Here is a 57,671-nt window from a genome sequence, read left to right on the forward strand (position 1 = left end):
CGCCGACACCCAGGCCATGATCGACACCGCCAAGACCCACAGGCACGCGGTGGTCATCGGCGGCGGCCTGCTGGGCCTGGAGGCCGCCAACGGCCTGATGCTGCGTGGCATGCACGTGACCGTGGTGCATATCGGCGAGTGGCTGCTGGAGCGGCAACTGGACAAGACCAGCGGCCAGTTGCTGCAAACCGAACTGGAAAGCCGCGGCCTGGTTTTTCGCTTGCAAGAGCAAACCCAGGCCCTGCATGACGCCGGCAACGGTCGGGTGGGTTCGGTGCAATTCAAGAATGGCGACGTGATCCCGGCGGACCTGGTGGTGATGGCGGCCGGCATCCGCCCCAACACTGAACTGGCGGAAAAGTCCGGCATCCCGTGCAACCGTGGGATTCTGGTCAACGACACCCTGCAAACCTACGACCCGCGCATCTATGCCATCGGCGAATGCGCCAGCCACCGCGGGATCGCCTACGGCCTGGTGGCACCGCTGTTCGAGCAGGCCAAGGTCTGCGCCAATCACCTCGCCCAGCTGGGTTTCGCACGCTATCAGGGCTCGGTGACCTCGACCAAACTGAAAGTCACCGGCATCGACCTGTTCTCCGCCGGGGATTTCATGGGCGGCGAAGGCACCGAGACCATCACCCTTTCCGACCCGATTGGCGGCGTCTACAAGAAGCTGGTGATCAAGGACGACATCCTCGTCGGCGCGTGCCTGTACGGCGACACCGCTGACGGCGGTTGGTATTTCCGGCAGATCCGTGAGAACCACGCCATCGGCGAGATCCGCGATCACCTGATGTTCGGCGAAAACGCCATCGGCGATGTAGGCCATCAAGGCCAGGACAAAGCCATGAGCATGGCCGACACCGCTGAAGTCTGCGGCTGCAACGGCGTGTGCAAGGGCACCATCGTCAAGGCAATTCAGGAACACGGGCTGTTCAGCGTCGACGATGTGAAAAAGCATACCAAGGCCGCCAGTTCCTGCGGGTCCTGCGCAGGCTTGGTGGAACAGATCCTGATCAACACCGTAGGCGGCGCGGCGGACGTCAAACCGAAAAGCGAAAAAGCCATCTGCGGCTGCAGCGACCTCAACCACGGGCAGATCCGCCAGGCCATCCGCGACCAGCATTTGCTGACCATCGCCGGCACCATGAGCTACCTGAACTGGCGCACCCCGAACGGCTGCGCCACTTGCCGCCCGGCACTCAACTATTACCTGATTTCCACCTGGCCCGGCGAAGCGAAAGACGACCCGCAATCGCGCTTGATCAACGAGCGGGCCCACGCCAACATTCAGAAAGACGGCACCTACTCGGTAGTCCCAAGGATGTGGGGCGGCGTGACCAATCCGTCGGAGCTGCGGCGCATCGCCGATGTGGCCGACAAGTACAACGTGCCGATGGTCAAGGTCACCGGCGGGCAGCGCATCGACTTGCTGGGCATCAAGAAGCAGGACTTGCCCGGTGTGTGGAAAGACCTCGACATGCCGTCCGGGCATGCCTACGGCAAATCCATCCGCACCGTGAAGACCTGCGTCGGCAGTGAGTTCTGCCGCTTTGGTACGCAGAATTCCACGCAACTGGGGATCGAGTTGGAGCATGACCTGTTCAACATGTGGTCGCCTCACAAGGTCAAGCTGGCGGTGTCCGGTTGCCCGCGCAACTGCTCGGAAGCGGGGATCAAGGACGTGGGAATTATCGGCGTCGATTCCGGTTGGGAGATGTATATCGGCGGTAACGGCGGGATCAAGACCGAGGTCGCGGAGTTCTTCGTCAAGCTGAAAACCGCCGAAGAAGTACGCGAATACAACGGCGCTTTCCTACAGCTCTATCGGGAAGAAGCCTTCTACCTGGAGCGCACCGTGCACTACCTGCAACGGGTGGGCATGGAGCACATCAAGAAGGCCGTGCTGGAAGACCCGGCACGGCGCCAGGCGCTCAATGAACGCCTGCAATTCTCCCTGTCGTTCGAACAGGACCCGTGGAAAGAACGCCTGGAACAGCCGCTGCTGAAAAAGGAATTCGACACCATCCCCGTCAAACTGCTGGAGGTGCCGGCATGAACTGGCTGGATATCTGCGCCCTCGAAGAAATCAACGCCCTGGGCTCGCGCATCATCACCGGGCCAAAAGGCGACATCGCGATTTTTCGTACCAGTGACGACGAAGTGTTCGCCCTCGACGACCGCTGTCCGCACAAGGGCGGGCCACTGTCACAAGGGCTGATCTACGGCAAACGCGTGGCCTGCCCGCTGCATAACTGGCAGATCGACCTGGAGTCCGGTGAGGCCCAGGCACCGGACATCGGCTGCGCCCATCACCACCCGGCCCGTGTGGAAAACGGCCGGGTGATGCTGGCACTGCGGGACGCCGGTTGATGAACCGCCAGACCACCGCGTCCACCTGCTGCTACTGCGGGGTCGGTTGCGGCGTGCTGATCGAGCATGATGGCTCGCAGATCCTCGGCGTCAGCGGCGATCCAAGCCACCCGGCCAACTTCGGCAAACTGTGCAGCAAGGGTTCGAGCCTGCACCTGACCGGCGACCTGGCGGCACGTGCGCTGTACCCGGAACTGCGGCTGGGCAAGGGCCTGGCCCGCAGCCGCACCGATTGGGACACCGCCCTGGAACACGCGGCGAATGTGTTCGCCGAGACCATCGCCGAACACGGGCCCGACAGCGTCGCGTTCTACATCTCCGGGCAGTTGCTGACCGAGGACTACTACAGCTTCAACAAACTGGCGCGGGCGCTGGTGGGCACCAACAACATCGATAGCAACTCGCGGCTGTGCATGTCGTCGGCAGTGGTCGGCTACAAGCGCAGCCTGGGGGCCGATGCGCCGCCGTGCAGCTACGAGGACCTGGAGTCGAGCGACTGCGTGATGATCGTCGGCAGCAACATGGCCTACGCGCATCCGGTTTTGTTCCGACGCCTGGAGGAGGCCAAAGCCCGGCGGCCACAGATGAAGGTGGTGGTGATCGATCCCCGGCGTACCGACACCTGCGACCTGGCAGACCTGCATCTGGCGATTTTGCCGGGCACGGATGTCGCGTTGTTCCATGGGATCTTGCATTTGTTGCTGTGGGAAGACTGGATCGACCGCGACTTTATCCAGGCCCATACCGACGGCCTGGTGGAACTCAAACGCCTGGTTCACGACTACACGCCGCAAATGGTTACGCAACTGTGCGGGATCAGTGTCGAGCAACTGCGCCTGTGCGCGGAATGGGTCGGCACCTCGGCGAGTTTTCTGTCGCTGTGGTGCATGGGACTTAACCAATCCACCGCGGGCAGCGCGAAGAACAGCGCCTTGATCAACCTGCACCTGGCCACCGGCACCATTGGCCGCACCGGCTGCGGACCGTTCTCCCTGACCGGTCAGCCGAATGCCATGGGTGGGCGGGAAACCGGCAGTTTGTCGAATCTGCTGCCAGGTCATCGCGAAGCGGCCAACCCTGAACACCGGGCAGAGGTAGCCGCGTATTGGGGGGTTGAACAACTGCCAGCCAACATCGGGCTGACCGCTATCGAACTGTTTGAACAGGTCCAGGCCGGCAAGATCAAGGCCCTGTGGATCGCCTGCACCAACCCCGCCCAATCCCTGCCCGACCAGAACACCGTGCGCCAGGCTTTGGAAGCATGTCCGTTCGTGGTGCTACAGGAAGCTTTTCGTACAACCGAGACGGCGCGTTTCGCCGACCTGTTGTTGCCGGCGGCGAGTTGGGGCGAGAAAGAAGGCACAGTTACCAACTCTGAACGGCGCATTTCCCATGTCCGCCAAGCCATCGTCCCACCTGGCGAAGCCCGGCCGGACTGGGCAATCACCGTGGATTTTGCCCAGCGCCTGGAGCAGCGTCTTTGTCCCGGAAAACCGGGGCTTTTTGCCTTTGAGCAACCCGCGCAGATCTTTGATGAATACAAACTGCTGACCCGCGGGCGCGACCTCGACCTTTCGGGCATCAGTCACGCCCTGCTGGACCGGATCGGCCCGCAACAATGGCCATTCCCGACCAGCGCGGTGAGCGGCACCACACGCTTGTATACAGATGGGATTTTTCCTACCGAGACGGGCCGCGCGCACTTTGTGGCCGACCCTTATCGCGCCGCCAAGGAGCAACGTGACGCGCGTTTCCCGCTCACCCTGATCACCGGGCGCCTGCGGGACCAATGGCACGGCATGAGCCGCACCGGCACCGCAGCGCAGTTGTTCGGCCATGTCAGCGAGGCCTTGCTCAGCCTGCACCCGGATGAGCTGCGTCGACATCGCTTGAAGGAAGGCGACCTGGTCAGCCTGAAAAGCCGGCGCGGCAGCGTGATTGTGGCCGTCGGCAGTGATGACAGTGTGCGTCCCGGCCAGGCGTTTCTGCCAATGCACTGGGGCGACCGGTTTCTCAAAGGCGGTGTCAATGCGCTCACCCAGCCGGCGTTCGACCCGCTATCCAAACAGCCGGAACTCAAACACAGCGGCGTGCGCCTGGAGGCGGTGCAACTGCCCTGGCATTTATTTGCACTGATTGAAGGCGATGTGCAGCAACACTTTGAAGCCTTGAGACCGCTGTGTGAGGGTTTTGCCTACGTCAGCCTGAGCCTGACCGGGCGTGAGCGGCCCGCCCTGCTGATTCGCGCCGCGCATCACGAGGCGCCGGCGCTTGAGCTTCTGAAGCAGATTGACCAGTTGCTGGGCCTCCATGACGGCCCAGTCATGGCCTACGACGACCCGCGGCGCTCGATTGGCAAGCGAGTAAAAATCGAAAAAGGTCGCATCACTGCGATCCGCCTGGCCGGCGAAACCCTGGCTCGCCATTGGTTGCAAAGCCTGTGGCTGGAAGGTCGTACCGATGACCAGTTACGACGCTGGCTGCTGGCGCCATTGAGTGCGCCACCGGGGGGCGGTTCGACCAGCAACAAGACGCTATGCAATTGCAAGAACGTCAGCGAAAGCGCGGTGTGCGCCGGCATTGCCCGGGGCCTGGACCTGAATGGGCTGAAGCAGGAACTGGGTTGCGGCACGCAATGCGGCTCCTGTGTACCGGAAATCAAACGACTATTGGCGAGCGGCACACAGCCAATCGCGATCACGGTGTGAGGGATGCATATGAGCGCAAAAGTCTGGCTGGTGGGTGCAGGCCCCGGTGATCGGGAGCTGCTGACACTCAAGGCAGTGAGAGCCCTGCGGGAAGCCGACGTGGTGCTGATCGATGATCTGGTCAACCCGGCGCTGCTGGAGCATTGCCCCGCTGCCCGGCTGATCACCGTGGGTAAACGCGGCGGCTGTCGGTCCACGCCCCAGGCCTTTATCCACCGCCTGATGTTGCGTTATGCCCGGCAAGGCAAATGCGTGGTGCGGCTCAAGGGTGGCGATCCGTGCATTTTTGGTCGCGGCGGCGAAGAGGCGGCCTGGCTCAGGCAGCATGGGGTGGAAGTGGAGTTGGTCAATGGCATTACGGCGGGGCTGGCCGGGGCAACGAACTGTGATATTCCGCTCACCTTGCGCGGTGTCAGCCGTGGCGTCACGTTGGTTACGGCCCACACCCAGGACGACAGCAGTCTCAATTGGCGGGCACTGGCCGAGGGCGGCACGACGTTGGTGATCTATATGGGAGTGGCGAAGCTGGGGGAGATTCGGCAGCAGTTGCTGGAAGGCGGCATGAGCGATGACATGCCGGTGGCGATGATTGAAAACGCCTCGTTGCCCCAGCAACGCGAGTGTCGCAGCAGCCTTTCGCGGATGCAGGAGGATGCTCAGGACTTCGCCCTGAAGAGCCCGGCGATTCTGGTGATTGGCCAGGTTATCCAGGCGACGCAAGCGGTTGAAGCCTTGGCCAGCGTTAGCGCCTGAGACAAATGACAGGCGAAAAAAAGCCCGGCCTAAGCCGGGCTTTTTTCTACAACTCAGTAATTACTGAGCTGCTTGTGCTTCTACCGAGGCTTCTACGCGACGGTTGATAGCACGGCCAGCTTCAGTTGCGTTGTCAGCAACTGGGCGGGATTTGCCATAACCAACCGAGCTTACGCGGTTAGGAGCAATACCGTCTTTGACCAGGACTTGCTTAACAGCGTCAGCACGACGCTGGGACAGCTTCTGGTTGTAAGCGTCAGGACCGACGGAGTCAGTGTGACCTTCAACAACGGTGGTGGTTTGTGGGTACTGTTTCATGAAGTCAGCGAGGTTTTTCACGTCGCCGTAGCTGTTAGGCTTAACAACCGACTTGTCGAAGTCGAACTTCACGTCCAGCTCAACACGAACAACCTGAGCAACCGGAGCTTCTGGCTCTGGAACTGGCTCTGGAGCTGGTGCCGGGGTAGGAGCTGGAGCAGTTTTACCAGCGTTGCCGCCGAAGTTTACGCCCAGACCAACCAGTGCGGAGTAGTCCCACTTGCCGTTGTCCAGTGCGTAGTCAGCTTCAACACCAGCACGTGCGAACAGGTTGTCGGTGAAGTAGTACTTCACACCAGCGCCAGCGATAGCCAGGGTCGATTGATCGCGACCTTTGTGACCATCAGCTTCTACGTTGGTACGGCTCTGGTGGCCGAAACCGCCCTCTACGTATGGACGCAGGGAGTCGACACCAGCTTGACCGAAGTGGTACTGGGCAGTAACGCTGCCGGTATCACCCTTGATCTTCTGGCTACCGGTACCGTCGTTCGAACGGGTGTGGTTGGTGGTGTCGTAGTTCAGGTTGATCGACACGTCGTCGGTCAGGAAGTAACCGATGCTTGCGCCAGGATTGTAGCCGTCTTCGATATGCTTGACGCTATCGTTGAACTGCTTTTTGTAGAACAGCTGGCCTTCAACTGCGCCTTGACCTTGTGCCAGAGCGCCGAAGGAAGTAGCAGCAATAAGAGTACCAATGGCCAAGCCCAAGGTGTTTTTCAGTTTCATCCGTTAAATCCCCATCTGGTGATTGTAAAGCAGTCCCACATACCGGGGGACAACTCGGCGACAAGTCTAACAGAACTTGCCTACACGTAAGAGATATTTGCCACGCACTAAGTTTCAGTACTGCCCGCAAATTTCTCACGTAATTTATCAAGAGCGCGTTTGTAACGCATTTTTGTAGCACTCAAACCCATATGCATGATGTCAGCAATTTCCTGAAATTCCAGCTCTGCGACAAATCGTAGCACCAGAATTTCCCGGTCAATCGGATTCACATGCACCAGCCAGCGATCGAGTCCGCCCTTTTCTTCCGGGGTTGGCGCCTTCTCTTCAGACGCTTCCTCAAGGGGGTCCAGACTCAAAGCATCCATCAAGCGACGCTTTCGCCGTTCCTTCCGATACTGCGTGATGCACTCGTTGTACGTGATGCTATAGAGCCATGTCTTGAACTTCGATTTGCCCTCAAAGTTCTTCAGGCCGTAGAGCACCTTGAGCATCACTTCCTGACAGACATCATCCGCATCTCTATCGTTCCCTAAATACCTTGAACAAACGTTGAACAGAGTGCGTTGATACCTGCGCATCAATTCTTCATACGCGCGTGTTACGTGAAACAGCTCCGTGTGCGAGCGCGCGACCAACTCCTCATCAGAGAGCTCACGGGGGTCATAGCGCGTGGACAGCGTTTGGGCTTTATTCAAAACAAGTCGTGCCGACAGTCAGGTCAATGTCCGCCTCAGCCTGGATACCCAGGATTGCGGCGGCGTACATTAGCAGGGTTTGCCGGGTTAGCGGCTAGTCACATGCTGTTCCAGCAGGATCCGATTCGAAAGCGACACCAGCTCGCCATCATCCGTCAGCACTGTTGTCTTGACCGTGCCGATCTCTTCGATCTGCCCTTCGACCTCGCCCACACGCACTTGTTGCCCAACCTGATATAGCTCACGCACATAGATTCCCGCAAGAATCTGCCCGGCAATTTCCCGGCTTCCCAGACCCATGGCCAGCGCAACGGCCAGACCAACGGTAATCAAAACAATCACAATCACATGGTTCAGCAGGTCAGTCTTGACCTCCAACTGGCTGATCGCGACCGAAATACTGATGATAATCACCAGGCCCTGAGCGATTCGCCCCAGGCCGCTGGCGTAATCCAGCCCTACCCCTTCAGCCGCGCCGCGCACCAGGCCATTGGCCAGTTGCGCCAGCAAAACCCCTACGAGCAGCACCAGCGCGCCACCGAATACCTTCGGCAAATACAGCGCCAGCATGTCGAGCGTAGCTGAAACTCGCTCAAGTCCAAGGGATTCAGCCGCAGAAACCAGAAAAATCAGCAAAACAAACCAATAAACGATCTTGCCGATCAATGTCGAGATCGGCACTTGCAGCCCGGCACGTCCCAGAATCTTGGTCAGGCCGGTACCGCCCATCAGTCGATCGAGACCCAGTTTAGCCAGCAATTTGGAGAGCAGGGTGTCGAGCAGCTTGGCCACGACAAAACCCAGCAGTACCACCACCAGGGCACCAAACAGGTTGGGAATGAAATTCGCCACCTTGGTCCACAGCGCAGTCATTGCAGTTACCAGACTCTGGGTCCAGAGATCGAGTTCCATATTCATTCAGCCTTATCAGCAGTGCGAGCAAGAGGTTTACGACGGGAAACCGGTGAAACATGGGCCGAACCGTTGTTCAGGGCCATCATCAATGCCGGCAACCAGCGGCCGAGCAGACCGAACAGGTCCCCCGCCCCGACCTGGCGGTTGGCGGTTTTCAAAACGCGACCCAGGCAAGCATCGTCGTCCCGGTTGGACGGCGAAGCGTTAAGCATGTCACGCAAAGACTGTTCGAACGGATCGTGCATAAAGACCTCTCGCAAGTGATTTAAAAGACGAGGGTAAAATTCTTCGGGTCACATGACCTCTTTCCACGTTCAGGTCACATTCAGGTCAGACCCAGCGTAAACGTCGAAACAACCACCATTGCCCGACCGCCACCGAGACCATCATCAGGCATGCAATCAGGAACCCGTAAGGGCTGGAAGAGAACGGAATCCCCCCCACGTTGATCCCCAGCAAACCGGTCAGAAAACTCATCGGCAGGAAGATCCCGGTGATGATCCCGAAGCGGTACATGGTGCGGTTCATGCGCAGGCTCAAACGCCGGTCTTCGGTCTCAAGCACAAGCCCCACGCGCTCCCGGGCCAATTCCAGCTCTTCCAGGTAACGGGTCAGGCTGTTGTTCAATTCGTTCCAGTAGTCAGCATCGTCATCGCAGAACCAGGGCAACTTGATCCGGGTCAACTGCGCGAAAATATCCCGTTGTGGCGACAGGAAACGTTTCAGCCCGGCGGCGCGCCGACGGATCTGCAAAACGCTGCCATGCTCCGGGGTATACCGTTCGTCGGCATCCAGTTTTTCTTCTTCGATATCGACGATTTCGGACAGATCGCTGACCAGATCCTGGACCTTGTTGGTCAGGTACTGCGCCATATAAAGGACCAGTTCCGAGGCAGTCTTGGGCCCCTTGCCATCCGCCAACTGCACCAGCAACTCATCGGTGGCGCGTAACGGGCGCAAGCGCAGGGAGATCACCCGTGCCGCCGAGGCAAAGATGCGCACCGAGACCATGTCTTCCGGTTCGGCGCCTGGGTTCAGGTTGACCCCGCGTAAAAACAGCAGCAGTTCGGCGTCCGGCAACGGCAACAGGCGTGGGCGGGTGTTTTCCTCCAGCAGCAGGTCACACGCGAACTCGCTCAAGCCGCTGGATTTGCGCAACCAGGTCTGGGTCTGGGGATGGCTACGGTCCCAATGCAGCCAAAGGCTTTCCTGAGGCTGCAGTTGCAGCTCATCAAGCTCTGTCCGGGCAATCGAACGCGCGCCACCTTTACCGTCCAGCACCAGGGCATGCACCAGCCCCCACTGCGCGTTTTCTTCCTCGAACATCCTCACCCCTGTCGGCTACTGCTGTTTATTCAGGCATTTTCAGCGGGCTGGGAGAGACGATCACACCGTTATTGTCGGCGTACACGTACTCACCCGGGCGGAAGGTCACGCCAGCGAAGGTCACCGCCACGTTCAAATCGCCAATGCCGCGTTTGTCAGTCTTCATCGGGTGGCTGGCCAGGGCCTGTACACCCAAATCGGTCTGGGCAATCACGTCGACATCGCGGATGCAGCCGTAGATCACCAGCCCTTCCCAGCCGTTTTTCGCGGCTTTCTCGGCAATCATGTCGCCCAGCAATGCGCGGCGCAGGGAACCACCACCGTCGACCACCAGCACCTTGCCGGCGCCATTGAGTTCGGCTTGTTCCTTGACCAGGGAATTGTCTTCAAAGCACTTGATGGTGACGATCTCGCCACCAAAGGAGTCTCGGCCGCCGAAATTGCTGAACATCGGCTCAACCACCTGCACCAGCTCCGGGTAGGCGTCACACAGGTCGGGGGTAAGGTAATGGTTCATCGAGAAACTCCTGTAGGTGAAAGAAGGTGTCAAACATCCCACTGTTTACTTACATCTGGAAACGCTTTGCCATGAAGGTTCTTTAATCCGGGCCGAATAGTCGGGCCCATAGGACAGCGACGCAAGACCCACTACGCGACTGAATATGACCAGAACCATCCGATGCGTCATATCTTAGCCGCTACGAGAAGCAAGCGAAACGCCCCTGATAGAGCCTCCCGCTCAAACCTGTGCCAGTTCCTGCGTCTGCGCGCCCGCCAAAGGTGTGAGCGGATCTTTCAACCAACGCTTCACCAACGGCCACACTTCAGCCTGGGCGGCCTTGCTGACGAGCATTTCGACGTGCCCGAAATCCCCGCTGAACCCTTGCTGGCGCCCCAGGCACACGTACTGGCGATGCTCGGAGCCGACTTGCTCGAAGAGCTTGCGACAGGCCCAGTCCGGGTCCTGGTGATCGCCGGCAGCGCTCACCGCCAGCAGCGGAACGTCGACCTCCGCCAGGCCCTTCCACCAATCCTGCTTGCCCTCGCCAAAGCGGCCGAACAGGCCATTCCAGCGCATCGCTTCAATCAGCACGCCTGCCGGCTCGTCCTCCGGGCCGCGTTTCAATCGCGAGCCAGACAATTGGCCAAAGCGCTTCAGGAGCAGGCGACCGGTCCATTCCACTGGCGGCAGTTTCAACGGCCAATGGGTGCGACTGACCTGGCAGCCAAACAGCGCCACCGAGGCTACCGCCGGCGCGCCAAGGTGCTGCCCGCCCAGGGCCGCGGCCAGGGTCGTGCCACCCAGGGAATGTCCGAGCCAGTGGGGGATCTGCCCACTTTGCTCACGCACAAAGGCGGCAATGGCCGGCAAGTCGTAGCGAGCATAGTCGGCAACGCGGTTTTTGGCGTAGTCGTGGTTACGTCGGGACAGCCCGTGGCCGCGCATTTCCGGGATCCACACGTCGAACCCCTCGCGGGCCAGGTAAGCGCCCAGGCCGATGCCCTTGGGCGAATACCAGAAGCGTCGGTTGGAGAAACTGCCATGCACCAAAACCACCGGCACGCCCCGGTTTTCCGGGACATCAGCCAGGCCAAGGCGGGTCACGGCCAGCTCGACGGTGCCGTCAGGGCTGTTGGCGGGCTTGAGGCGATACACATCTTCACTCAGGTCGCCACGACGCTCAGCGCTGATCAAGGCGACGGGAAACAGGTTGCTGCTGCTTTGCATAATGCTCTTGCACAAAAAAGGGCGGCGTCCGGATGGAGTTCCGCCCTGTACAGAATGAGAAATGCCGGCCAACCGCAAGGTTGACCGGCACTTGGGGGTGTTACGTATTACGCCTGGGCTTGGCCTTCAGCCAGGAAGAACCAGGTTTCCAGTACGGAATCGGGGTTCAGCGAAACGCTTTCGATGCCCTGTTCCATCAGCCATTTGGCCAGGTCCGGGTGATCGGAAGGGCCTTGGCCGCAGATCCCGATGTACTTGCCAGCCTTGTTGCACGCCTGGATGGCGTTGGCCAGCAGCTTCTTGACCGCAGGGTTACGCTCGTCGAACAGGTGGGCGATGATCCCCGAGTCACGGTCCAGGCCCAGGGTCAGTTGGGTCAGGTCGTTGGAGCCGATGGAGAAGCCGTCGAAAAATTCCAGGAACTCTTCGGCCAGGATGGCGTTGGACGGCAGCTCGCACATCATGATGACGCGCAGGCCGTTCTCGCCACGGGACAGGCCGTTTTCAGCCAGCAGGTCCACCACCTGGCTCGCCTCGCCCAGGGTGCGCACGAACGGCACCATGATTTCGACGTTGGTCAGGCCCATTTCGTTGCGCACGCGCTTGAGGGCACGGCATTCCAGCTCGAAGCAATCGCGGAAGGCTTCGCTGATGTAACGCGAGGCACCACGGAAACCCAGCATCGGGTTTTCTTCTTCCGGCTCGTAGAGCTTGCCGCCGATCAGGTTGGCGTATTCGTTGGACTTGAAGTCCGACAGGCGCACGATGACCTTTTTCGGGTAGAACGCCGCCGCCAGGGTGCTGATGCCTTCCACCAGTTTCTCGACGTAGAAGCCCACCGGGTCGCTGTAGCCGGCGATGCGCTTGTCGACGCTTTCCTTGATGTCCGGCGGCAGGCCGTCGTAGTTCAGCAGGGCCTTGGGGTGCACGCCGATCATGCGGTTGATGATGAACTCCAGGCGGGCCAGGCCCACACCGGCGTTCGGCAACTGCGCGAAGTCGAAGGCGCGGTCCGGGTTGCCGACGTTCATCATGATCTTGAACGGCAGGTCCGGCATGGCGTCGATGGAGTTTTGCTTGATGTCGAAGCCCAGCTCGCCTTCGAAGATGAAGCCGGTGTCGCCTTCGGCGCAGGACACGGTCACGCCCTGGCCGTCTTTCAACAGTTGGGTGGCGTTGCCGCAACCCACAACCGCCGGGATCCCCAGCTCGCGGGCGATGATCGCTGCGTGGCAGGTACGCCCGCCACGGTTGGTGACGATGGCGCTGGCGCGTTTCATCACCGGTTCCCAGTCCGGGTCGGTCATGTCGGAGACCAGCACGTCGCCTGGCTGGACCTTGTCCATCTCGGACACGTCCTTGATGATCCGCACCTTGCCGGCGCCGATGCGCTGGCCGATGGCACGGCCTTCCACCAGCACGGTGCCGGTTTCTTTCAACAGGTAGCGTTCCATGACGTTGGCCGAGGTGCGGCTCTTCACGGTCTCAGGGCGGGCCTGAACGATGTACAGCTTGCCGTCGTCACCGTCCTTGGCCCATTCGATGTCCATCGGGCACTTGTAGTGCTTCTCGATGATCATCGCCTGCTTGGCCAGCTCGCTGACTTCGGCGTCGGTCAGGCAGAAACGCGCGCGTTCGGCCTTGTCGACATCAACGGTTTTTACCGAGCGACCGGCCTTGGCCTCGTCGCCGTAGATCATCTTGATCGCCTTGCTGCCCAGGTTGCGGCGCAGGATGGCCGGACGGCCGGCTTCAAGGGTGTGTTTGTGGACGTAGAATTCGTCCGGGTTCACCGCGCCTTGTACGACGGTTTCGCCGAGGCCGTAGGCGCCGGTGATGAAGACTACGTCGCGAAAGCCCGATTCGGTGTCCAGGGTGAACATCACGCCGGCCGTGCCGGTTTCCGAACGCACCATGCGCTGCACACCGGCAGACAGGGCCACCAGCTTGTGGTCGAAACCCTGGTGTACACGGTAGGAAATGGCGCGGTCGTTGAACAGCGAGGCAAACACTTCCTTGGCCGCGCGGATCACGTTTTCCACGCCGCGGATGTTCAGGAAGGTTTCTTGCTGACCGGCAAAGGAGGCGTCCGGCAGGTCTTCGGCGGTGGCCGAGGAGCGCACGGCGACGGCCATGTCAGGGTTACCGGCCGACAGCGTGGCAAACGCGGTGCGGATCTCGGCGTTGAGCTTCTCGGGGAACTCGGCTTCCATGATCCATTGACGGATCTGGGCACCGGTCTTGGCCAGGGCGTTGACGTCATCGACGTCCAGCGCATCGAGCGCGGCATGGATCTGATCGTTGAGGCCGCTCAACTCGAGGAAATCACGGTAAGCCTGGGCGGTGGTGGCAAAACCACCTGGCACCGATACACCGGCGCCCGCAAGATTACTGATCATCTCGCCCAGGGATGCGTTCTTGCCCCCTACGTGCTCTACATCATGGACGCCGAGCTTATCGAGGGAAACTACGTACTCTACCAAGGTGATCTCTCCACTTTCTGTGTTGGAAAAGCTCAGGACGCCGGCGGCTCAGTAGGAGCGGTTACCGGCGTTTGTGGCCTGGACCTGGAAAATAAGTGAGAATGCGGCCCACTGCGGGACGGCAAAATCGCGCCTATCATATCCAAGATTCGTCATCAGCTTAAGGCCCAAGGCTCAAATGAAACGATCTGCTTTCTTTATCTCCGACGGCACCGGCATCACAGCCGAAACCCTGGGTCAAAGCCTGTTGGCGCAGTTCGAAAACATTACCTTCAGCAAATTCACGCGACCGTATATAGACAGCGTGGATAAAGCGCGAGCCATGGTACAACAAATCAATCTGGCGGCCGAAAAAGACGGATTTCGTCCGATCATTTTCGACACCATCGTCAATCAGGACATTCGTGAGATCCTCGCGACCTCCAATGGTTTCATGATCGACATCTTCTCTACCTTCCTGGCGCCGCTGGAACAAGAGTTAAGTGAACATTCGTCATACTCCGTCGGAAAATCTCACTCCATTGGCCACAACTCCAACTATATGGAGCGGATCGAGGCGGTGAACTTCGCCCTCGACAACGACGACGGCGCCCGCACCCACTATTACGACAAGGCTGATTTGATCCTGGTGGGCGTGTCCCGCTGCGGCAAGACGCCGACCTGCCTCTATATGGCCATGCAATTCGGGATTCGCGCGGCCAACTACCCTCTGACCGAAGACGACATGGAACACTTGACGCTGCCTGCCGCCCTGCGCGCGCACCAGCACAAGCTGTTCGGGCTGACCATTGACCCGGACCGGCTGACGGCGATTCGCAATGAACGCAAGCCCAATAGCCGATACTCCAGCTATGCGCAGTGCGAATTTGAAGTGCGGGAAGTAGAAAATCTGTTCCGCCGGGAGAATATTGCGCACATCAATTCCACGCATTTTTCGGTGGAAGAGATTTCCGCGAAGATTCTGGTGGAGAAAGGGGTGGAGCGGCGGTTCAAGTAATCTTCATGGCCTGAACCAGCGCTATCGCAGGCAAGCCAGCTCCCACATTGGAATGCATTCCCCTGTGGGAGCCGGGCTTGCCCGCGATGAACGATAACGCGGTCAACCTGCCTATAGGTGAAACCGCCCCCCACCCTGCCCCAACGCCGTCGCCAGCGCATCAAACCCATCCAGCAGCAACTGATCATCCCCCGACGTATTGCAGATGCTCGCCCGGATAAACTGCGGCACCGCCGTCTGCCCCACCGCAAACGCCTCGGCGGTGGCAATCAGGTAATTATTCTGCTTCAGCTCCGCCTCGATTTCCGACGCGCGCCAAGGCTCCGGGACTTCGATCCAGAAGTGCGGGCTATTGAGGTGGGTGCGGTACTCCAGCCCGATCAGCAATCCTTCAACCAACGCCTTGCGCCGGCTGATCTCCTGGATCTGCTGATGCAACAGGTGCTCAGCCGTACCGTTTTCGATCCATTGGGTCGCCAGTTCCAGGGTCACCGGGGTGGCCATCCAGCAGGTTGAGCGCAGGGCCGCGGAAATCCGGCTGACCAGCGCCGGCGGCGCATGCACGTACCCGACGCGCAACCCGGCCGACACCGCCTTGCTCAGGCTGCTGATCAGAATCGTACGTTCCGGGGCGAAATGGCTCAGGGGCGGCGGACGATCTTCCACCAGCACACCGTGGGCCTCGTCCTCAAGAATCAGCAGATTGTGCTCACGGCACACCTTGACCAACGCCTCCCGACGCGCGACCGACAGCACCGCAGTCGTAGGATTCTGGATGGTCGGCGTGCAGTACAACGCCGACACCCGGTGATTGCGACAGACTTCATCCAGCGCCCCCGGCAGCAGGCCTTCTTCATCCATTTCCAGGCCGATGAGGCGGATTCCCAGCATCCGCGCGGCGGTGATCAGCCCCGGATAGGTCAGTTGCTCGGTGACCACCGTATCGCCGGCCCGCAACAGCGCCATCAGTGCGCAAAGCAGCCCGTGCTGGCCGCCGTTCACGCAAATCACCTGCTCGGGAATCGGGTGAAAGTCCCGCTGCACCAGCCACTGTGCACCCGCCGCACGGTAGCGCGGCAGCCCGGCATCCGGGGTGTAGGCACTGATGTCCTGCAAGAACTTGGCGTTGGTGGCCAGGGTCTGGAAGCTCTGGGCCAGGAAGGTGGTCTCCTGCCCCGGGATATGCATGTTGCGGCTCATATCAAAGTATTGCCGCGGCTCATCGCTGAAGTTGCGAAAGCCTTCATCCCGCTGGCGCTCCATCCCACGCTTGCGCACGAAGGTGCCGTCACCCACGCGCGCCACCACCAACCCCAGCCGTTCCAGCTCACCGTAGGCGCGGCTGATGGTGCCAATGGTTACCCCCAGATTGTCGGAAAGCACCCGGTGAGGTGGCAGTTTTCTTCCCGGTTCAATCAAGCCTTCAAGAATGCCCCGCTCCATGACATCGGACAGGCGTTTGTACTTCACGCCCTGCCCGCTGGAGAGTCCTTCTCGCATAATTGACACCATGTCAATATTTGTTTTGACAGCCATCATTCGCCCTAATAGTGTGCTTTTACGGGTTCAATCACCGAATCAAGGCACTCAATATAGAGGTCAATTCGGTCTCATGGAAGCAATGTCACGATGCCAATGTCCGCCGTTCTCGAAAACGCTGAAAAAACAAAAACTCACAAGCAGTGGTTGGCTGGGCTGATTACCAGTGTGATGTTCCTGATTGTGTGCCTGAGCTGGGGCACCACCTGGCTTGGGATCAAGATCGCCGTGGAAAGCGTGCCGCCGCTGACCTCCGCCGGGCTGCGCTTTCTGATCGCGTTCCCGCTGTTCCTGTGTTTTGCCTGGGTGCGCCGCGAGCCGATCCTGTTTCCTCGGGAGAGCCGCTGGTTCTTCGTGTTCGTGACGCTGTCCTACTTCAGCGTTCCGTATTACCTGCTCAACTACGGCGAGATGCATGTCTCGTCCGGCCTCACCGCGCTGCTGTTCAGCTGCATGCCGGTGTTTATCCTGATTTTCTCCGCGTTGTTCCTGCGCGAGCGCATCTACTTTTCCCAGGTGGTCGGTATCGCCATCGGTTTCGGCAGCCTGTACATGATCATCAAGAGCCAGGGCCTGCACCTGGACCATGCCGAGTTCTTCGGGGTGCTGGCGATCCTGGCCGCCGCGATCATGCATGCCTTGTGCTACGTGATTACCAAGAAACAAGGCAGCGCCATCAGCGTGATCACCTACAACACCCTGCCCATCGGCATCGCCGGGCTGATGCTGTTTGTCGCCGGGCTGTGGTTTGAAACCCCGACCTTCGAAGACATCACCCTACGTTCCTGGAGTGCGCTGTTCTACCTCGGCCTGGTGGCCTCGGTGGGTGGTTTTATCGTGTATTTCATGCTGCTCAAGCGCCTGAGCCCGATCATTTTGTCCTTCGTGTTCATCATCTTCCCGGTGTTCGCGGTCATCATCGGCAGTTGGTACGAAGGCGTGCAGATTTCCAAGGACCTGATGATGTATTCGGCGATCCTGCTGGCAGGTTTTGCGATTACCAAGCTGCCCATCGAAAAGCTCCTGGCGAAGAAAAACTGAGATGAAGGTCCTGAGCCCAAGCGCCCTGGAGCAGATTTACGCCCACGCCGACCGCAGCTATCCCGAGGAATGCTGCGGCTTTGTTTTCGCCGATGGCAGCGTGTACCTGGGCAGCAATATCCAGAACGAGTTGCACCGCAAGAACCCCGAGATGTATTCACGCAGCGCTGCCAACGGCTACACCTTTTCGGTGGCCGACACGCTGATGATGAACAAGGCGTTTCGCAGTGATAACCCGGTGGTGGTGATCTACCACTCCCACCCTGACGTCGGCGCGTATTTCAGCGACGAAGACCAGGACAAGGCCCTCTTCATGGGCGAGCCGATCTACCCCGTGAGCTACCTGGTGGTGGATGTTCGCCAGGGCCAGACCCAAGGTTCCAAGCTGTTTGCCTGGGATGGCAAGCGCTTCGCCCAAAACCCCTTCAACGACCTGCAAACGGAGTTGTGCATGAACGCTGTCTCTTTCCCCGACATCCTGGTCCGCGTGGCCAAGCTGCCAGCATCGACCCTCGAGGGTGCCGGATCGACATTGCGCGAAGTCATTGAAAACCTGTGCACCGAGCACCCGCAATTGCGGGCGCACCTGCTCTACGAGAACAACCAGCTCAAGGAGCACTTCCTGTTTACCGCCGAGGAAGAGCTGATCGACGCCAACGACACATTGCCTGAGAAGGCAAAAATCGAGGTCCTGCTGGCCACCTCCGGCGGCATGGATGTGGATCAACTGAGCAACGAGGAAGTGCAGCGCTACGTGCGCCACATCACCTTGCCCGGCGTCGGCCGCGAAGGCCAATTGAACCTGAAGAAAGCCCGCGTGCTGATCATCGGCACCGGCGGCCTCGGTTCGCCCATCAGCCTGTACCTGGCGGCGGCCGGCATCGGCACCCTGGGGCTGGTGGATTTCGACGTGGTGGAAAGCAGCAACCTGCAACGCCAGGTCGTCCACGGCAACAGCACCCTGGGCCTGCCCAAGGTCGAGTCCGCCAAGCAGCGCTTGCAGGACCTGAACAGCCACATCCAGATCAACACCTACGACACCGCCTTCAACACCGACAACGCCCTGGAACTGGTGGGCGCCTATGACCTGGTGATCGACGGCACCGACAATTTCGAAACCCGCTACCTCGTCAACGACGCCTGCGTACAACTGGGCAAGCCGTTGGTGTACGGCGCCATCTACCGCTTCGACGGGCAGATCAGCGTGCTCAACTATAAAGGCGGGCCGTGCTACCGCTGCCTGTTTCCCCAGGCCCCGCCGGCGGAACTGGCGCCCAATTGCAGCGCCGGTGGCGTCATCGGCGTATTGCCGGGCGTGGTCGGGATGATCCAGGCCACCGAGGCCATCAAGTTGTTGATCGGTATTGGCGAACCGCTGTCGGGCCGGCTGATGCGCTTTGATGCATTGGCGATGAAATTCAGCGAGATCCGCTTCAAGCGCCGCGCCGACTGCCCTTGCTGCTCGGAACTGCGCCACAGCCAAACCATCGCACCCGCCGTCTGCGCCGATGCCATGCCAAACCAGCCGTCGCTCGCCGAAGAGCGCTACATCAAGCCACGGGTGCTCAAGCAACTGCTCGAACAACACAGCAAGGCCGACGTGCTGCTGGACGTGCGCGATGCCAGCGAGCTGGAAGTGTGCAAGTTGCCTGGGGTGGTGCACATCCCCCTGGCCGAACTCGACGGGCAACTCGCCACCCTCAGCCGCGACAACACCCACTACCTGATCTGCTACGCCGGGACCCGCGCGGAGCAAGCCGCCAGCACCTTGCTGGCCGCCGGCTTCGCCAACACCAAAGTACTGCAAGGTGGCATGAAACACTGGGTTCGCGACGTCGAACCCGACATGCCTTTGTACTGATCAGCGGCCATGGGTTCTTACTTGATGTTGCATAACTCGATACTCGACGCCATTGGCCAAACGCCCATCGTGCGCCTGGAACAGTTTTCCGAAGACCTCGGCATCGAGGTCTACGCCAAGCTGGAGTCCCTCAACCCCGGCGGCAGCCACAAGGCGCGCATCGCCCTGGGCATGATCCTCGACGCCGAGCGCCGGGGCATTCTGATCCGTGGTTCAGGCCAGACCATCATCGAGCCCAGCGGCGGCAACACCGGCATCGGCCTGGTGATGGCCGGCAATGTGCTGGGCTACAAAGTGGTGCTGGTGATTCCCGACAACTACAGCCCCGAGAAGCAGAAACTGCTGCGCCTGTACGGCGCCAGGGTAGTGCTGTCGGACAGCCGCCTGGGCAACAATTCCCACGGCGAAAAGTGCATGGAGCTGCAGCTGGAAAACCCCAGCTACGTGATGCTCAACCAGCAGCGCAACGGCGCCAACCCGCAAACCCACCGCGACACCACCGCCCGGGAAATCATCCGCGCCTTCGGCGACAAGCGTGTGGACTACTTCGTCAGCGGCATCGGCACCGGCGGCCACATCACCGGCATCGGCGAAACCCTCAAGAGCGCCTGGCCGACGATCCGCGTGATGGGCGTGGAGCCGGAAGAATGCGACCTGCTCAGCGACCGCCACGCGCCGCACCATATCCAGGGCCTGTCCATCGGCTTGATCCCGAGCATCCTCAACGTCGCGATCATTGACGGGATGCTCAAGGTATCGCGCCAGGAATGCCTCGACATGATCAAACGCATCATGCGCACCGACGCCATCAGCCTCGGGCTGTCGTCGGCCGCCAACATGGTGGCCATCGCCAAGCTGGCACCGGAACTGCGCACCGACACCGTCGTGCTGACCATGGTCTACGACAGTGCCGACAGCTATTTGCCCTGTTTTGAATAACAACTATTGCGGGGGTGCCTCCATGGGGGGCTTTATCGACATGCAACAACTGCACGATGAGTTGCTCACCCACCTCATCACCACGCTGGCGCCCGCGCAGTTGAAGCAACTGGAGGAGCACCTTGGCACGCTGGTCCAGACAGCGGCCCAGGCGGTGGCCGAAGACCTGATCGCCTATGCCTGGCGCGACCCGGCCTCCCGTGGGCGCGGGGAGCTGATCCTGGAATCCTATGCCTCGTTCAAGGCGGTGCTGTACTACCGGCTGGCGCACCAGGTATGGAATTTCCCGGACAAGGGCGACGGCGCGTTTTGTGCCATCGCCCTGAAGCTGAGCAACCAGGGCAAGATCCTGTCCGGCGCCGAAATTCACCCCGCCGCCCGCATCGGCCGGCGCTTTGTGCTGGACCACGGCTACGGCACGGTCATCGGCGAAACCTGCGAGATCGGCAACGACTGCTACATCCTCTGCGGCGTGACCCTCGGCGCCCGGGGCATCGCCAACAACCCGGACGGCAAACGCCATCCACGCCTGGGCAACAACGTGGAAGTCGGTTCCGGCGCGCGGGTGCTGGGCTATGTGCTGATCGGCGACAACGTGTTCATCAGCCCTTCCTGCGTGATCACCCAGGACGTGCCGGCCGGTACCAAGGTCAAGGTGGTCAACCAGATCCAGTTGCAGAAAAACGACGAGTCGGACCACAGCAACTACCTCGGCGCGTTTGCCCTCGACGAACGCCTGCACGTGGTGGGCGAGGTCAACGCCAGCCACAAGGTGACGGTGCTGGACGCCGACTTCCATCCCCTGCCCGGCCTGCTGCTGGAACCCACGGTCAAGGAACGCCATCACCTGCAGTTCCGCCTGCGGCACATAGAAACCAACAGTTACCCGCCGCGCCTGCCGCTGAACCTGAAAGTGACCGGGCCCGAATTTGAAATCACCCTGCTCTCTCCCCCTGGCTTAAGCGCGATGGTTCGTCGCCTGCTGCAAGCCAGCCCACTGATCGTCGGAGGTTGAACATGTCCGTGCACACCATGGAAACCCTCGCGCTGTTCGACAGCGCGCCTTACCAGAACGCTTTCAGTGCGCGGGTGATTGCCGTCAGTGAACAGGGGATCGCCCTGGAGCACACGCTGTTCTATCCCACCGGCGGCGGGCAACCAGGCGACACCGGCCACTTCATCCTGCCCGACGGCAGCCGCGTCGACATCACCGGCACCGTGCGCGACCCGGTGCTGCGCTCGATCATCTGGCATCAAGTGGAACACTGCCCCGAACAACTGGCCGCCGGGATGCAGGTGGACGCAAGCCTGGACTGGGAGCGCCGCTACCAGCACATGAAAATGCACACCTGCCTGCACCTGCTGTGCTCAATCATTGATGCCCCTGTGACCGGGTGCAGCATCAGCTTCGACAAGGGCCGGCTGGATTTCGACCTGCCGGAAATGACCCTCGACAAAGAGACCATCACCCGCGACCTCAACGCCTTGATCGAACAGGCACACGCGGTGAAAACCCTGTCGATGCCCGCCTCGGAGTATTCCACCCTGCTGCAGATCACCCGCACCCAGGCGGTGGCGCCGCCGGTGATCCAGGGTTCGGTACGGGTGATCGAAATTACCGGGATCGACATCCAGCCTTGCGGCGGCACCCATGTGACCAATACCGAGGAAATCGGCCGGGTGTTCTGCGAAAAAATCGAGAAGAAAAGCAAACACAACCGCCGGGTGATCCTGAGGTTTGAATAGCCGCCGGGCAGCGGCTGGGGCGCCAACGACCTAGCCGCAGTTCGTACAGCAAACTGACAGCAAATTTATGTGCTTGTAACATTCAGAAACGTACAATCCCGCCAACAACGCCTCGTTGCCCTGACTCGCGAAAACAGCGCCCTTCCTTCCCGGTGGGTCATTCGTGCAGCAGCTAAGCTCACTCCCAATACGCCCTGAACCTGAACGCTGCAGGAATGACTGCCTATGAAAAGAGTGCTCCGTCACTACATACCTGCGTCCACGTTGCGCTTGCTGCCCAACCGCTGGGACTTGGTCGCCCTGCCCCTGGTGATCGGCTTTTTACTGTTTTTCTCCATCACGGCCCGGGAAACCTGGGCGCCCATCGCTACCTTGCAAAGTGAAGTCATCTCGCTGGACCCGGCCAACCTGCCGGAATACGCGATGCGCACCACGATGCGCATGCTGGCGGCGATGGTTGCAGCGCTGGTGTTCACCCTGTTGTACGGCACCCTGGCCGCCAAAAGCCGGCGCGCCGAGAAACTGCTGGTGCCCGTGCTCGACATCCTGCAATCGGTACCGGTGCTGGGTTATATCTCGTTTACCGTGACGTTCTTCCTGCTGCTGTTCCCCGGGCGCGTACTCGGCGCGGAGCTGGCGGCCATCTTTGCGATTTTCACCAGCCAGGCCTGGAACATGACGTTCAGCTTCTACCAGTCGCTGCGCATGCTGCCCCATGACCTGGTGGAAGTATCGACCAACCTGCGGCTTTCCGGCTGGCAGCGGTTCTGGAAGCTCGATGTGCCCTTCGCCATGCCGGGGCTGGTGTGGAACATGATGATGAGCATGTCCGGCGGCTGGTTTTTCGTGGTCGCCTCCGAGGCCATTACCGTCGGCGACAAGACCATCACCTTGCCGGGCGTGGGTTCGTACCTGGCCCTGGCGATTGCCCAGAAAGACCTGCACGCCGTGGGATACGTGATCCTGGCGATGATTGTGGTCATCCTGATGTACGACCAGTTCCTGTTCCGCCCGCTGGTGGCCTGGGCCGACAAGTTCCGCATGGAAACCACCGCCTCCCAAGGCGCGGCGCCGCAATCCTGGTTGCTGAACCTGATCCAGCGCACGCGCATCGTCCAGCGCATCCTGCGGCCTGTTACCCGCACCATCAGCCGCCTGGGCAACAAACGCTTCAGCCTGGCCGGCGGTGCACTCAAGGCGCTGCCGGCAGAAACCCCGCAAGCATCAAAAGTGATCGACTGGGTGTGGGGCACACTCATCGCGTTGCTGGCCGCTTATGCGCTGTATCACATCGTGCAGTACGTCGGCACCGAGGTGACCTTGGCCGAAGTCGGCCATGTATTTTTGATGGGCCTGATCACCCTGTTGCGGGTGGCGGGCCTGATCCTGATCGCCTCGCTGATCTGGGTACCTCTAGGCGTGATGATCGGCTTGCGCCCGGCCCTGGCGGAAAAAATCCAGCCACTGGCGCAGTTTCTCGCGGCGTTCCCGGCGAACCTGCTGTTCCCGGTGTTCGTCATCGTGATCCTGCACTACAACCTCAACCCGGATATCTGGCTGAGCCCGCTGATTGTGCTGGGCACCCAGTGGTACATCCTGTTCAACGTGATCGCCGGCGCCAGCGCGTTTCCCAATGACTTCAAGGAAGCCGCCGCCAACTTCCGCATTCGTGGCTGGTTGTGGTGGCGCAAAGTGATGCTGCCGGGGATTTTCCCGTACTACGTCACCGGCGCCATTACCGCCTCGGGCGGTGCCTGGAACGCCAGTATCGTGTCCGAGTACGTGTCCTGGGGCCAGGACAACGTGGTCGCCCACGGGCTGGGCGCCTACATCGCACAGACCACCGCTGCCGGCGACTTCCCGAAAATTGCCCTGGGCGTGGTGGTGATGTCGATCTTCGTGGTGGCGTTCAACCGCGCGGTCTGGCGGCCGATGTACGCCATCGCTGAAAACAAACTTCGTCTGAATTGATGGGATTCGCTGAGATGACTACCTATACCGAGCATGCCGCCGACACCCCGGAAATCTATTCGTTGAAAAACGTGAACCGGGTGTTCGGCAAAGGTAAAGACGAGCTGCAAGTCCTCAGCGGCGTGGATTTGAGCCTGCACGAAGGCGAGATTGTCGGCATGCTCGGCCGCTCTGGCTCAGGCAAGTCGACCTTGCTGCGGATCATTGCCGGGCTGATCCAGCCCTCGTCGGGTGAAGTCCTGTACAACGGCAAACCACTGACCGGCCCGGCCGAGGGCGTGGCCATGGTGTTCCAGACCTTTGCGCTGTTCCCGTGGCTGACCGTGCTGGAAAACGTAGAGGCCGGCCTGCAGGCCTTGCAGGTCGAGCGCAAGGAAACCCGCAGGCGCGCACTGGCGGCCATCGACCTGATCGGCCTGGACGGTTTTGAAAACGCCTACCCACGGGAACTGTCCGGCGGCATGCGCCAGCGTGTGGGTTTTGCCCGCGGTTTGGTGGTCAACCCGACCTTGCTGCTGATGGACGAGCCGTTCTCGGCGCTGGACGTGCTCACCGCTGAAACCCTGCGCACCGACCTGCTGGACCTGTGGAGCGGCAAGCAGCTGCCGATCAAATCGATCCTGATCGTGACCCACAACATCGAAGAAGCCGTGCTGATGTGCGACCGCATCCTGGTGCTGTCGTCCAACCCTGGCCGGGTGGTGGCCGAGATCAAGGTGCCGTTTGCACACCCGCGCAACCGGCTGGACCCGACCTTCAGGCAGATGGTCGATGACATCTACGCCCTGATGACCGACCGCCGCAGCGCTGACGCGAGCAGAGGTTTGCCTGAGCTGAAAATGGGCAGCCTGCTGCCCGAAGTCTCCACCAACCTGATGGCCGGCCTGATCGAAACCCTGGCCGCCGAGCCCTACAACGGCCACGCCGGCCTGCCGACCGTGGCCGAGCGGCGCTTGCTGGAAGTCGACGATCTGTTCCCGGTAGCGGAGATGCTTGAGCATCTGGGCTTCGCCGAACTCAAGGGCGCCGACATCACCCTCACCGACGCCGGCAAACTGTTCGCCGACTACGGCACCCAAGAGCGTAAAACCCTGTTCGCCGAACATCTGATCCGCCACGTGCCGTTGGCCGCACGCATTCACCAGGTGTTGCTGGAGCGCAGCGGCCATCGGGCGCCGCGGGTGCGCTTCGAGCAGGAACTGGAAGATTCGCTGACGGAGGCGTTCGTCGAGAAGACCCTGGAAAGCGTGGTGGCGTGGGGGCGGTATGCGGAGATTTTCTCCTATGACGACCATACCGAGACGTTCAGCCTGGATGATGTGGAAGGCAGCATGTAGCGACATGATGCCGACCACTTTCCATTGAACAAAACAGAACAAATGTGGGAGCTGGCTTGCCTGCGATGGCATCACCTCGGTGTATCTGGAAGACCGAGGTGCCTGCATCGCAGGCAAGCCAGCTCCCACATTGATTGTGGTTTACATAGTGAGTGCCGTGGTGTTTTTCAGATCACGAACAGCTCAATAAAGCGGTTTACCGGGGTGGCCTCAAGCTTTTCCTGATCCTTGCACAGCGCAAAAATCTCGGCACTGCGCTGTGCGGTAAACCGGGTCGCCAGGTTGGCCTTGAACTTGTCCTCCAGCAACGGAATGCCATCCACCCGGCGGCGGCGGTGGCCAATCGGGTATTCCACGGCCACCTGTTCGGTGCTGGAACCATCCTTGAAGAACACCTGCACCGCGTTGGCAATGGAGCGTTTGTCGGCCTCCAGGTATTCGCGGCTGTAGCGCGGCTCTTCGACGATGACCATCTTCTCCCGCAGCTCATCAATGATCGGATGGGCCGCATGGAACTCATCTTCGTATTGCTCGGCCACCAGGTTGCCAAACGCCAGCGGCACAGCCGTCATGTACTGAAGGCAATGATCACGGTCCGCCGCATTGGCCAACTGCCCGACTTTGGAAATGATCCGGATTGCCGACTCGTGGGTGGTTATCACAATCCGGTCGATCTCATGCAGACGGTGCTTCACCTGCGGGTGCAGGGTCACTGCTGCTTCGCAGGCGGTTTGCGCATGGAACTCGGCCGGAAAACTGATCTTGAACAGCACGTTTTCCATCACATACGTGCCGTAGGGCTGGGACAGGCTGAAGGCGCGCTTGTCTTCAGGCTTGAGTGCCAGGTCCTTGTTGGTGTGGCTGAACAGCACGTCATAAAAGCCCCACTGCGGCGCGCTCAATACGCCGGGAATACCCATCTCGCCACGCATGGCGATATCGGCCAGGCGCACTCCGCGACTCGACGCATCCCCCGCCGCCCACGACTTGCGCGAACCGGCGTTCGGCGCATGGCGATAAGTACGCAGCGCCTGGCCATCGACAAACGCCTGGGACAGGGCCGACAGCAGTTGCTCACGGTTGGCGCCCATCAGTTTGGCGGTGACGGCGGTGGAGGCGACTTTCACCAGCAGCACATGGTCGAGGCCGACGCGGTTGAAGGAGTTTTCCAGGGCAATCACGCCCTGGATTTCGTGAGCCATGATCATCGCGTCCAGCACCGCCCGCACGGTCAGCGGCGCATCGCCATTGGCCACGCGCTTTTGCGAGAGATGGTCGGCGACTGCGAGGATACCGCCGAGGTTATCCGAGGGATGGCCCCATTCCGCGGCGAGCCAGGTGTCGTTGTAGTCGAGCCAGCGCACGATGCAGCCGATGTCCCACGCGGCCTTGACCGGGTCCAGGCGGAACGAGGTGCCCGGCACCCGTGCGCCGAACGGCACCACCGTGCCCTCGACGATCGGCCCCAGGTGCTTGGTGCACTCCGGAAAACGCAGGGCCAGCAGGCCGCAACCGAGGGTATCCATCAGGCAGTTGCGGGCGGTGTCCAGGGCGTCGCGGGATTCGATCCTGAAGTCCAGGACATAGTCGGCGATGTCCTGCAGGACCTGGTCGTAGTCTGGGCGGTTGTTCTGGTCGACGTTGGCGCTCATGGCAGTACTCCAAAAGTTAGGGGTTGTTCCATCCTCAGGGTCAGGGTTGAAGTTTTATAAAAGGCAGGTCTTGGCGCCTGCCTGTGATCGTTAGAAAGAGTCGCCGGGCACGCGCACAAAACCTTCCATCAACACTCGCGCACTGCGGCTCATGATGGCTTTTTTCACGACCCACTCACCGTCGACCTGGCTGGCCTCGGCGCCCACGCGCAACGTGCCGGACGGATGTCCGAAGCGCACTGCATTGCGCTCCACACCGCCCGCTGCGAGGTTAACCAGCGTGCCGGAAATCGCCGCCGCCGTGCCAATCGCCACCGCCGCCGTGCCCATCATCGCGTGGTGCAGCTTGCCCATGGACAGCGCCCGCACCAGCAGGTCCACATCGCCTGCCTTGATCGCCTTGCCGCTGGACGCCACGTAATCCGCAGGCTTTGCCACAAACGCCACCTTCGGCGTGTGCTGGCGCTGGGCCGCTTCGTCCAGGTGTTTGATCAAGCCCATGCGCAGTGCGCCATGGGCGCGGATGGTTTCAAACATCGCCAGGGCTTTCGGGTCGCCATTGATCGCGCCCTGCAACTCGGTACCGGTGTAACCCAGGTCTTCAGCGTTGATGAAGATGGTGGGAATCCCGGCATTGATCAGCGTCGCCTTGAACGTGCCGACACCCGGCACTTCCAGGTCATCCACCAGGTTGCCGGTAGGGAACATCGAGCCACCGCCGCCCTCTTCTTCTGCCGCCGGGTCCATGAATTCCAACTGCACTTCGGCGGCCGGGAAGGTCACTCCGTCCAGTTCGAAGTCGCCGGTTTCCTGCACCGCGCCGTCGGTGATCGGCACGTGGGCGATGATGGTCTTGCCTATATTTGCCTGCCAGACCCGCACCACGGCCACGCCGTTTTGCGGAACCCGCGCCGCGTCTACCAGCCCGGCGCTGATGGCGAACGACCCCACCGCCGCCGACAGGTTGCCGCAGTTGCCGCTCCAGTCCACGAACGGCTTGTCGATGGATACCTGGCCAAACAGGTAGTCCACGTCGTGGTCGGCGCGGGTGCTCTTGGCGAGGATCACGGTTTTGCTGGTGCTGGAGGTGGCGCCGCCCATGCCGTCGATTTGCTTGTCGTACGGGTCGGGGCTGCCGATCACCCGCAACAACAAGGCATCCCGCGTAGCGCCGGGAACCTGGGCCGATTCGGGCAAATCCTTGAGGCTGAAAAACACGCCTTTACTGGTGCCGCCACGCATGTAGGTGGCGGGAATCTTGATCTGCGGTACGTGTGCCATGGTGGTCCTCATGGGCCGGGGCGCGAACCCCGGCCACAGTTGTCAGGCAGTAACAGCCGATTCCAGGAAGTCCTGGGCAAAGCGTTGCAACACGCCGCCCGCCTCGTAGATCGACACTTCTTCAGCCGTGTCCAGGCGGCAGGTCACCGGCACCTCGACACGCTCGCCATTCCTGCGGTTGATCAACAAGGTCAGTTGCGCACGCGGGGTGCGCTCGCCGATCACGTCGTAGGTTTCGGTGCCGTCGATCTTCAACGTCTTGCGGTCGGTGCCCGGCAGGAACTCCAGGGGCAACACGCCCATGCCCACCAGGTTGGTGCGGTGGATACGCTCGAAGCCTTCGGCAGCAATCGCTTCCACACCCGCCAGGCGCACGCCCTTGGCCGCCCAGTCCCGGGACGAACCCTGGCCATAGTCGGCACCGGCGATGATGATCAGCGGCTGCTTGCGTTCCATGTAGGTTTCGATGGCTTCCCACATGCGCGTGACCTTGCCTTCCGGCTCCAGGCGCGCCAGGGAACCCTGCTTGACCTTGCCGTCTTCAACCACCATTTCATTGAACAGTTTCGGGTTGGCGAAGGTGGCGCGCTGCGCGGTCAAATGGTCGCCCCTGTGAGTCGCATAGGAGTTGAAGTCGACTTCCGGCAGGCCCATTTTCGCCAGGTATTCACCGGCGGCGCTGTCGAGCATGATCGCGTTGGACGGCGACAGGTGATCGGTGGTGATGTTGTCCGGCAGCACCGCCAGCGGGCGCATGCCCTTGAGCGGACGTGCGCCGGCCAGGGCGCCTTCCCAATACGGCGGGCGGCGGATGTAGGTGCTCTGCGGGCGCCAGTCGTACAGCGGCGTGACTTTGGGGCCGGTGTCTTCATGGATCGCGAACATCGGGATGTAGACCTGGCGGAACTGCTCCGGCTTGACCGAGGCCTTGACCACTGCGTCGATTTCTTCGTCGCTCGGCCAGATGTCCTTCAGGCGGATTTCCTGGCCGTCGGCGTCCAGGCCCAGCACGTCTTTTTCGATGTCGAAACGGATGGTGCCGGCAATCGCATAGGCCACCACCAGCGGCGGCGAAGCGAGGAACGCTTGCTTGGCGTACGGGTGGATGCGGCCGTCGAAGTTACGGTTGCCCGAGAGCACGGCGGTGGCGTACAGGTCGCGGTCGATGATCTCTTGCTGGATCACCGGATCGAGCGCGCCAGACATGCCGTTGCAGGTGGTGCAGGCGAACGCCACCACGCCGAAACCCAACTGCTCCAGCTCAGTGGTCAGCCCGGCTTCGTCGAGGTACATCGCCACGGTTTTCGAACCCGGCGCCAGGGACGACTTGACCCACGGCTTGCGGGCCAGCCCGAGCTTGTTGGCGTTGCGCGCCAGCAGGCCGGCGGCAATCACGTTGCGCGGGTTGCTGGTGTTGGTGCAACTGGTGATGGCAGCGATGATCACCGCGCCGTCGGGCATTTGCCCCGGCACGTCATCCCACTGGCCAGAGATGCCCTTGGCCGCCAGGTCGCTGGTGGCGACGCGGGCGTGGGGGTTGCTCGGGCCGGCCATGTTGCGCACCACCGAGGACAAATCGAAGCTCAGGCCACGCTCGTATTGCGCGCCCTTGAGGTCGTCTGCCCACAGGCCGGTGTGGCGAGCGTATTGCTCCACCAGGGCGACTTGTTCGTCTTCACGGCCGGTGAGTTTCAGGTAGGCGATGGTCTGCTGATCGATGTAGAACATCGCCGCGGTGGCACCGTATTCCGGGGCCATGTTGGAGATGGTGGCGCGGTCGCCCAGGGTCAGCGCGGACGCGCCTTCACCGAAGAACTCCAGCCATGCGCCCACGACCTTTTGCTTGCGCAGGAACTCGGTCAGCGCCAGCACCATGTCGGTGGCGGTGATGCCCGGTTGCAGCTTGCCCGTCAGCTCCACGCCGACGCTTTCCGGCAGGCGCATCCACGAGGCGCGGCCAAGCATCACGCTCTCCGCTTCGAGGCCGCCAACGCCGATGGCGATCACGCCCAATGCGTCCACGTGCGGCGTGTGGCTGTCGGTGCCGACGCAGGTATCCGGGAAGGCCACGCCGTCACGCACCTGGATCACCGGAGACATTTTCTCCAGGTTGATCTGGTGCATGATGCCGTTGCCCGGCGGGATCACATCGACGTTCTTGAAGGCCTTTTTGGTCCACTCGATAAAGTGGAAACGGTCTTCGTTGCGGCGGTCTTCGATGGCGCGGTTTTTCTCGAACGCCTCCGGGTCAGAACCACCGGCTTCGACGGCCAGGGAATGGTCGACGATCAATTGGGTGGGCACCACCGGGTTGACCTGGGCCGGGTCACCGCCTTGCAGGGCGATGGCATCGCGCAGGCCGGCGAGGTCCACCAGGGCGGTCTGGCCGAGGATGTCGTGGCAGACAACGCGGGCCGGGAACCACGGGAAGTCGAGGTCGCGCTTGCGCTCGATCAGTTGGCTCAGGGACGCGTTGAGGGTCGCCGGGTCGCAGCGACGCACCAGGTTCTCGGCGAGTACGCGGGAGGTGTACGGCAGCGTGGCGTAGGCGCCGGGGGTGATTGCATCGACGGCCGCACGGGCGTCGTAGAAATCGAGGCGGCTGCCGGGCAGCGGTTTGCGGTGTTCAGTGTTCATAGGCTGGGACTCGGTCACGGTAAGGTGTACAGCAAAAACCTGTGGCATGGGCCTGGATGAACACGGTCCCTGTGGGAGCCGGGCTTGCCCGCGATGCGGGCACCTCGATGTGTCAGTTACACCGAGGTGATGCTATCGCAGGCAAGCCAGCTCCCACATTGAACCGGTTCCGATCCTTAAAACCGGCGCCTCAGATTCCCACCACTCAGCGACGTTCGATTGGCACGAACTTGCGCTGCTCAACGCCGATGTACTCGGCGCTCGGACGGATAATGCGGTTGTTGGCACGCTGTTCGAACACGTGAGCCGCCCAGCCGGTGAGGCGTGAGCAGACGAAAATCGGGGTGAACAGCTTGGTCGGGATGCCCATGAAGTGGTACGCCGAGGCATGGTAGAAGTCGGCGTTGGGGAACAGTTTCTTCTGCTCCCACATGGTCTTGTCGATGGCTTCGGAAACTGGGAACAACACCGTGTCGCCCACTTCGTCGGCAAGTTTTTTCGACCAGCCCTTGATCACCTCATTACGCGGGTCGCTGTCTTTGTAGATCGCGTGGCCAAAGCCCATGATCTTGTCCTTGCGCGCCAGCATGCCGAGGGTGCCTTCCACCGCTTCCTGGGCGGACGAGAAACGCTCGATCATTTCCATCGCCGCTTCGTTGGCGCCACCGTGCAGCGGGCCGCGCAGGGAGCCGATGGCGGCGGTGACGCAGGAATACAGGTCCGACAGGGTCGACGCACACACGCGGGCGGTGAAGGTCGAGGCGTTGAACTCGTGCTCGGCGTAGAGGATCAGCGACACGTTCATCACTTTGACGTGCAAGTCGCTGGGCTTCTTGTCGTGCAGCAGGTGCAGGAAGTGGCCGCCGATGCTCGGCTCGTCGGTCACGCAATTGATGCGCTGGCCGTCGTGGCTGAAGCGGTACCAGTAGCACATGATCGCCGGGAACGCGGCCAGCAGGCGGTCGGTCACGTCGCGCTGCACGGAGAAGTCTTTCTCCGGCTCGATATTGCCCAGGAACGAGCAACCGGTGCGCATCACGTCCATCGGGTGGGCGTCGGCGGGGATGCGTTCCAGCACTTCTTTCAGCGCCTGGGGCAGGTCGCGCAGCTTGCCGAGCTTGGCGGTGTAGGCGGCCAGTTCGGCCTGGGTCGGCAGTTCGCCGTATAGCAGCAGGTAGGCGACTTCTTCAAACTGCGCGTCGGCGGCGAGTTCGCGCACGTCGTAGCCGCGATAGGTCAAGCCGGCACCGGCCTGGCCCACGGTGGACAGTGCGGTCTGCCCGGCAACCTGGCCACGCAGGCCAGCTCCACTCAGTACTTTTGCTTCGGCCATGGTTATCTCCAATCTTGTAGTTATTCAGGGAGGCGTGTTCACAACACACCCTCTACTGTAGGAGCCGGCTTGCCGGCGATGAGTCCCTCGACATCGGCGCAATCCTTGAAGACGCCATCGCCGGCAAGCCGGCTCCTACAGTGAGCGAACAGCCTTTATTTTTTGGCGGCGAACAGCGCGTCGAGCTTCTGCTCGAAGGTGTGGTAGTCGATGCGATCGTAAAGCTCCATGCGGGTTTGCATGGTGTCGATCACGTTCTGCTGGGTGCCGTCGCGACGAATCGCGGTGTAGACGTTCTCGGCGGCCTTGTTCATGGCGCGGAAGGCCGAGAGCGGGTACAGGACAATGGAAACATCCGCAGATTTCAACTGATCGACGGTGTAGAGCGGCGTTGCACCGAACTCGGTGATGTTGGCCAGGATCGGCGCTTTCACGCGGGAGGCGAACAGCTTGTACATCTCAAGCTCCGTGATGGCTTCCGGGAACACCATGTCGGCACCGGCCTCGATGCAGGCGGCGGCGCGTTCCAGGGCGGATTCCAGGCCTTCGACGGCGAGCGCATCGGTACGGGCCATGATCACGAAGCTGTCATCGGTGCGCGCATCCACGGCGGCCTTGATGCGGTCGACCATTTCCTGCTGGGACACGATCTCTTTATTCGGACGATGGCCGCAACGCTTGGCGCCCACCTGGTCTTCGATATGGATCGCCGCCGCGCCGAACTTGATCATCGACTTGACGGTGCGCGCCACGTTGAACGCCGAGGAACCGAAACCGGTGTCCACGTCCACCAGCAGCGGCAGGTCGCACACGTCGGTGATGCGGCGCACGTCGGTCAGCACGTCATCCAGGCCGGTGATGCCGAGGTCCGGCACGCCGAGGGAGCCGGCAGCCACCCCGCCACCCGACAGGTAGATCGCCTTGAACCCGGCACGCTTGGCCAGCAGCGCGTGGTTGGCGTTGATCGCGCCGACCACTTGCAAGGGCTGCTCGCTGGCAACCGCGTCACGGAAACGCTGGCCTGGAGTGATGTTGTTATTGGAACTCATGACTCACCTCGTGATTGGGGAGCGCCGTCCGGGAAGTGACGGGCAATGTTGCGTTTGGAAGCGCCGATATGCCGGCGCATCAACAACTCGGCCAGTTCACCGTCGCGATCGGCAATCGCGTCAAGAATGCGGTGATGCTCGGCAAAGGCCTGGCGTGGACGATTGGGGGTGGCGGAGAACTGGATGCGGTACATGCGCACCAACTGATACAGCTCGCCGCACAGCATTTGGGTCAGGGTGCGGTTACCGGCGCCTTGAATTATCCGGTAATGAAAATCGAAGTCGCCTTCCTGCTGGTAGTAGCCGACACCGGCCTGGAAGGCTGCATCGCGCTCGTGGGTGTGCAGCACCTGGCGCAATTCTTCAATCTCGGCGTCGGTCATGCGCTCGGCCGCCAGGCGGCAGGCCATGCCTTCGAGGGATTCGCGGATTTCGTAGAGCTCGATCAGCTCTTCATGGCTCAATGACACCACTCTCGCGCCTACATGGGGGATGCGCACCAGCAGGCGCTGGCCTTCCAGGCGGTGGATCGCCTCGCGCAGCGGGCCACGGCTGATGCCGTAGGTGCGCGCCAGTTCCGGCTCGGAGATCTTGCTGCCCGGGGCGATCTCGCCCTTGACGATGGCGGCCTGGATACGCCGGAAGACGTTCTCGGACATGGTCTGGGAATCGTCTTGGGCCATCACTGGGGTTTCCAGTTGATCCAGCATATTGTCGACACCTTTAAAAGCAATGCCGCAAAAACTAGCCAATCAGCCCCGAATAGTCAAAGAATAAATACACATTGTCGACAATCGTCTAATAACCTGCCTTGCACTCTATCAGGGCATGGCCGGCTGCCAGCGCTGGCACAAGAAAACCTTCATGTTAGAATGCCGGCCACTTTTGCCTGCCATCCATGGATGAAAGGCGCACCAGAGATTGCGCAGCGATGCCAGTCGCCTGCCCCGCGTCAGGATTTATGAGACTCAAGCCCTTCCCCTTTTTGCTTCTACTGTTCATACCGGACCTTGGCGTTGCAGCCGAGAAGACCGTGTATGGCCTCAATGAATACGCCAAGTTGGCCGGCATTGACCTGGAAGTGGCCGCCAAACTCGACACCGGTGCCAAGACCGCCTCCCTGAGCGCCCGCGACATCAAGCGTTTCAAGCGCAACGGCGAATCCTGGGTGCGCTTTTATCTCGCCATCGACACCGCTCATTCCCACCCCATCGAGCGTCCCCTGGCCCGCGTGAGCAAGATCAAGCGCCGCGCCGGCGACTACGACCCCGATGAAGACAAGAACTACACCGCCCGTCCAGTGATTGCCCTGGACATCTGCATGGGCACCGCTTTACGCAGCATCGAAGTGAACTTGACTGACCGCAGCGCTTTCCAATACCCGCTGCTGATCGGCTCCGAAGCGCTGAAACGCTTTGATGCGCTGGTCGACCCCAGTCTTAAATACGCGGCGGGCAAACCTGCCTGCGCCACCGACGCTCATACCGCTGAGTAATTTGAATGCGCTCTCTTAATCTGCACCTGAAAATCCTGATCGCCGTGTTGGTGGTCCTGGGCATTTCGGTCACCGCCTACCAGATTTTCGTGCTGGGGATTCCCGTCACCGAGGACGCCACCGACGACCTGTGGAACATCGACGCCAAGGTCGAGTTCGTCGCCAGCGCCAAGGACCCGGTGAAAATCCAGATGTTCGTGCCGCCGTTAAGCCGCGACTTCGTCAGCCTGAACGAAAGCTTTATCTCGAATAACTACGGCGTGAGCGTCAACCGCCTCGATGGCAACCGCAAGGTCACCTGGTCGGCCCGCCGGGCCAAGGGCAACCAGACCCTCTACTACCGCCTGGTGCTGACCAAGCGCTACAGCGGTGAAAAGGTCAAGGTCAAGGGCCCCACCTTCCGCGACAGCATTGCCGTCGAAGGCCCGGAAAAAATCGCCGCCGAAGCCCTGCTGGCGCCAATCCGCCAGCACTCGGCCGACGTCGAGACCTTTATCAGCGAAGCCATCAAGCGCACCAACAACCTCAACGACGACAACGTGAAGCTGCTGCTGGCGGGCGACCCGTCGACGCCGCACAAGGCCAAGATCGTCGAGCTGCTGCTGTCCATCGCCCACGTGCCGGTGGAAAAGGTCCACACCATCCGCCTGGTGGCCGACCAGCCGCAAACCCCGGAGCTCTGGCTGCGCAGCTTCAACGGCAATGACTGGCTGTACTTCAACCCAGACACCGGCGAACAAGGCCTGCCGGCCGACCGCCTGCTGTGGTGGACCGGCGATGAAAACCTGATCACCGTCGACGGTGGCAAGAAAGCCATGGTGACCTTCAGCCTCAACAACAGTGAAATGAACGCGATCCGCCTGGCCAAGCTGACGGACGAAAACACCGACGCCAACTTCCTCGAATACTCGCTGTACGGCCTGCCGCTGCAAACCCAGCAGACCTTCATGATCATGGTGATGATCCCGATTGGCGTGCTGGTGATCCTGATCCTGCGCAACCTGATCGGCCTGCAGACCCTCGGCACGTTTACCCCGGTGCTGATTGCCCTGGCGTTCCGCGAGACACAGCTGGGCTTCGGGATTGTGCTGTTCACCATTATTACGGCGCTGGGGCTGTCGCTGCGGTCTTACCTGGAACACTTGAAGCTGCAGATGCTGCCGAGGCTCTCGGTGGTGCTGACGTTCGTGGTGGTGCTGATCGCGGCCATCAGCCTGTTCAGCCACAAGCTGGGCCTGGAACGTGGGCTGTCGGTGGCACTGTTCCCGATGGTGATCCTGACCATGACCATCGAACGCCTGTCGATCACCTGGGAAGAGCGCGGTGGCGGCCATGCGATGAAAGTCGCGATCGGCACGCTGTTCGCGGCCTCCCTGGCCCACATCATCATGAGCGTGCCGGAGCTGATCTACTTCGTGTTCACCTTCCCGGCGATCCTGCTGATCCTGGTGGGTTTCATGCTGGCCATGGGTCGTTATCGCGGCTACCGCCTGACCGAACTGGTGCGCTTCAAGGCGTTCCTCAAGGCTGACTCGTAATGTTCGGCTTCTGGAAGACCTGGAAGGCCCTGGAAGCGCGGGGGATCATGGGCATCAACCGGCGTAACGCCGACTATGTGCTCAAGTACAACAAGCGCAGCCTGTACCCGATCGTGGATGACAAGATCATCACCAAGGAACGGGCCATGGCAGCCGGCATCCACGTGCCGGAAATGTACGGGGTCATTTCCACCGAGAAGGAAATCGACAAGCTCGACGAGATCATCGGCGGGCGCAGCGACTTCGTGATCAAGCCGGCCCAGGGCGCCGGCGGTGACGGCATCCTGGTGATTGCCGACCGGTTTGAAGGGCGCTATCGCACGGTCTCCGGCAAGATCATCAGCCACGAAGAGATCGAGCATCAGATTTCCAGCATCCTCACCGGCCTGTATTCCCTTGGCGGCCATCGCGACCGGGCGCTGATCGAATACCGCGTGGTGCCCGACCAGATCTTCAAGAGCATCAGCTACGAAGGCGTGCCGGACATCCGCATCATTGTGCTGATGGGCTACCCGGTGATGGCCATGCTGCGCCTGCCCACCCGCCAGTCCGGCGGCAAGGCCAACCTGCACCAGGGCGCGATTGGCGTGGGTGTAGACCTGGCTACCGGCCTGACCCTGCGGGGCACCTGGCTGAACAACATCATCACCAAACACCCCGACACCACCAACGCGGTGGACGGCGTGCAACTGCCCAACTGGGACGGTTTCATGAAGCTCGCCGCCGGTTGCTATGAACTGTGTGGCCTGGGCTATATCGGCGTGGACATGGTGCTGGACCAGGAAAAAGGCCCGCTGATCCTCGAGCTGAACGCTCGCCCGGGGCTGAATATCCAGATCGCCAACGACTGCGGTCTGACCTTGCGTACCCATGCGGTGGAAGCCCGACTGGAAGAGCTGAAGGCCGCAGGCGTGACGGAAACGCCCGAAGAACGGGTGAAGTTCGTGCAGGAGATGTTTGGGCATATTCCGGCGGTCGAGGGATAAACCCAGTGACCTGCTCCGTACATCCGCTGCCCTACCGGGCCAACCCTGCCGAATACTTTGCAGCGATCCGCCATGCGCCCGGCGCGGTGCTGCTGGACAGTGGCCGACCGGCAGCCGAGCGCGGCCGTTATGACCTGCTGAGCGCCTGGCCCGAAACGACCCTGGCGGTGCTGCCCGACGAAAGCGGCAGCGATTTCCTGCAACGCTTGCGGGAAAACCTGACGTTGCTGGGTGAAGCCGACATTCCCGCGCCCTACGAACTGCCGTTTGCCGGCGGCCTCATTGGCTACCTGAGCTACGACTTCGGTCGTCATCTTGAGCAACTGCCACACCTGGCCGTGGACGACCTGCACCTGCCGGATGCGCGCTTTGGCCTGTACGCCTGGGCCTTGATCAGCGATCACCAGGCGCAGACCAGCCAACTGGTGTTCCACCCCAAACTGGCGGAAAGCGAGCGGCAACGCTTGATCAGCCTGTTCAGCCAGCCCGCCATCAGCCCGCAGGCAACGTTCAAGCTGCAAGGCCCCATGGCCCCGGACGTGACCGCCCAAACCTACCAGCAAGCCCTCGCCCGCATCCAGGACTACATCCAGGCCGGCGACTGCTACCAGGTCAACTTTGCCCAACGCTTCCGCGCCCCGTGCAGCGGCGACCCGTGGGTGGCCTACTGCGCCCTGCGCGAAGCCTGCCCTACTCCGTTTTCCGGGTTCCAGAGCCTGCCGGACGATGGCGCAGTGCTGAGTTTGTCGCCGGAGCGCTTCGTCAAAATCAGCCAGCGCCAGGTGGAAACCCGCCCGATCAAGGGCACCCGGCCACGGGGGGCGACGCCTGCGGAAGACGCCGCCAACGCCGCCGAACTGCTGGCCAGCCCCAAGGATCGTGCCGAGAACCTGATGATCGTCGACCTGCTGCGCAACGACCTGGGCCGCACCTGCCGTACCGGCTCGGTGAAAGTACCGGAGTTGTTCAGCCTGGAAAGCTATCCGAATGTGCATCACCTGGTCAGTAGCGTGACCGGCGAACTGGCCGACGATAAAGACGCCCTGGACCTGATTGCCGGCAGCTTCCCCGGCGGCTCCATCACCGGCGCTCCGAAGATCCGTGCAATGCAGATCATCGACGAGCTGGAGCCGACGCGGCGTGGGTTGTACTGCGGGTCACTGCTGTACCTGGACGTGCGCGGCGAGATGGACAGCTCCATCGCGATTCGCAGCTTGCTGGTCAAGGATGGGCAGGTGTGCTGCTGGGGCGGCGGCGGGATCGTCGCGGACTCGGAATGGCAAGCGGAGTACCAGGAATCGATGACCAAGGTGCGGGTGTTGCTGGAAACGCTGGAAGGCTTGTAGCGACTGGGCAGGCCCCATCGCAGGCAAGCCAGCTCCCACATTTGAATGGGTTCACAATTCAAAATGTGGGAGCTGGCTTGCCTGCGATGGGACCATCAGCCACGCCAAATAACTTACAGGCTCAACTGTCGATTCGACGCCTTGATGAACTCTTTCTTCAAATCCTCAAACGTATGCACCGCCGGGAACTGCGGGAACTCGCGGATCACGTTCTCCGGCGCGTGGAACAGGATCCCACGGTCCGCCTCACCGAGCATGGTGGTGTCGTTGTAGGAGTCACCAGCGGCAATCACTCGGTAGTACAGGGTCTTGAAGGCCAGTACCGACTGACGCTTGGGATCTTTCTGACGCAGCTGGTAGCTCACCACCCGGTCGTTCTCGTCCGTGATCAAGCGATGGCACAGCAAGGTCGGGAAACCCAGTTGGCGCATCAACGGCTGGGAGAACTCATAGAACGTGTCCGACAGGATCACCACCTGGAAGCGCTCGCGCAGCCAGTTGACGAACTCGATGGCGCCGTCCAGGGGCTTGAGGGTGGCGATCACTTCCTGGATATCCGACAGCTTCAGCCCGTGCTCATCCAGAATGCGCAGGCGCTGTTTCATCAGCACGTCGTAGTCGGGGATGTCCCGGGTGGTGGCCCGCAAGGATTCAATACCGGTTTTTTCGGCGAAGGCGATCCAGATTTCCGGGACCAGCACCCCTTCCAGGTCGAGACAGGCAATTTCCACAAGACACTCCCATTTAAAGTTATTGAGTTGAGCGAGCAAAAGGACTGCCGAACTCTAGCGATTCACGCTGGCCGCCGCAACGCAGGCGGGATTTTGTTACCATCGCCCTCCTATAGAGCGCTAAGCGCCATTGACCTGTAGGAACCGTCCTGATGAACCAAGCCTTCGACGTCGCTGAACTCGCCGCGACTTATGCCAACAAATCCGCCCAGGACATTCTCAAGCTGGCATTCAGCCAGTTTGGCGACGACCTGTGGATCTCTTTCAGCGGTGCCGAGGACGTGGTGCTGGTCGACATGGCCTGGAAGCTGAACAAGAACGTCAAGGTGTTCAGCCTCGACACCGGCCGCCTGCATCCGGAGACCTACCGGTTTATCGAGCAGGTGCGTGAGTTCTACAAGATCGACATCGAGCTGATCTCGCCCGACCAGAGCAAGCTGGAACCCTTCGTCAAGGCAAAGGGCCTGTTCAGCTTCTACAAGGACGGCCATGGCGAGTGCTGCGGCGTGCGCAAGATCGAACCGCTGCGCCGCAAGCTGTCCGGCGTGAGCGCCTGGGCCACCGGCCAGCGCCGCGACCAGAGCCCCGGCACCCGCAGCCAGGTGGCCGCACTGGAAATCGACAGCGCCTTCTCCACCCCTGAACGCACCCTGTACAAGTTCAACCCGCTGGCGCAGATGACCAGCGAAGAGATCTGGGGTTACATCCGCATGCTGGAACTGCCGTACAACAGCCTGCACGAGCGCGGGTTTATCAGCATCGGCTGTGAGCCCTGCACCCGCCCGGTACTGCCGAACCAGCACGAACGCGAAGGCCGTTGGTGGTGGGAAGAAGCAACCCAGAAGGAATGCGGGTTGCACGCCGGGAATATCATCAGCAAGGCGTAACGCCTGCCTCAAAATTCTGTACACAGAAATGTCACCATCGGTGCCATTTTTGTGTGCACTTATAAAATCATGCACCGAAAAGTTACACCCTCCTGCGTAGTACCACCGTTTAAATCCCGTCCCGTCCCTGCGCTACAAAATAAATAGCTGTTCAATCGGTCAATTTATATCGCTTTAAATTCAGCTGTTTATTTCCAATCACTCTAAAAACCAAATCCTCCGACATTTTTCCAAGCGAAAATCTGGCACGCATGTGGCTTAAGGCAAAACACACTTTGTATACAATTAATAAAAAAGATACATACACTTTGACATCAGCCGCCCGCCTGCTGATGTCCAGGAGCCTGCCGGAATGCGTACAAGTCTCTCCAATAACATCGCACTGGATCTGCCCTCCTCCTCCCTGAACCCCGAGGCCACGAGCCCCGGCCCGCTGGTGCTCAGCCCGCGTCTGCACAACAAGGACCTGGCGCCTACCAAGGCCGAAGGTCGACGTTGGGGCCGCTACAGTATCTTTGCCCTGTGGACCAACGATGTGCACAACATCGCCAACTATTCCTTCGCCATTGGCCTGTATGCGCTGGGCCTGGGTGGCTGGCAGATTCTGCTGTCACTGGGGATCGGCGCGGCGCTGGTGTACTTCTTCATGAACCTGTCGGGCTATATGGGGCAGAAGACCGGCGTGCCGTTTCCGGTGATCAGCCGCATCAGTTTCGGCATCCATGGCGCGCAGATTCCGGCGCTGATTCGCGCGGTGATCGCGATTGCCTGGTTCGGGATTCAGACCTACCTGGCCTCGGTGGTTTTCCGCGTGCTGTTGACGGCGGTTCACCCTGGTTTTGCCGACTACGACCACAACGCGATCCTCGGCCTGTCGACCCTCGGCTGGGCGTGTTTCGTGGCGATCTGGTTTGTGCAGTTGGCCATCCTCGCCTACGGCATGGAGATGGTGCGCCGCTATGAAGCCTTCGCCGGGCCGGTGATTTTGCTGACCGTGGCATCGCTGGCCGGCTGGATGTATTTCCAGGCCGGCGGCCAGATCGCCTGGTCGATCCGCGAACCGCTGACGGGTGGCGAGATGTGGCGCAATATTTTCGCCGGCGGTGCGCTGTGGCTGGCGATCTACGGCACGCTGATCCTGAATTTCTGCGACTTCGCCCGCTCCTCCCCATGCTGCAAGACCATCAAGGTCGGCAACTTCTGGGGCCTGCCGGTGAATATCCTGGTGTTCGCCGCCATCACCGTGCTGCTGTGTGGCGGGCAGTTCCACCTCAACGGCCGGGTGATCGAGAGCCCCACGGAAATCATCGCGGCAATTCCGAACACCTTCTTCCTGGTGCTGGGCTGCCTGGCGTTCCTGATTGTGACCGTGGCGGTGAATATCATGGCCAACTTTGTCGCGCCGGCCTTTGTGCTGAGCAACCTGGCGCCCAAGTACCTGAACTTCCGCCGCGCCGGGCTGATCAGCGCCACCGTGGCGGTGCTGATCCTGCCGTGGAATCTCTACAACAGCCCGTTGGTGATCGTGTATTTCCTCTCGGGGCTGGGCGCTCTGCTGGGGCCGTTGTACGGCGTGATCATGGTCGACTACTGGCTGATCCGCAAAAGTCAGGTGGATGTGCCGCAGCTGTATAGCGAAGACCCGAAGGGCGCTTATTACTACAGCCGGGGCGTCAATCTGCGCGCCGTAGCGGCGTTCATTCCTGCGGCGGTGATCGCCATTCTCCTCGCCCTGCTGCCCGGTTTTGCCCACGTCTCGCCCTTCTCCTGGCTGATTGGCGCCGGTATTGCAGGGCTGCTGTACCTGCTGTTTGCCAAGCGCCAGCCGTATTACGCCGATGTGAGCGGCGAAAGCATTGCAGTCGATAACGTCAGTCATTAAGTAAGGACATTCCATGCGCATCCTTGTGGTCAACGTCAACACCACCGAATCCATCACCGAGGCCATCGCCAAACAGGCACGGGCGGTGGCGTCCCCCGGCACCGAGATCGTCGGGCTGACCCCGTTTTTTGGTGCCGAGTCGGTGGAAGGCAACTTTGAAAGCTACCTGGCGGCCATCGCGGTGATGGACCGGGTGATGGCCTACGACCAGCCGTTTGACGCGGTGATCCAGGCCGGGTACGGCGAGCATGGCCGCGAAGGGTTGCAGGAGCTGCTCAACGTGCCGGTGGTGGACATCACCGAAGCGGCCGCCAGCACTGCGATGTTCCTCGGGCATGCGTATTCGGTGGTGACCACCCTGGACCGCACCGTGCCGCTGATCGAAGACCGGCTGAAACTCGCGGGTTTGTATCAGCGTTGCGCATCGGTGCGCGCCAGCGGCATGGCGGTGCTGGAACTGGAAGAAGACCCGCTGCGGGCCATGGAAGCCATCGTGCGCCAGGCTGAGCTGGCGATCAGCGAAGACAAGGCCGAAGTGATCTGCCTGGGCTGCGGCGGCATGGCCGGGCTGGATGATCAGATTCGCCACCGAACAGGCGTGCCGGTGGTGGACGGTGTAACGGCGGCGGTGACGATTGCCGAAGGGTTGGTGCGGTTGGGGCTGTCGACCTCGAAGATCCGCACGTATGCCACGCCGAGGCCGAAGAAAGTCATCGGTTGGCCGGGGCGCCGTTAAGACCGAGTCGTGGCCATCGCGGGCAAGCCCGGCTCCCACAGTGACTGAGTGTGCCGCTACTTCTGTGTCTGGCGCAGATCAAATGTGGGAGCCGGGCTTGCCCGCGATGGCCACGCCTCGGTGTAACGCCATCACTCAAATGGCACTGAACCGCTGCCCCAGCTGGCGCTCGACAAACTGCTCAAGGATGAACTCCACAAACGCCCGGGTTTTGCCGGGCAGCAGTTTGTGTTCGGCGTAGTACAGCGAGATATTGCCGTCGTCGACGTACCAGTCGGGCAGCACCCGCACCAGCTGGCCACTGTCCAGATACGGAACTGCCATCGGCATGCTGACCAGCGCAACGCCAAGGCCTTGGGCGCTGGCGCAACAGGCGGCGCCGGAGTCGCTCATGGTCATGCGCGGCTTGAGCACCAGCGGGCGTTGTTCGCGGGTGCGGTGGGTGAGTTGCCAGGAACGCACGCGCCCGGTTTGCGGTGAACGGATCAGGATGCCGTTGCACAGCGACAAGTCCTCGGGCACGACCACCGGCTTACGTTGGGCCAGGTAATCCGGCGAAGCCAGCAAGATCCGGTGCGCCGGTGCCAGCTTGCGCGCGACCACGCCTTGGGGCAGTTCAAAACCACCGCCGATCGCGGCATCGAAGCCTTGGCCAATCAGGTCCACCTGGCGGTTATCGAAATGCCAGTCGGGGTTGATGTCAGGGAAACGCTTTAGAAACTCCCCCAGTAACGGCACCACATAACGGTTGCCGAACACCGTGCCCATGCTCACCTTAAGCGTACCCACCGGCCGCCCTTCAGCGCTGGCCAGATTGGCCACAGCGTTTTGAATGGTGGTGAGGCTGCCACTGACTTCCTCCAGGAACAGCTTCCCGGCTTCCGTCAGGGTCAGACGCCGGGTGCTACGCTGGAACAGCCGCACACCGAGGCGCGCCTCCAGCTTGGCCACGCTTTTGCCTACAGCCGCTGGAGTCAGGCTCAGGTGTCGGGCAGCTTCGGCAAAGCTGCCACCTTCGGCGCTGCGCACGAAGCATTCGATACTGCCAAAGCTTTCCATATCGCCCCACTCTAAACTTTTGGTTTACACAGACTATAGCAATCGCGGTCTACCGGGCGCGCCGGGTGAGGTCGATACTCGGCTCCAACCTCAACACACCTTTTGGAGAACGACATGACCACACAAAACCTCAGCGGCAAAGTCGCCTTGATCCAGGGCGGTTCCCGCGGTATCGGCGCCGCCATCGTCAAGCGCCTGGCCGCCCAGGGCGCAGCGGTCGCCTTTACCTACGTCAGCTCGGCCGCCAAGGCCGAGGAATTGCAGAACAGCGTGATCAGCGAAGGCGGCAAAGCCCTGGCGATTCATGCCGACAGCGCCGATGCAGACGCCATCCGCAGCGCCGTCAACGCCACCGTCAACGCCTTCGGGCGCCTGGATATCCTGGTGAACAACGCAGGCGTGCTGGCCGTGGGCCCGCTGGAAGATTTCAAACTGGAAGACTTCGACCGCACCCTCGCCATCAACGTGCGCAGCGTGTTTATCGCCACCCAGGAAGCCGCGCGGCACATGGGCGAAGGTGGCCGCATCATCAACATCGGCAGCACCAACGCCGAACGCATGCCGTTTGCCGGTGGCGGCCCGTACGCCATGAGCAAGTCGGCACTGGTGGGTTTGACCAAAGGCCTGGCACGCGACCTGGGGCCACGGGGCATCACCATCAATAACGTGCAGCCAGGCCCGGTGGACACCGACATGAACCCGGCAAGCGGTGATTTCGCCGAGAGCCTGATCGGCTTCATGGCCGTAGGCCGTTATGGCCATGTGGAAGAGATCGCCAGTTTCGTCGCCTATCTGGTTGGCCCTGAAGCCGGCTATATCACCGGCGCCAGCCTGACCATCGACGGTGGTTTCAGCGCGTAAGCAAAAGCTGCGACATCACACCACGCTCCGACCTTGGTCGACACTGACTAACGACAAGCATCATGCGAGACTGTTCGCCCGGGCCGGGAATGCCCGGGCGTTCTTATGTCTGGAGTTCTCATGACGCTGTCCAGCGGGCTGATCGCCGCCGTTGCCCTGGCCTATATGGCCATTATGTTTGCCATCGCCTTTTACGGTGACCGTCGCCATGCGCCGTTGCCGCCGCGGATGCGTGCCTGGGTGTATAGCCTGTCGCTGGCGGTGTATTGCACCAGTTGGACCTTCTTTGGTGCCGTAGGCCAGGCGGCCGAACAATTGTGGGCATTTTTACCGATCTACCTGGGACCGGTGCTGCTGTTGGTGCTGGCGCCCTGGGTCCTGCAGAAGATGGTGCTGATCAGCAAGCAGGAAAACATCACCTCCATCGCCGACTTTATCGCCGCCCGCTACGGCAAATCCCAATCCCTTGCGGTGGTGGTGGCGCTGATCTGCCTGGTGGGCGTCCTGCCTTACATCGCCTTGCAGCTCAAAGGCATCGTGCTCGGGGTGAACCTGCTGATCGGTGCCAGCGCCGATACCACCGGCACCCGTTCCCAGGACACGGCGCTGATCGTGTCACTGGTACTGGCGCTGTTCACCATTGTGTTTGGTACCCGCAACCTGGACGCCACGGAACACCACCGAGGCATGGTGCTGGCGATTGCCTTTGAATCCCTGGTCAAGCTGTTCGCGTTTCTCGCCGTCGGGGCGTTTGTGACCTACGGCCTGTACGACGGTTTCGACGACCTGTTCAGCCAGGCAATGCTTGCGCCACGGCTGGAGGAATACTGGAAAGAGACCGTCAACTGGCCTTCGATGGTGGTGCAGACCGGCGTCGCGATGATGGCGATCATCTGCCTGCCCCGGCAGTTCCACGTGACCGTGGTAGAGAATATCGACCCGCAGGACCTGCGCCTGGCCAAGTGGGTGTTCCCGGCCTATCTGATCCTGGCGGCGCTGTTTGTGATCCCGATTGCCCTCGGCGGCAAGATGCTGCTGCCGGGCTCGGTATTGCCGGATTCCTACGTGATCAGCCTGCCGTTGGCCGAAGCCCATCCGGCCCTCGCCGTGCTGGCGTTTATCGGAGGTGCCTCGGCGGCCACGGGCATGGTGATCGTCGCGAGCATCGCCCTGTCGACCATGGTTTCCAACGACATGCTGCTGCCCTGGCTGCTGCGCCGCTCCAGCGCCGAGCGGCCGTTCGAGGTGTTTCGTCACTGGATGCTGTCGGTGCGCCGGGTGAGCATTGTGATCATTTTGCTGCTGGCTTATGTCAGTTACCGGCTGCTGGGTTCGTCTGCCAGCCTGGCAACGATTGGCCAGATTGCGTTTGCTGCCGTGACGCAACTGGCACCGGCGATGCTGGGTGCACTGTATTGGAAACAGGCCAACCGACGCGGGGTATTTGCCGGGTTGGCGGCGGGCACATTCCTGTGGTTCTACACCTTGGTCCTGCCGGTCACTGCGAAAAGTCTCGGCTGGTCGTTCAGCCTTTTCCCCGGCATGACGTGGCTGCATTCGCACCCGCTGGGTCTGTCCGTGACCTCCCTGACGCTGGGCACCGTATTTTCCCTGGCGGGTAACTTCACCTTGTTCGTCTGGGTCTCGATGCTCTCGCGCACCCGGGTCTCGGAGCATTGGCAGGCCGGGCGTTTTATCGGCCAGGAAATCAGCCAACGGGCCAGCGCCCGCTCGATGCTCTCGGTGCAGATCAACGATTTGCTCAGCCTGGCGGCGCGGTTTGTCGGCGAAGAACGGGCGCATCAGAGTTTCGTGCGCTTTGCCTATCGCCAGGGCAAAGGCTTTAACCCCAACCAGAATGCCGACAACGACTGGATCGCCCACACGGAACGCTTGCTGGCCGGTGTGCTGGGTGCTTCATCGACCCGGGCGGTGGTGAAAGCCGCCATCGAAGGCCGAGAAATGCAGCTGGAGGACGTAGTACGCATCGCCGACGAAGCGTCGGAAGTGCTGCAATTCAACCGGGCGCTGTTGCAAGGCGCCATCGAAAACATCACCCAGGGCATCAGCGTGGTGGACCAGTCCCTGCGGCTGGTGGCGTGGAACCGACGCTACCTGGAGCTGTTCAATTACCCCGAAGGCCTGATCAGTGTGGGCCGGCCGATTGCCGACATCATTCGCTACAACGCCGAGCGCGGGCTATGCGGCCCGGGCGAGGCAGAAGTGCATGTAGCGCGCCGCCTGCACTGGATGCGCCAGGGTCGCGCACACACGTCCGAACGGCTGTTTCCCAATGGCCGGGTGATCGAGTTGATCGGCAACCCGATGCCGGGTGGCGGGTTTGTGATGAGCTTCACCGACATCACCGCGTTCCGCGAAGCCGAGCAGGCGCTGACCGAGGCCAACGAAGGGCTGGAGCAACGGGTGACCGAGCGTACCCACGAACTGTCGCAACTGAACGTCGCACTCACTGATGCAAAGGGTGTGGCCGAGACCGCCAGCCAGTCGAAAACCCGGTTCCTCGCGGCCGTCAGCCACGACTTGATGCAGCCGCTGAACGCCGCGCGGTTGTTTTCTGCCGCCCTCTCCCACCAGAACGACGGCATGTCGGCGGATGCCCGGCAACTGGTGCAGCATCTGGACAGTTCACTGCGTTCGGCGGAAGACCTGATCAGCGACCTGCTGGATATTTCGCGCCTGGAAAACGGCAAGATCAATCCGCTGCGCCAGCCCTTCGTGCTCAACGAACTGTTTGATACGTTGGGTGCCGAGTTCAAGGCGCTGGCCCAGGAACAGGGTTTGCGTTTCCGGCTGCGGGGTAGTCGTTTGCGGGTCGACAGTGACATCAAGTTGCTGCGGCGGGTGTTGCAGAACTTCCTGACCAACGCGTTCCGCTATGCCGACGGGCCGGTGCTGCTGGGTGTGCGGCGCCGGCGTGGTGAGTTGTGCCTGGAAGTGTGGGACCGAGGCCCCGGCATTCCCCAGGACAAGCAGAAAGTCATCTTCGAGGAATTCAAACGCCTGGACAGCCACCAGACCCGCGCGGAAAAAGGCCTGGGCCTGGGCCTGGCGATTGCCGACGGCTTGTGCCGCGTGCTTGGGCACCGCTTGAGCGTGCGCTCATGGCCGGGCAAGGGCAGCGTCTTCAGCGTACGGGTGCCGTTGGCCCGCAGCCAGGTCAGCGCCCCCGCCAAGCCGGTACCGGAAAACGGCCAGCCGTTGAGTGGCGCCCAGGTACTGTGTGTGGATAACGAAGAAAGCATCCTGATCGGCATGCGCAGTTTGCTGACGCGCTGGGGCTGTGAAGTGTGGACCGCGCGCGACCAGGCGCAATGTGCCGCGCTGCTGGCGGAGGGTGTGCGGCCGCAACTGGCCCTGGTGGATTATCACCTCGACCACGGGGAGACCGGCACCGAGTTGATGGGCTGGCTGCGGGCGCAATTGGCAGAGCCGATTCCGGGCGTGGTGATCAGTGCCGATGGACGGCCGGAGATGGTGGCCCAAGTGCATGCGGCGGGGCTGGATTACCTGGCCAAGCCGGTGAAGCCGGCGGCGTTGCGGGCGTTGTTGAGCCGGCACCTGCCGCTCTGACCACTGTAGGAGCTGGCTTGCCTGCGATGCAGGCGACTCGGTCTCTGACGTGAAACCGAGTTGATGCTATCGCAGGCAAGCCAGCTCCTACAGGGGCCGGTGACTATTCCGGTAACTGCGCCACGCCGTCTTCATCGGTCATTGCCCGCTCCAGCAGGTCAGCCGGCAGGCTTTTGCTGGCGCGGGCGCCGAGCAGCTTCAGTTGTTCGGTACGGCTCACCAGGTTTCCGCGTCCATCTGTCAGCTTGTTGCGCGCTGCGCTGTAGGCTTTGTCCAACTGTTGCAGGCGGTTGCCCACCTCGTCCAGGTCCTGGATAAACAGTACGAACTTGTCGTAGAGCCAACCGGCACGCTCGGCAATTTCCCGGGCGTTCTGGCTTTGCCGTTCCTGTTTCCACAAGCTGTCGATCACCCGCAAGGTGGCCAGCAGGGTAGTCGGGCTGACGATCACGATATTGCGGTCGAACGCTTCCTGGAACAGGTTCGGCTCCGCTTGAAGCGCTGCCGAAAACGCGGCTTCGATGGGCACGAACAACAGGACAAAGTCCAGGCTGTGCAAGCCTTCCAGACGCTTGTAGTCCTTGCCGGCCAAGCCTTTTACGTGGTTACGCAAGGACAGCACGTGTTGCTTCAGGGCCGCCTGGCCGATCGCTTGGTCGTCCTCGGCCACGTACTGTTGATAGGCGGTCAGGCTGACCTTGGAATCCACCACCACCTGCTTGTCACCCGGCAGCATGATCAGCACGTCAGGCTGGAAGCGTTCGCCGTCCGGGCCTTTGAGGCTGACCTGGGTCTGGTACTCGCGGCCCTTCTCCAGGCCCGCATGTTCCAGCACCCGCTCCAGAATCAATTCGCCCCAGTTGCCCTGGGTTTTCTGGCCCTTGAGGGCGCGCGTCAGGTTGGTGGCTTCGTCGGACAGGCGCAGGTTCAGCTGTTGCAGGCGCTCCAGCTCCTTGGCCAGGGAGAACCGCTCGCGGGCTTCGCTCTGGTAGCTTTCTTCGACACGTTTTTCGAACGACTGGATGCGTTCCTTGAGCGGGTCGAGCAATTGGCCGAGGCGTTGCTGGCTGGTCTCGGCGAAGCGCTGCTCGCGCTCGTCGAAGATCTTCCCGGCGAGTTCGGCGAACTGCGCGCGCAGTTCATCGCGGGAGCCTTGCAGGTCGTTGAGGCGTTGCTGGTGGCTTTCCTGTTGCTCGCGCAGTTCAGCGCGCAGGGACGCGGCCAAGGCATCCAGGCGACGCAGTTCGGCTTCCTTGGAGGAACGGTCGAGGTTCCAGGCGTGGGCGGCGTCGCGGGCGTTGTCGCGGTCGATCTGCAGCAGTTCAACTTCGCGGCGCACGGCCGCCAGGTCGGCCTGTTTGGCCGCGTTGGCTTGGCTCAGGTCGCTGATTTCGTCACGGCTGGCGTCCAACTGCGCGGCGAGCCCTTCCTGGGCCAGTTGCGCGGTGGCCAGGCGCTCTTCGAGCAATTCCCAGCCGGCCATTCGGGCAGACAGTTTTCGCTGGATCTGCCAGCACAGGCCCAATAGCGGCAACCCAGCAGCGGCGAGACCCAGCACAACACTGGTCCAGTCAAAAGCCATAGCGATTCCTGCCGTCACCCGAAAAGAAGAAGGTTAACCAAGCCTGTGCAATGAGGACAGCTCAGTCTTCGATCTGGCCCAGTTCACGCTGGGCGATGCGGTCGCCGGCGCGGGCAGCCTGGCGCAGCAGGTCATGGCCGATGCGGCGGTCCCGGGCGTTGCCGCATTCGCGGCACATCAACTGGCCAAGGCGACTCTGCGCCACCACCACGCCAGCGCGCGCCGGTTGCTTGAGCAAATGCCCCGCGAAATGCTTCACGTTGGGGCTGTGGCCCAGGCGCGGGCTGTCGAGCAACCACAAGGCAACTTTCAGGGAAAAACGCTTGGGTGCGGTAACAACCTGAGGGCTGTCGGTAACAGAAGGTGATACTGAGCGAAACTTCATAAAGCACTGTGGGACAGAACGGAAGGCGCGCCACTCTACTCTTTTTTTCGTACAGGTAAAGCTGAAAAAAGCCTGCACGCCCGTTCTAGAGCAAGCGCTTGGGACAATCCACAGAACCTGTGGATAACTCAGTGGACAACCGTTATGTAACTCCCGCAAAGGCCCATGGAACGGGGGCCGCAGTCAAACTGACGATTTTTTCACCAATAAAAAAAAGCTCGATTTTTCATTGACTTAAATTTTAGTTGCAGGCACCCGGGAGCACTACACGGTGTATGTCAGCACGGTTACACAGGGCGCAACCAATGTGCACAACTACTCACCTGGCGGTTATATCCACCGCGTTTTTCTGTCGGCCCCCGACCCAGGAATGTTACCGAAGCACCGAGGCCAGAAAAGTTTTTTGTCTAGCACACTTTCTTTCCACGTTTCAATCCGTTACTATCCGCGCCGTTAGTACCAAGCTGAAAGTCAATTCTGGTCGAACAACTCCCTCACGGCACCGCCGACAAAAAGGGATCGACCACCTCGATGGTTTCCAGGTATCACTTGCGACGACACAGCCTTTGAACAATGCAAAGGGTGTCGCGAAGTTTCCATACGCTGACCGAACCAACCTGCAAATTGATCAGGATCTTCACCCCGGGCCCAGAACCTTTGCCCCTGTTGTGTTGCCTGCCCTCCTAAGTACCTACCTGCCAGCCCAAGCGCGCCAACTTAATAGCGCTTCAAACTGGCTGCTTTGTTCCAGTCGGGTTCTTCGCTTGATCAATGGTGATCAGCGTCACTGGAACGTTTTAACGTTGCACGGTTCTTAACCGTGTCATTTGTAGGAACACCAATAATATGTCCACTCAAATCCACACTCAGGATGCCATTCGCACCCTCACCAACGCTTTTGCACCAATGAACTGCCTGATCATGGCCGCTCGCAAAGGCTGCTTCAGCTTTACCCTGGTCAACGAACACGGCATCGCTCGTCACAGCGAACGCCTGTACCCCGATCAATACTCCAGCGCAGAACCGCTGCAGGCCGTGATCGATCGTACTCGCCAGGCACTGGTTGCCTGATCGACCCGGATCGCTGAAACACAAAAAACCCCGGTTAAAACCCGGGGTTTTTTATTGCCTGAAATTCAGGCGCGCTAAGTTTAAATTGATATAAACGATATAACTAAATGATGAAAATATTTTAAAAACAGTCCTTTACGTCGTAAATATGACACTACACTTCAACTCAAGCGGCATGATCCGCTTCCGGCGAGCCTGAGATCCGATTCACTGCTGCCAAGCCCCCCTCTCAGGTATCGCCGACCAATTTCATGGATTGAGGCTTTTATGGGCATCGCCGCCAGCGAATTGTGTCGTTATGTGATCCGGCCCACCCTGCTGTATCTGGGCCGCCATAACCCGACTGCCGAATCCCTGCTGCTGGGTATCGCCGCCAGCCAGTCGGCCCTCGGTTCAGCCTTGCACGACCGCCGCGGCCATGGCCTCTACAGCATCACCGAACCGCGCCACCGCGCCTTGTGGGACAACTACCTGGCGCTGGACCCCGAGCGCGCCAGCCTGGTTCGTGGCCTCGCCAGCCAGCACGCGTTCCTCAGCGGGCCGCAGCTTGAGCTGACGGTCAACCTGCGTTACGCCACCGCCATCGCCTGGCTGCTGGTGGAACAACACCGCCCTGCCCTGCCGCCACCCGACGATGTTTTGGCCATGGCGCGTATCTGGAAAGAAATATTTCACCCCCAGGGCCGGCTTCGGGATTTCACCCAAGCCTGGCAAACCTGTGTTTCACCCATGAATCACGTCGCTTGTTGATCGGGCGATTTGCAAGATTCGGCTAAAAACGTTGATTTTGGTCGGATTGTCCTACAAAACCGCTCTATCTCCTATGTTTCAGCCTATAGCGCAAACATAAATTTATTGTTACTTTCCGCAGCGGTGATCACCACGGAGTTCTAATAATGAAAAAAGTAATGCTCAAGACGACACTTAGCCTCGCCGTTGCAATGGCATCCTCCCACGTGTTCGCGAGCGGCTTCGCCCTCAACGAACAAGATGTTGCCGGGATGGGTACCGGTTTTGCGGGACGCTCTTCCTCTGCCGATAACGCAAGCACCGTTTATGGTAACCCTGCCGGTATGGCTCGCCTTGAAGGCCAGCAAGTTACAGGTGGTGTTGCCGCGATCGATGCCTCCACCAACATAAAAGATGTCAGTGGCCGCTCCACCGGTAGCAACAAAGGCGACATGGTGCCTTTTACTGCCGTTCCTTTCGGTTTCTACACCAATAAACTCAATGAGCAATGGGCTGTCGGTTTCGGCGTCTATGCACCATTTGGCCTAGTGACTGACTACGAAAGTGGCTTCCAGGGCAAAGCATTCGGCAGTAAGAGCGAAGTGAAGGTCATTACCTTCCAGCCAACCGTCAGCTATGCCTTCAACGACCGGGTATCCATTGGTTTTGGTCCGACTATCAACCGTATCTCCGGTACGCTTGAGTCCGACATCAACCTGCCAATCGCGGGTACCGGCTCCAACAACATCAAGATCAAGGGTGATGACACCGCGCTCGGCTTCAACGCCGGTCTGCTGGTACAAGCCACTGACACCACTCGTGTGGGCCTGACCTACCACTCGAAAGTGAAGTACAAGCTCGAAGGCCATACCGAAGTGACCAAAGGGACCAACGTTCCTGCCACTCTCTTGAACAATGGTCGCTATGACGCCTCGCTGAAGATCGACACGCCTGAGTCCTGGGACCTGTCTGTTACTCAAGACTTGAGCGATGCCTGGAAACTCTATGCGGGCGCAACCTGGACGCGCTGGAGCCGACTGAAAGACATCACCGTCAACAACGAAGGCGTATCTGCCGCTGCGGGCAGTGGCGCTTTGGCTCCGCAAATTGTCGGCACCATCAAGGAAGACCAGAACTGGCACGACACCTGGGCCTACGCCCTGGGTACCTCGTACCGTGTGACCAAGCAGGTGGTACTGCGTACCGGCCTGACGTTCGACCAGTCGCCGACCAATAACACTGATCGCTCGCCTCGTATCCCTACCGGTGACCGGACGATCTTCAGTCTCGGCCTGGGCTACGACGTAATGCCGAACATGACCATCGACGTGGCTTACTCCTACCTCAAGGAAGAACCTGTCAAAGTTGCACGCGCTAACGCACTGGGCCAGTCCTACAACGCCAAGTACGAAAACAGCGCCAACGGTTTCGGCCTGGGCGTGACGTACAAGTTCTGATGTAAAGCGACATAAAAAAGCCCCGCTCTCTTGCACAAGAGGCGGGGCTTTTTAGTGGGCGCCGATCAGGGCTTCGAAGCCAGCGCCTCTTCCAGCGCCTTGATCAGGTCTGGATTATCCGGCTTGGTCAGGCTGGAGAAATTGGCGATCACCTTGCCCTGGCGGTCCACCACGTACTTGTAGAAATTCCACTTCGGCGCGCTGCTCTGCTGCGCCAGGATCTTGAACAGATGCACCGCGTCCGGGCCCTTGACCTTCTGTGGCTCGGTCATGGTGAAGGTCACGCCGTAGTTCACATAACAAACCTTGGCGGTTTCCTCGCCGGTCTTGGCTTCCTGCTTGAAGTCATCGGACGGCACGCCAATCACTTCCAGGCCCTGGCCCTTGTAGCGCTGATACAACGCCTCAAGCCCTTTGAACTGCGGCGCAAACCCGCAGAAACTGGCGGTGTTGACGATCAGCAGCGGCTTGCCGGCGAAGCGCTGGCACAGGTCGATGGATTCCTTGGCGCGCAGCTTGGGCAACTGGCCTTCAAGCAACGGCGGGCAATCGGCGGCCATGGCGACACCGCCAAAAGCCACCATCAGAGCGGGTACTGCGAGCCAGCGCATCAGCATGTCACCTGTCCTTGAAAAGTCTCAGACACAGAACTTAACAGATCGCCATGCCCAACTGCATCAATGCCAGCCCGCCCTGTTGCCAGCCCCACCACGCCAGAAGCAGCAAGAGCGCTGCTCCTGCGGCGCCGAGCCAATGCCAGGTCGAATTCATGCCACCCCCATTTGCGCCTGCAAACGTGCCACCGGACGCTCGCGCACCGGCCAGTTCAAGGCTGCCGCCACCAGGCTCAGGACGATTGCCACTTGCCAGATCAAATCGTAACTACCGGTTCGATCATAGACCACGCCGCCCAGCCAGCCACCGAGGAACGAGCCGAGCTGGTGGAACAGGAACACGATCCCGCCGAGCATGGAAAGGTTTCTGACCCCAAACAAGGTCGCGACCGTACCGTTGGTCAGCGGCACCGTGGACAGCCACAAGAAGCCCATTGCCATGCCGAACAGGTAGGCACTGGTTTGCGTCACCGGCGCCCACAGGAAGATCACAATCACCACCGCCCGCAGCAGGTACAACCCGGTCAGCAAGCGCGGCTTGGACATGCGCCCGCCGAGCCATCCGGCGGTGTAAGTACCGAAGATATTAAACAGGCCGATCAATGCCAGCACTGTGGTGCCCACCGAGGCGGGCAAATGCTGGTCCACCAGGTACGACGGCAAGTGCACACCGATAAACACCACCTGGAAACCGCAGACAAAAAAACCGAACGCCAACAGCCAAAAGCCTGAATGGGAGCAGGCTTCATGCAAGGCCTCGCGCAAAGTTTGTTGACCGGCCACCGCTGGCAGCGGACGGTCCTTGAGCATGCTCACCAGCGGCACAATCAGCGCCACCATCACACCCAGCACCAGCAACGCGGCCGACCAGCCGAGCCAACCAATCAAACCGAGGGTGCCCGGCAACATGGCGAACTGGCCGAATGAGCCGGCGGCGCTGGCGATACCCATGGCCATGCTGCGTTTTTCCGGCGCCACGGCACGCCCCACCACCCCGAGAATCACCGAGAACGAGGTGCCCGACAGGCCGATGCCGATCAGCAACCCGGCACTCAGGGACAGCGACCACGCCGAGTCCGACAAGCCCATGAACACCAGGCCCAGCGCATACAGCACGCCACCGATCATCACCACCTTGGCAGCGCCGAAGCGGTCGGCCAGGGCGCCGGTAAACGGCTGCGCCAGGCCCCAGATCAGGTTTTGCAGGGCGATGGCAAAGGCAAAGGTTTCACGGCCCCAGCCAAACTCGGCACTCATGGGCGCCAGGAACAGGCCAAAGCCATGCCGCACGCCCAGAGACAACGCCAGGATCAACGCACTCCCCACTAGAATCCAGCCGCTGGTGCGCCACATCGAGGTCATTCTTATTCTCCGTTCGCGGGTATATACCCGCTTGTCATCGAACAAACCCGCATCAAGCGAGTTCATCCAGCAAGGCCAACAGGGTTTCGCGCTTTTCGGCGCCCAACTGATCAATCAATTTTTGCTGCGCCGCTTCCCAGGCCGGCAATGCCGCGGCAAGCCGTTCATGCCCGGTTTCGGTGAGCAACACCAGGCGGTTACGCAGGTCGTCACCCTCCACCAACTGCACCAGGCCTTCGCCTTCCAGCACCCGCAGGTTGCGCCCCAACGTGCTGCGATCCAGGCCCATGGCATCGGCCAGGCTGGAAATGCTCGGTTGATCGAGGCGCTGCAGATTACACAGCAGAGAATACTGGGCAACGTTGATCCCGAAGCCGTCGAGAGCGCCGTCGTAATGCCTGCTGACGCCACGAGCGGCGCGACGCAGGTTGGTACATAAACATTGGGAGGCAAGCATGGAGCGTGTATATACCCGGGATTAATGAAATGCAAGAAACTGTTACAGCGCCAGACCGACCAACACAGCGACTTCCAGCAGCTCCAGCAACGCGCCAGCCGTGTCGCCGGTGGTGCCGCCAAGGCGATTGACCATCAGTTGGCGCAAGCCGATAAAGCACAGGGCCGCCAGCAACACGGCAATGCCGCCGCTGAAGCCGCCGATCAAGAGACACGCCAGACCGCTGAGGATCAGCACCTGTTGGCCGACGATCCGTGGTAGATGATCCGCCAACGCCTGCCCCAACCCGCCAGCACGCACGTACCGCGTAGTGAGAAACAGCGCCAGCATCGAAGCGCGGCCAATCAATGGTGCGAGGATCAGCGCGGCGCCGTTGTGCTGCTCGATCAATGCCACCAGCGCAGTGAACTTGAGCAGCAACACCAGGCCCAGGGTGACCACCGCGATCGGCCCGCTGCGCGGGTCTTTCATGATGGTCAGGGTGCGCTCGCGGTCGCCGAAGCCACCGAGCCAGGCGTCAGCGCTGTCGGCCAGGCCATCCAGATGCAGGCCACCGCTGAGCAGCACCCACGCGGTCAACAGCAGCGCGGCATGCAGCAGCAAGGGTGCGCCCATCAACACGGCGTTCAAGCCCCACAGCAGGAGCCCGAACAACAGCCCCACCACCGGATAAAACAGCAACGAGCGTCCCAGCTCCTGGGGCTGCGGCATGCCCGGCAAGCGAATCGGCAGGCTGCTGAGAAACTGCAAGGCGATCCAGAACGGCAGCATGCTTAGAGTCCTTCCTTCAATACGCCACCAGCCTCTACCTGCAGGCTGAACAGGCCACCATGGCCGACTTCGACATTCAACAGTTGCTCACGCGGCAGACCGCGCGCCTGGGCAAGCAGTAGACGCATGACGCCGCCGTGGCTGATCAGCAGCACGCGCTGGCCGTCATACGCTTGATGCAAGCGGGCGACAGCGCCCAGCACCCGGGCGGAAAACTGCGCCACCGGCTCGCCCTGGGGCGGTGTGAAGCTGTAGGGATCGGCCCAGAACAGCCCCAGCGCGTCGGCATCGGTCTCCATCAAGGCCGCAGCGCTCTGCCCTTCCCAGGCACCGAAGTGCAGCTCCTGCAGATCCTTTTCCAGGCTGACTGGCAGGTTCAGGCGTGCGCCCAACTCATCAGCAAACCTCGCGCAACGTTGCAGCGGCGAACTGACCACACGGTCCCACGGGCCCTGCGCCACCACCGCCGCACGCATCTGCTCCCAGCCCCTGGCGGTGAGCGCGTCGTCCAGGCTGCCGCGCAAGCCGCCGCCCAGTTCGGTTTCGCCGTGGCGCAGCAGGTCCAGGTGCAGGGTCATGCCGGACGATCCGCCACGGCGGCTTCAGCGAAGGTTGCCATCTGCCCGTGCAGCGCGCAGGCCAGGCGCAGCAACGGCACGGCCAGCGCGGCGCCACTGCCCTCGCCCAAACGCAGGCCGAGTTCCAGCAGCGGTTCAGCA

At 61.0% G+C, this 57,671-nt stretch carries 49 protein-coding genes (2 of these 49 only partly in view); 24 read left to right on the plus strand and 25 right to left on the minus strand.

The genetic code is table 11. From position 1 onward, the window contains the following. The 4 genes in view from nirB to cobA are tightly spaced (at most 9 nt apart) and all read left to right on the plus strand, a layout consistent with a single transcriptional unit that may run on beyond the window. Positions 1-2,059: the 3' portion of a nitrite reductase large subunit NirB gene (gene nirB / locus V3W39_RS04220; RefSeq protein WP_177077491.1), read on the plus strand. It extends 395 nt beyond the left edge of the window; only the last 2,059 of its 2,454 coding nucleotides appear in the window; its start codon lies beyond the left edge, outside the window; it ends in the stop codon at positions 2,057-2,059. After that, positions 2,056-2,373, plus strand: coding sequence for a nitrite reductase small subunit NirD (gene nirD / locus V3W39_RS04225; RefSeq protein ID WP_088424575.1), 318 nt, complete (start codon positions 2,056-2,058; stop codon positions 2,371-2,373). Before nirB ends, nirD begins: the two co-directional genes overlap by 4 nt. Then, the gene (locus tag V3W39_RS04230) at positions 2,373-5,081 is read left to right on the plus strand and encodes a nitrate reductase (protein ID WP_330212240.1); all 2,709 of its coding nucleotides are present in this window, start codon (positions 2,373-2,375) and stop codon (positions 5,079-5,081) included. The genes nirD and V3W39_RS04230 overlap by 1 nt, the downstream gene beginning before the upstream one ends. 9 nt (positions 5,082-5,090) lie before the next feature. Further along, positions 5,091-5,834 (plus strand): uroporphyrinogen-III C-methyltransferase, encoded by a 744-nt coding sequence (gene cobA, locus V3W39_RS04235; protein ID WP_330212241.1) that lies wholly within the window; start codon positions 5,091-5,093, stop codon positions 5,832-5,834. A gap of 60 nt (positions 5,835-5,894) precedes the next feature. Here cobA and V3W39_RS04240 read toward each other — a convergent pair whose 3' ends face one another. From V3W39_RS04240 to ppsA, 8 genes are all read right to left on the minus strand, one after another. Continuing rightward, complete coding sequence (locus tag V3W39_RS04240; RefSeq protein WP_010176421.1) at positions 5,895-6,878, minus strand: OmpA family protein; 984 nt, start codon at positions 6,876-6,878, stop codon at positions 5,895-5,897. Between the two features lie 107 nt (positions 6,879-6,985). Further along, the gene (gene sigX / locus V3W39_RS04245; protein ID WP_003215014.1) at positions 6,986-7,576 is read right to left on the minus strand and encodes an RNA polymerase sigma factor SigX; all 591 of its coding nucleotides are present in this window, start codon (positions 7,574-7,576) and stop codon (positions 6,986-6,988) included. An 87-nt stretch (positions 7,577-7,663) separates the two neighbouring features. After that, the gene (locus V3W39_RS04250) at positions 7,664-8,488 is read right to left on the minus strand and encodes a mechanosensitive ion channel family protein (protein WP_008432650.1); all 825 of its coding nucleotides are present in this window, start codon (positions 8,486-8,488) and stop codon (positions 7,664-7,666) included. A 2-nt stretch (positions 8,489-8,490) separates the two neighbouring features. Beyond that, on the minus strand, positions 8,491-8,736 hold the full coding sequence (locus V3W39_RS04255) for a hypothetical protein (protein ID WP_003215011.1): 246 nt from the start codon (positions 8,734-8,736) through the stop codon (positions 8,491-8,493). 85 nt (positions 8,737-8,821) lie between these two features. Continuing rightward, a complete protein-coding gene (locus V3W39_RS04260; RefSeq protein ID WP_177044739.1) occupies positions 8,822-9,817 on the minus strand; it encodes a zinc transporter ZntB in 996 nt (331 codons plus the stop codon). 25 nt (positions 9,818-9,842) lie between these two features. Next, the gene (rraA, locus tag V3W39_RS04265) at positions 9,843-10,334 is read right to left on the minus strand and encodes a ribonuclease E activity regulator RraA (protein ID WP_003215007.1); all 492 of its coding nucleotides are present in this window, start codon (positions 10,332-10,334) and stop codon (positions 9,843-9,845) included. Between the two features lie 222 nt (positions 10,335-10,556). Next, complete coding sequence (locus V3W39_RS04270; RefSeq protein ID WP_330212242.1) at positions 10,557-11,546, minus strand: alpha/beta fold hydrolase; 990 nt, start codon at positions 11,544-11,546, stop codon at positions 10,557-10,559. 107 nt (positions 11,547-11,653) lie between these two features. Continuing rightward, positions 11,654-14,029 (minus strand): phosphoenolpyruvate synthase, encoded by a 2,376-nt coding sequence (gene ppsA / locus V3W39_RS04275; RefSeq protein ID WP_177044743.1) that lies wholly within the window; start codon positions 14,027-14,029, stop codon positions 11,654-11,656. A 178-nt stretch (positions 14,030-14,207) separates the two neighbouring features. Here ppsA and ppsR point away from each other — a divergent pair, with 178 nt between their 5' ends. Further along, positions 14,208-15,026, plus strand: coding sequence for a posphoenolpyruvate synthetase regulatory kinase/phosphorylase PpsR (ppsR, locus tag V3W39_RS04280; protein WP_010176424.1), 819 nt, complete (start codon positions 14,208-14,210; stop codon positions 15,024-15,026). A 111-nt stretch (positions 15,027-15,137) separates the two neighbouring features. Here the strand turns inward: ppsR and V3W39_RS04285 are convergent, their stop codons facing one another. Further along, positions 15,138-16,562, minus strand: coding sequence for an aminotransferase-like domain-containing protein (locus V3W39_RS04285; RefSeq protein ID WP_442968388.1), 1,425 nt, complete (start codon positions 16,560-16,562; stop codon positions 15,138-15,140). A 150-nt stretch (positions 16,563-16,712) separates the two neighbouring features. On the opposite strand from V3W39_RS04285, the gene V3W39_RS04290 reads away from it, so the two are divergent. The 7 genes from V3W39_RS04290 (at position 16,713) to V3W39_RS04320 (ending at position 25,460) form a co-directional block, all read left to right on the plus strand. Continuing rightward, a complete protein-coding gene (locus tag V3W39_RS04290; protein WP_177045149.1) occupies positions 16,713-17,606 on the plus strand; it encodes a DMT family transporter in 894 nt (297 codons plus the stop codon). 1 nt (position 17,607) lies between these two features. Beyond that, entirely contained in the window at positions 17,608-19,467 is a 1,860-nt protein-coding gene (gene moeB / locus V3W39_RS04295) for a molybdopterin-synthase adenylyltransferase MoeB (protein WP_330212243.1), read from the plus strand. Positions 19,468-19,491: 24 nt separating this feature from the next. After that, complete coding sequence (locus tag V3W39_RS04300; protein ID WP_259198834.1) at positions 19,492-20,406, plus strand: PLP-dependent cysteine synthase family protein; 915 nt, start codon at positions 19,492-19,494, stop codon at positions 20,404-20,406. 22 nt (positions 20,407-20,428) lie between these two features. Further along, complete coding sequence (locus V3W39_RS04305) at positions 20,429-21,421, plus strand: serine O-acetyltransferase (RefSeq protein WP_177044755.1); 993 nt, start codon at positions 20,429-20,431, stop codon at positions 21,419-21,421. Between the two features lie 2 nt (positions 21,422-21,423). Next, positions 21,424-22,152: an alanyl-tRNA editing protein gene (locus tag V3W39_RS04310; RefSeq protein ID WP_177044757.1), complete on the plus strand. Its 729-nt coding sequence runs from the start codon at positions 21,424-21,426 to the stop codon at positions 22,150-22,152. Positions 22,153-22,377: 225 nt separating this feature from the next. After that, on the plus strand, positions 22,378-24,123 hold the full coding sequence (locus V3W39_RS04315; protein ID WP_330212244.1) for an ABC transporter permease: 1,746 nt from the start codon (positions 22,378-22,380) through the stop codon (positions 24,121-24,123). Positions 24,124-24,137: 14 nt separating this feature from the next. Next, positions 24,138-25,460, plus strand: a complete 1,323-nt coding sequence (locus V3W39_RS04320) for an ABC transporter ATP-binding protein (RefSeq protein WP_177044760.1) — start codon at positions 24,138-24,140, stop codon at positions 25,458-25,460. A gap of 167 nt (positions 25,461-25,627) precedes the next feature. Here V3W39_RS04320 and prpD read toward each other — a convergent pair whose 3' ends face one another. From prpD to V3W39_RS04350, 6 genes are all read right to left on the minus strand, one after another. Then, positions 25,628-27,112: a 2-methylcitrate dehydratase gene (gene prpD / locus V3W39_RS04325; protein ID WP_177044762.1), complete on the minus strand. Its 1,485-nt coding sequence runs from the start codon at positions 27,110-27,112 to the stop codon at positions 25,628-25,630. A gap of 90 nt (positions 27,113-27,202) precedes the next feature. Beyond that, positions 27,203-28,393 (minus strand): 2-methylaconitate cis-trans isomerase PrpF, encoded by a 1,191-nt coding sequence (gene prpF / locus V3W39_RS04330; RefSeq protein ID WP_177122047.1) that lies wholly within the window; start codon positions 28,391-28,393, stop codon positions 27,203-27,205. A 42-nt stretch (positions 28,394-28,435) separates the two neighbouring features. Then, positions 28,436-31,030, minus strand: coding sequence for a Fe/S-dependent 2-methylisocitrate dehydratase AcnD (acnD, locus tag V3W39_RS04335; protein WP_330212245.1), 2,595 nt, complete (start codon positions 31,028-31,030; stop codon positions 28,436-28,438). A gap of 205 nt (positions 31,031-31,235) precedes the next feature. Continuing rightward, entirely contained in the window at positions 31,236-32,363 is a 1,128-nt protein-coding gene (gene prpC / locus V3W39_RS04340; protein WP_010176436.1) for a bifunctional 2-methylcitrate synthase/citrate synthase, read from the minus strand. 155 nt (positions 32,364-32,518) lie between these two features. Then, positions 32,519-33,412 carry a methylisocitrate lyase gene (gene prpB, locus V3W39_RS04345; RefSeq protein ID WP_177044768.1) on the minus strand — a complete coding sequence of 298 codons (894 nt, stop codon included), beginning with the start codon at positions 33,410-33,412 and terminating at the stop codon, positions 32,519-32,521. Continuing rightward, complete coding sequence (locus V3W39_RS04350) at positions 33,409-34,122, minus strand: GntR family transcriptional regulator (RefSeq protein ID WP_008432676.1); 714 nt, start codon at positions 34,120-34,122, stop codon at positions 33,409-33,411. The genes prpB and V3W39_RS04350 overlap by 4 nt, the downstream gene beginning before the upstream one ends. Before the next feature lie 251 nt (positions 34,123-34,373). Between V3W39_RS04350 and rloA the strand changes: the two genes are divergently transcribed. Genes rloA through pabB form a run of 4 tightly spaced genes read left to right on the plus strand, consistent with a single transcriptional unit; the run spans position 34,374 to position 38,777 of the window. Then, positions 34,374-34,907 carry a retropepsin-like aspartic peptidase RloA gene (gene rloA / locus V3W39_RS04355; protein WP_330212246.1) on the plus strand — a complete coding sequence of 178 codons (534 nt, stop codon included), beginning with the start codon at positions 34,374-34,376 and terminating at the stop codon, positions 34,905-34,907. Positions 34,908-34,912: 5 nt separating this feature from the next. Then, positions 34,913-36,445, plus strand: a complete 1,533-nt coding sequence (gene rloB / locus V3W39_RS04360; RefSeq protein WP_003214971.1) for an osmotic stress tolerance membrane protein RloB — start codon at positions 34,913-34,915, stop codon at positions 36,443-36,445. Beyond that, on the plus strand, positions 36,445-37,431 hold the full coding sequence (locus tag V3W39_RS04365) for an alpha-L-glutamate ligase-like protein (protein ID WP_003214969.1): 987 nt from the start codon (positions 36,445-36,447) through the stop codon (positions 37,429-37,431). Before rloB ends, V3W39_RS04365 begins: the two co-directional genes overlap by 1 nt. 5 nt (positions 37,432-37,436) lie before the next feature. Then, complete coding sequence (gene pabB, locus V3W39_RS04370) at positions 37,437-38,777, plus strand: aminodeoxychorismate synthase component I (protein ID WP_177122046.1); 1,341 nt, start codon at positions 37,437-37,439, stop codon at positions 38,775-38,777. A 113-nt stretch (positions 38,778-38,890) separates the two neighbouring features. Here pabB and thrH read toward each other — a convergent pair whose 3' ends face one another. Beyond that, entirely contained in the window at positions 38,891-39,508 is a 618-nt protein-coding gene (gene thrH / locus V3W39_RS04375; RefSeq protein WP_010176441.1) for a bifunctional phosphoserine phosphatase/homoserine phosphotransferase ThrH, read from the minus strand. A 152-nt stretch (positions 39,509-39,660) separates the two neighbouring features. Between thrH and V3W39_RS04380 the strand changes: the two genes are divergently transcribed. From V3W39_RS04380 to V3W39_RS04390, 3 genes are all read left to right on the plus strand, one after another. Next, positions 39,661-40,395, plus strand: coding sequence for a phosphoadenylyl-sulfate reductase (locus tag V3W39_RS04380; protein WP_177044777.1), 735 nt, complete (start codon positions 39,661-39,663; stop codon positions 40,393-40,395). A gap of 352 nt (positions 40,396-40,747) precedes the next feature. Then, positions 40,748-42,277, plus strand: coding sequence for an NCS1 family nucleobase:cation symporter-1 (locus V3W39_RS04385; protein ID WP_330212247.1), 1,530 nt, complete (start codon positions 40,748-40,750; stop codon positions 42,275-42,277). Positions 42,278-42,290: 13 nt separating this feature from the next. Continuing rightward, entirely contained in the window at positions 42,291-43,013 is a 723-nt protein-coding gene (locus V3W39_RS04390; protein WP_177044781.1) for an aspartate/glutamate racemase family protein, read from the plus strand. A 135-nt stretch (positions 43,014-43,148) separates the two neighbouring features. Here the strand turns inward: V3W39_RS04390 and V3W39_RS04395 are convergent, their stop codons facing one another. After that, the gene (locus tag V3W39_RS04395) at positions 43,149-44,072 is read right to left on the minus strand and encodes a LysR family transcriptional regulator (protein ID WP_177044783.1); all 924 of its coding nucleotides are present in this window, start codon (positions 44,070-44,072) and stop codon (positions 43,149-43,151) included. A gap of 114 nt (positions 44,073-44,186) precedes the next feature. Between V3W39_RS04395 and V3W39_RS04400 the strand changes: the two genes are divergently transcribed. Next, positions 44,187-44,933, plus strand: a complete 747-nt coding sequence (locus V3W39_RS04400; protein WP_330212248.1) for a 3-oxoacyl-ACP reductase family protein — start codon at positions 44,187-44,189, stop codon at positions 44,931-44,933. A gap of 120 nt (positions 44,934-45,053) precedes the next feature. After that, positions 45,054-48,524, plus strand: coding sequence for a hybrid sensor histidine kinase/response regulator (locus V3W39_RS04405; RefSeq protein ID WP_330212249.1), 3,471 nt, complete (start codon positions 45,054-45,056; stop codon positions 48,522-48,524). Positions 48,525-48,627: 103 nt separating this feature from the next. On the opposite strand, the gene rmuC is transcribed toward V3W39_RS04405, so the two are convergent. Then, positions 48,628-49,992: a DNA recombination protein RmuC gene (gene rmuC / locus V3W39_RS04410; RefSeq protein ID WP_330212321.1), complete on the minus strand. Its 1,365-nt coding sequence runs from the start codon at positions 49,990-49,992 to the stop codon at positions 48,628-48,630. 175 nt (positions 49,993-50,167) lie between these two features. Further along, complete coding sequence (locus V3W39_RS04415) at positions 50,168-50,491, minus strand: hypothetical protein (RefSeq protein ID WP_026078187.1); 324 nt, start codon at positions 50,489-50,491, stop codon at positions 50,168-50,170. 846 nt (positions 50,492-51,337) lie between these two features. On the opposite strand from V3W39_RS04415, the gene V3W39_RS04420 reads away from it, so the two are divergent. The 3 genes from V3W39_RS04420 to V3W39_RS04430 all read left to right on the plus strand — a co-directional run bounded on the left by V3W39_RS04420 (position 51,338) and on the right by V3W39_RS04430 (position 53,748). Continuing rightward, positions 51,338-51,562 (plus strand): hypothetical protein, encoded by a 225-nt coding sequence (locus V3W39_RS04420; protein ID WP_003214941.1) that lies wholly within the window; start codon positions 51,338-51,340, stop codon positions 51,560-51,562. A gap of 267 nt (positions 51,563-51,829) precedes the next feature. Further along, positions 51,830-52,312, plus strand: coding sequence for a hypothetical protein (locus V3W39_RS04425; RefSeq protein WP_177044794.1), 483 nt, complete (start codon positions 51,830-51,832; stop codon positions 52,310-52,312). A 146-nt stretch (positions 52,313-52,458) separates the two neighbouring features. Continuing rightward, positions 52,459-53,748 (plus strand): OmpP1/FadL family transporter, encoded by a 1,290-nt coding sequence (locus V3W39_RS04430; RefSeq protein WP_177044796.1) that lies wholly within the window; start codon positions 52,459-52,461, stop codon positions 53,746-53,748. 65 nt (positions 53,749-53,813) lie between these two features. On the opposite strand, the gene V3W39_RS04435 is transcribed toward V3W39_RS04430, so the two are convergent. From V3W39_RS04435 to cobT, 6 genes are all read right to left on the minus strand, one after another. Continuing rightward, the gene (locus V3W39_RS04435) at positions 53,814-54,365 is read right to left on the minus strand and encodes a glutathione peroxidase (protein ID WP_177044798.1); all 552 of its coding nucleotides are present in this window, start codon (positions 54,363-54,365) and stop codon (positions 53,814-53,816) included. A gap of 150 nt (positions 54,366-54,515) precedes the next feature. Further along, positions 54,516-55,715 carry an MFS transporter gene (locus V3W39_RS04440; protein ID WP_177045156.1) on the minus strand — a complete coding sequence of 400 codons (1,200 nt, stop codon included), beginning with the start codon at positions 55,713-55,715 and terminating at the stop codon, positions 54,516-54,518. A 61-nt stretch (positions 55,716-55,776) separates the two neighbouring features. Then, a complete protein-coding gene (locus V3W39_RS04445) occupies positions 55,777-56,181 on the minus strand; it encodes a MarR family winged helix-turn-helix transcriptional regulator (protein WP_177044800.1) in 405 nt (134 codons plus the stop codon). A 42-nt stretch (positions 56,182-56,223) separates the two neighbouring features. Continuing rightward, complete coding sequence (locus V3W39_RS04450) at positions 56,224-56,952, minus strand: adenosylcobinamide-GDP ribazoletransferase (protein ID WP_330212250.1); 729 nt, start codon at positions 56,950-56,952, stop codon at positions 56,224-56,226. 2 nt (positions 56,953-56,954) lie between these two features. Continuing rightward, positions 56,955-57,530 carry an alpha-ribazole phosphatase family protein gene (cobC, locus tag V3W39_RS04455; protein WP_330212251.1) on the minus strand — a complete coding sequence of 192 codons (576 nt, stop codon included), beginning with the start codon at positions 57,528-57,530 and terminating at the stop codon, positions 56,955-56,957. After that, positions 57,527-57,671, minus strand: the end of a protein-coding gene (gene cobT / locus V3W39_RS04460) for a nicotinate-nucleotide--dimethylbenzimidazole phosphoribosyltransferase (RefSeq protein WP_330212252.1). It continues 911 nt past the right edge of the window; 145 of the gene's 1,056 nt are visible here — the last part of the coding sequence; the start codon falls outside the window, past its right edge — the gene reads right to left on this strand; its stop codon occupies positions 57,527-57,529. Before cobT ends, cobC begins: the two co-directional genes overlap by 4 nt.

Source organism: Pseudomonas sp. Z18(2022) (assembly GCF_036346535.1).
Classification (GTDB): Bacteria; Pseudomonadota; Gammaproteobacteria; order Pseudomonadales; family Pseudomonadaceae; genus Aquipseudomonas; species Aquipseudomonas yamanorum_A.

Coding starts and splice junctions, on each gene's coding strand:
- nirD (WP_088424575.1), top strand. CDS start 2,056: ATGAACTGGCTGGATATCTGCGCCCTCGAAGAAATCAACGCCCTGGGC.
- V3W39_RS04230 (WP_330212240.1), top strand. CDS start 2,373: ATGAACCGCCAGACCACCGCGTCCACCTGCTGCTACTGCGGGGTCGGT.
- cobA (WP_330212241.1), top strand. CDS start 5,091: ATGAGCGCAAAAGTCTGGCTGGTGGGTGCAGGCCCCGGTGATCGGGAG.
- V3W39_RS04240 (WP_010176421.1), bottom strand. CDS start 6,878: ATGAAACTGAAAAACACCTTGGGCTTGGCCATTGGTACTCTTATTGCT.
- V3W39_RS04250 (WP_008432650.1), bottom strand. CDS start 8,488: ATGGAACTCGATCTCTGGACCCAGAGTCTGGTAACTGCAATGACTGCG.
- V3W39_RS04255 (WP_003215011.1), bottom strand. CDS start 8,736: ATGCACGATCCGTTCGAACAGTCTTTGCGTGACATGCTTAACGCTTCG.
- V3W39_RS04260 (WP_177044739.1), bottom strand. CDS start 9,817: ATGTTCGAGGAAGAAAACGCGCAGTGGGGGCTGGTGCATGCCCTGGTG.
- rraA (WP_003215007.1), bottom strand. CDS start 10,334: ATGAACCATTACCTTACCCCCGACCTGTGTGACGCCTACCCGGAGCTG.
- V3W39_RS04270 (WP_330212242.1), bottom strand. CDS start 11,546: ATGCAAAGCAGCAGCAACCTGTTTCCCGTCGCCTTGATCAGCGCTGAG.
- ppsR (WP_010176424.1), top strand. CDS start 14,208: ATGAAACGATCTGCTTTCTTTATCTCCGACGGCACCGGCATCACAGCC.
- V3W39_RS04285 (WP_442968388.1), bottom strand. CDS start 16,562: ATGGCTGTCAAAACAAATATTGACATGGTGTCAATTATGCGAGAAGGA.
- moeB (WP_330212243.1), top strand. CDS start 17,608: ATGAAGGTCCTGAGCCCAAGCGCCCTGGAGCAGATTTACGCCCACGCC.
- V3W39_RS04300 (WP_259198834.1), top strand. CDS start 19,492: ATGTTGCATAACTCGATACTCGACGCCATTGGCCAAACGCCCATCGTG.
- V3W39_RS04305 (WP_177044755.1), top strand. CDS start 20,429: ATGGGGGGCTTTATCGACATGCAACAACTGCACGATGAGTTGCTCACC.
- V3W39_RS04310 (WP_177044757.1), top strand. CDS start 21,424: ATGTCCGTGCACACCATGGAAACCCTCGCGCTGTTCGACAGCGCGCCT.
- V3W39_RS04315 (WP_330212244.1), top strand. CDS start 22,378: ATGAAAAGAGTGCTCCGTCACTACATACCTGCGTCCACGTTGCGCTTG.
- V3W39_RS04320 (WP_177044760.1), top strand. CDS start 24,138: ATGACTACCTATACCGAGCATGCCGCCGACACCCCGGAAATCTATTCG.
- prpD (WP_177044762.1), bottom strand. CDS start 27,112: ATGAGCGCCAACGTCGACCAGAACAACCGCCCAGACTACGACCAGGTC.
- prpF (WP_177122047.1), bottom strand. CDS start 28,393: ATGGCACACGTACCGCAGATCAAGATTCCCGCCACCTACATGCGTGGC.
- acnD (WP_330212245.1), bottom strand. CDS start 31,030: ATGAACACTGAACACCGCAAACCGCTGCCCGGCAGCCGCCTCGATTTC.
- prpC (WP_010176436.1), bottom strand. CDS start 32,363: ATGGCCGAAGCAAAAGTACTGAGTGGAGCTGGCCTGCGTGGCCAGGTT.
- prpB (WP_177044768.1), bottom strand. CDS start 33,412: ATGAGTTCCAATAACAACATCACTCCAGGCCAGCGTTTCCGTGACGCG.
- V3W39_RS04350 (WP_008432676.1), bottom strand. CDS start 34,122: ATGCTGGATCAACTGGAAACCCCAGTGATGGCCCAAGACGATTCCCAG.
- rloA (WP_330212246.1), top strand. CDS start 34,374: ATGAGACTCAAGCCCTTCCCCTTTTTGCTTCTACTGTTCATACCGGAC.
- rloB (WP_003214971.1), top strand. CDS start 34,913: ATGCGCTCTCTTAATCTGCACCTGAAAATCCTGATCGCCGTGTTGGTG.
- V3W39_RS04365 (WP_003214969.1), top strand. CDS start 36,445: ATGTTCGGCTTCTGGAAGACCTGGAAGGCCCTGGAAGCGCGGGGGATC.
- V3W39_RS04380 (WP_177044777.1), top strand. CDS start 39,661: ATGAACCAAGCCTTCGACGTCGCTGAACTCGCCGCGACTTATGCCAAC.
- V3W39_RS04385 (WP_330212247.1), top strand. CDS start 40,748: ATGCGTACAAGTCTCTCCAATAACATCGCACTGGATCTGCCCTCCTCC.
- V3W39_RS04390 (WP_177044781.1), top strand. CDS start 42,291: ATGCGCATCCTTGTGGTCAACGTCAACACCACCGAATCCATCACCGAG.
- V3W39_RS04395 (WP_177044783.1), bottom strand. CDS start 44,072: ATGGAAAGCTTTGGCAGTATCGAATGCTTCGTGCGCAGCGCCGAAGGT.
- V3W39_RS04400 (WP_330212248.1), top strand. CDS start 44,187: ATGACCACACAAAACCTCAGCGGCAAAGTCGCCTTGATCCAGGGCGGT.
- V3W39_RS04405 (WP_330212249.1), top strand. CDS start 45,054: ATGACGCTGTCCAGCGGGCTGATCGCCGCCGTTGCCCTGGCCTATATG.
- V3W39_RS04415 (WP_026078187.1), bottom strand. CDS start 50,491: ATGAAGTTTCGCTCAGTATCACCTTCTGTTACCGACAGCCCTCAGGTT.
- V3W39_RS04420 (WP_003214941.1), top strand. CDS start 51,338: ATGTCCACTCAAATCCACACTCAGGATGCCATTCGCACCCTCACCAAC.
- V3W39_RS04425 (WP_177044794.1), top strand. CDS start 51,830: ATGGGCATCGCCGCCAGCGAATTGTGTCGTTATGTGATCCGGCCCACC.
- V3W39_RS04430 (WP_177044796.1), top strand. CDS start 52,459: ATGAAAAAAGTAATGCTCAAGACGACACTTAGCCTCGCCGTTGCAATG.
- V3W39_RS04435 (WP_177044798.1), bottom strand. CDS start 54,365: ATGCTGATGCGCTGGCTCGCAGTACCCGCTCTGATGGTGGCTTTTGGC.
- V3W39_RS04440 (WP_177045156.1), bottom strand. CDS start 55,715: ATGTGGCGCACCAGCGGCTGGATTCTAGTGGGGAGTGCGTTGATCCTG.
- V3W39_RS04445 (WP_177044800.1), bottom strand. CDS start 56,181: ATGCTTGCCTCCCAATGTTTATGTACCAACCTGCGTCGCGCCGCTCGT.
- V3W39_RS04450 (WP_330212250.1), bottom strand. CDS start 56,952: ATGCTGCCGTTCTGGATCGCCTTGCAGTTTCTCAGCAGCCTGCCGATT.
- cobC (WP_330212251.1), bottom strand. CDS start 57,530: ATGACCCTGCACCTGGACCTGCTGCGCCACGGCGAAACCGAACTGGGC.